The organism is uncultured Stenotrophomonas sp. (assembly GCF_945952405.1).
In the GTDB taxonomy this organism is placed as follows: Bacteria; Pseudomonadota; Gammaproteobacteria; order Xanthomonadales; family Xanthomonadaceae; genus Stenotrophomonas.
The window spans coordinates 1-57,461 of sequence record NZ_CAMFIA010000005.1 but is presented as its reverse complement, the minus strand read 5'-3'; the positions used below and the strand labels follow the sequence as shown (position 1 = coordinate 57,461).

Sequence of the window (57,461 nt, the reverse complement as noted above, 5' to 3'; positions counted from 1 at the left end):
ATGTGCGGCGACCCGGTCCGGACCGACCACGAACAACGTGCCATCACGCCAGAGAACATCCACGCAGCCATCGGGCAGCACCGTGACGTGCCCCTCCGCATCTGCGGGAAGCTGGCTCTGCCACAGCTGACCGAAGTGACCGCACAGCGACGCCGGCGCCAGGTGTTCCTGATAGGCGCTGCCGGTGCCAGCAAGGGAGGAAGGGTCGCCCATGCCGCATTGTGGCGCCACGGTGCCCAAAAAAGTGAAGCCCGGCGCGAGGCCGGGCTTCGGTTGGCGTGTGGGAGAGAGAGAGAGTCACACGCCAGCACAACACGCACTAACGACAGGCGTTTGTTACCAGGTGAAGCGCGGGCCCACGAACCACTCGCGGTCGCCGGCCTTGGCCAGCTTCACTTCGCCGGTCAGGCCCCAGTTCTGGTTGAACTTGGCGGTGGCGCCGACGCGGCCGTAGAACTCGCCGTCCGGGTTCACGCCGTGCTTCTTGAAGTAATCCTCGTAACCGGCCATCACGTAGCCTTCCACGTACGGATTGAACGCGGTGCGCACGCCGACTTCAGTCGAGTAGCCGTTGAAGTCCAGGCCGTGCTTCATGTCGAACTTCTGGTACGCAACACGGGCCACCAGGTCGGTGTTCGGTGCGATGCCATAGTTGTAGCCGGCGCCGATGCGCCACTGGTCGACGTCATTCTTGAACTTGTCGGTCTCCTGCGCGCTGTAGTCGCCGAAGATGTGGAAGTTCGGGTGCACCGCCACGGAACCCTTCACCTTCCAGCCGTCGGCGTCGCCGCCCTTGGCATCGGTGTTCACGTAGCCGCCTTCAACGTAGTTGTACGACAGGCCGTCGGTTGCCGATGCAGCGAACGGCAGAGCAGCCAGAAGACCCAGGGCAAGCAGCGAATTCTTGTTCATCGGGACACACCTTTAATTATTTTGGTTTCGTCGACCGCCTCCCGGGAGGGGGAGAGAGAGGAGGCGGTCGACAGGTGTGAATTATCCGTTAGGGGGTCTAATCGACCCTGAATATTGAACTGACTGGTGTATAAATATGGCTCCCGTTCAGGGAACTCCGGCCGACGTCTGCACGCGGATCTGTGGCCACGACAACGTTGCAGGCGGACAGAGAAACCACTTCGGCATCAGCGCAGCACGACGGCCATCGCGACGCCGGCGCCGGCGCCGGCACTGCCACGTTCGCACCCGCCGATCACCCGTGCGACCGGGCTATCCTCTCTGGCCCCCAATGAATGACCCGAGGCCAACCGAGTGATCACCGAGAACGCATGGCAACCCGCCTCCGCGTTGGTCTCACTACCAGGGGCGCTCAGTAGCGCCGACGTCCGAGAGTTCCTTCAACCGGAACTCTCGGAAGGTCAGATGCGGGCCGCCGAGGCGCTGCTCGAGCAGGCGACTGCCATCCTCGAACGGCTGACCCAAGCAACAGTCCCCAGATTCAACGGCCGTGGTTCGCTTACCTTGCGTTGGGCACGCGGCGAGACCTTCAACGCGGGTGCACTAAAGTTGTTCGCCGACGGCCACGACTACCTTATTGAAATTTCAGTCGGCGCACCGATTGTCCTGCTCGCGATGGCTCATGAGATATGGCATCCCGCCGAACGCGCCCACCCGTCACGTGTGCTGGCCGAGCAGGATGTCTTGAGTGGGCACATGCGGCCAGGCGAAGTCACACCCGTCGCGTATAGAACCGCTTTGGATGCGACGTATCTGCTGTACTTCCACGAGCTCGCGCATGTACTGTGCAACCACTGCGAGCTCGAATGGGGGGAAACTGCGGCGGTTGATCGGCGCGCATTGGAGTATCAGGCCGACTACCTTGCGGGCTCCACTTTCGTCTCCCATAAGGCCTGGTCCAACAAGCGCAGGCCAACAGACTGGTGTTCGATTGCCGAGGCCTTGGTGTCTGCGGCGCTACTGCTTTCGACAGCATTCAAGGGCTTTGCTGCGCCATCGGATGGTTACCACTTGCCAACCAATCGATTGATCGCATTCATGGACGGAGGATTCCAAGCGATTCTGGATCATTGCGCGCTGCAAACCGAAGCGCCGCCGTTCGCGGATGTAAACACAGAGAGTGCATTTATCCGTCCTCTCATGCTCAGCTTCCTGGAGCACCTGCGTGCATCGGCCCTGGAGCGTCTGGCGGGCACGGAATCGGAGATTGCGAGTGACTCCAACCAGGTGCATACCGTTACCAGGCCACGGGCCCAGGAGCTGAGCGCCAGCATGGGGTCGCTGTGGACCTCACTGGAGAGCGGCGTGAGCAACTGACGATGGAAGGTGACAGCCACGTCGACGATTCCGTGTGGCGCATCCGTGCTTCGGATCGCCCCTGGCAATTCCGACCTTGGAGTACCCCATCGCGCGCGAGACCGAGCTTGACTCGATCGTCGCGTCGCAGGTGAAGCTGCACGCAGGGACCGCCGAGCACGCGGAAGACCTCCAACGCAGCCAGCTGGGATGCCGGCACCGGGACACGGCACCGGCACTGGAGCTGAGCAGATGGCAGCCGTTGTGCACGACCGGCAAACGCCCTCGGAAGCAGCCAAGGTGACATCGGCTTCATACTGATGAATTGGCACTTTTGAACGGGCGCAAGGCGCTCGGCCGGCGTGGATCAGCTCGCCTGATCCCGCTTGTTAATGCGGGGTCAGAAGCAGGCTTCACAGCCCTTCCACCTATTCAAATTCCAGCTGAAAGGCCTTGGTAGCGGCGGGAACAAACGCCGCTATATTCCAGCTTCCCCAGACGAAGGAGGGAGTGGAATGAAACTGACCTCGCAACACATGAAGATGGCCCGTGCACTCAGCGTGGCGCTCATCGCCACCGTGAGCCTTGGCGCTTGCGCCTCTTACAAGAACGAGTTTGCAACCATCAACTCACGTCTCGATCAGCTCGACGTAAAGGTTCAGGGCGCCGCGCAGAGCGCGGAGTCCGCCAACCAGTCCGCGCAGCAGGCCAACCAGCGCCTGGACCAGATCGAAGGTCGCGTCCAGCAGCTTGAAAGGGCGCCTGCCGGCCGCAAGCCGCGCGGGTAATCGCTCCCTCACCGTTTGAATTGATCCACTTGAATTGATCCATCTCTGTATCGGGAACCAGTGGCCTTCGCCGGCCACTGGCGTCCTTCCACCCACGGTCTCATTGCAAGGAGCCGTCCCATTCGTACTTCCTCCTCCCCTGCACGCCGCGCCCTCCCTGCCGCCCTGGCCATGACACTGGCAGTGGCATGCAGCGGTGTCGTCCATGCCAGGGACAAGGATGCGCCTGCGCCCACGGTAACGGCGGCCGATGAACTTCCCGCCGACCAGAAGGTGTCGGAGACAGTGATCGAGCTGGCTGGCTGGGTGGTCGCCAGCAAGGACAACCAGGGCTATCCGTTTGCGATCATGGACAAGGCGGCGGCGCAGGTTCTGGTCTTCGGCGGCGACGGCAAGCTGCGCGGCGCGGCACCGGCGCTGTTTGGCTCGGCGATCGGCGATCACTCTGCACCTGGCGTCGCCAAGCTCGCATTGAGCGCGATCCCCGGCCACGACCGCACCACGCCTGCCGGCCGCTTCATCGGCGGCTACGGCCCCTCCGACGATGCCGGGCGCGTGCTGTGGGTGGACTACGATTCCGCGGTCTCGCTGCACCCGCTGCCGCCGGGCAGCCCGAAAGAGAAGCGTGCCGAACGATTGGCCAGCTCGACGCCGGATGACAACCGCGTCACCCACGGCTGCATCAATGTCTCGCCCGCTTTCTACCAACAGATCGTGCAGTCCACGTTCGAGAAGGGCGGTGTGTTCTACATCCTGCCGGACAAGGACTCGATCGCGAAGACATTCCCCGCATTTGCGCAGAGTCGCGGGGATGCGCAGGGCGATGCGGACGCCGGCACCCAGCACGCCAGCAAGTGACATCCTCTGCCGGTAGATGACTGCGGGCATTCCGTGCCCACCACCCGTCGCCGCTTGTGGGCCGCAGCGGTCGCCCCTAAGATCAGCCAGGCAACGCATGGGGGCGACCAGATTCAGGGTCGAGCGTTGCGGAATCGAATCCGTGGATCCTGAGCGGCCGTGAAGCGTCGGCGTGCGCGCTGAGCACTGGCAGGTTCTGCGCACGCAGACGCGTCCCCCTTGAAGCAGGCCGATTGCACCGCAGGTCGCGGCAATCACGCCACACCGGCAACCAGGCATCGGGCTCCAGGCGGACAAGATGAAGAAGTGGGCAGTGCTGTTGTTGCTTCCGGCGCTCATGCTTGCACCCGGCGTGCATTCGGCTCCTGTATCGTCGCCGGGGGTCCACCCGCAACGGCTGGACGCGTTCCTCAGCCATGTGGAAGCCAACAATGGCGGTATCGGCAGCCTGTCGATCTTCAAGGGCGGCGAGCAGGTCTATGCCAGGAGCTTCGGACAGAAGAATCTGCCTGGCGTTGCCTACGATGACAACAGCAGGTACCAGATCGCCTCCGTCACCAAGCTGGTGACCGCGATCCTGGCGTTCAAGCTGATTGAGGAAGGGCGCCTGGGCCTGGACAACCGGCTGTCGGACTTCCTGCCCGGGATGCCGTCGGCGCAGGCCATCACGATCAGGCACCTGCTGGCGCATTCCAGCGGCCTCGGCAATTTCGCGATCCGCGATGGTGCGGTGTGGGTGGTCGACCCGGTCAGCCAGCAGGAGATCCTGCAGGAGATCCGCAGGCAGGGCATTGCCTTCGAGCCCGGCGAGCGCACGGCCTACTCCAACTCCGCCTACTTCCTGTTGCGCATGATCCTGGAGCAGCGCTACGGGCGCGACTACCACGACATCGTCGCGCAGGAGATCGCGCAGCCGCTGGACCTGCTGGATTTCGCCTCGGCGGGCTCGCCCCCCGTCAACACCTTCCGGTCCTACGCATTCACGGGGACCTGGACGGAGATCAAGGATATCGACTACGCCAATGTGATCGGCGTGGGTGACATCGCCAGCACCACGCGCGATCTCAATGTGCTGATCAACCGCCTGTTCCAGTACCGGATCCTGCGCCGGGACTCCCTGGAGCAGATGCTGCCGGCGCCGGGCAACGGCTGGGGACGCGGGCTGGCGGCGTTCCCATACGGGACGCATCGCTTTGTTGGCCACGGCGGCGACGTGCTCGGCTCCCATGCACGGGTCATCTACAACCCGGACGATGAGGTGTCGATCGCCTACGCAACCAATGGCGAGCGCATTCCAACCGATGCGTTCCTGAAAGCCGTGGTGGGGATTGTCTACGGCGAAGACGCCGCGTTCCCGGAAATAAAGTAGTCACACCGCCGGTGCTGTCCAACGGCAGCGCCCTTTCCAGGTACGACTCCGCCGATCCGGACGCCATTGCCATACCCCGCACGCATGCTCGGGCCTCGATCGCCCACATGAGAGTCCGAGATGCCACACCGGTTCCATCCTGCGGCGCGCTGGTCTGCCGGCGTGCTGTTCACCCTGCTCTGTGCCGCCGTGGCCGCCTACGCGTTCACCTTCCTGCACGGCCAGCCGCAGGCCAGCAACACCCTGCAGATCAAGTTTGCCGCGTCGGGCCTGGACGTACCCGCCCACCTGTTCGGCGGCGGCCTGGCCCTGCTGCTGGCGCCGCTGCAGATGAGCGCATGGGTGCGGCGACGCGTCCCGCAGCTGCACCGCCTGGGCGGCGGCCTGTACGCGGGCGGGGTGCTGATCGCGGGGCTCGGGGGCTTGTCCCTGGCCGTGCACGCCGAAGGCGGAGCACCCACCCGCATCGCCTTTGCCCTGCTCGCACTGGCCTGGCTGGTCACAACCGGCATCGGCATCGGCCATGCGCTTGCCGGCCATCTGGCCCAGCACCGGCAATGGATGTGGCGCAGCATCGCACTCACCGCCTCGGCGGTGACGCTGCGCCTGATCCTGGGTATCGGGCTGGGCGTGCTGCATCTGCCGTTCCCCACCGTCTACCTGGTGGCTGCCTGGGGATGCTGGCTGTTCAACCTTGCCGTCTGCGAGACGGTCCTGCGGTGGCCTCGACGGCGACCCGCGGAGGTGCTTTCAGCCGTTCGATGACGCCGGCACGTCTGCCCGCGCGTGATGCCTGCGGAAGGCACTGGGGGTTTCACCCAGCTGGCGCTTGAACGCCGCATTGAAGGTCGACTTCGAGGTGAAGCCACAGGCATAGGCGATATCCAGGATGGTCCGGCCATCGCCGGCATCGGCCAGATGGCCGGACGCCGCTTCAATGCGCAGGCGATTGATGTATTCCCAGAAGTTCTCGCCGAAGCGGCGGTTGATGACGGCCGACACCAGGTACTCGGGGTAGCCGCTGCGCTTGGCCAGCTGGCCGATGGCAAGCGCCGGCTCGCGGAACAGCTGATGCTCCGTCATCAGCTGCGACAGGCGCGCTTCGATCTCGGGAAAGCGCGGGTCGTCAGCGGCCGGTATCGCCTCGGGCTGGGCCGGTGCGGGTACCCGCTCAACCACCGTCACCGCACCCTGGCTGAGACTGAGATAGCCCACCACGAACACCCACGCGGTGACCGCACCATAGATCAACGGGTAGTCGACCCAGGGAAGCTTGACCAGCCAGTGCAGGGTGGCGATGGACCAGATGACGATCTGCGAGATCGCCATCGCATCGATCCAGTGCAGCGACATCCGGTCGGCATCCGACCGCTGCTGCCGCAGTCCACGCCGGTAGCGACCGACCTGGACCAGTCCTGCGATCACGTACGACAGGCTGTAGGCATACAGCGCGATGTCGAAGCGCAGCCGTTCGGTTTCAGCGGGCCCCGAAAGGTGGCGCGCGAACACGCTGCCCGCAGGCAGCAGATCGTGGAAGAAGAAGCCCAGGTGCAGGATCGCCACGATGACGAAGCCCGCCAGATGCACGCTGTCGCGCCACCCCAGCGCCTTCGCCCCGGTAAGGGCCTTGATGTAGAGGTAGAACAGGCTGCCATACAGGAAGGGGAACAGCCCGACCAGGCGATAGGCCTTGAACAGGCCGGCGCCTGGGCCGCTGTCCGGGCCGGACCAGTACATCGCCTTCACCGCCAGGTCGAGGCCGATCAGCGCGATCCAGACCGCCAGTACCCGGTTGGCCACGCGGTTGACCGGGCGGCGCCACAGCGCCAGCAACGCCGCCTGTGCGGATCCAATGGCAACGACGACGGTCCAGGACACCATGCAGGGAGGCCGATCGGCAACGGATTGGCCTGCGAGCTTAGCAGCCGGTTTCCCGGTACAAGAACAGGACGAACGGCAGGGGCGTGGCCGAAGCCATTGCCCACACTACCGCCGCCTACTCGCAGGTATCGCCCTCTTCCTTCAGCATCGCTTCGTCCAGCGGCCGCTCCTGCTCGATCAGCGCACGCTGCGCCGCGTCGGGCTCGCCCAGCCACCACACCCTGCAGCGCGCGGTCAGGCGACCGACCATCTTCGACTGCGTCGGCGAATACAGCATCACCAGCGCGGTGCTCGGGCACTGGTGCGCCTGGCAGGCGGTATACAGCCACCACGTTCCGTCCTGCAGCGTGTGCGGCTGGCCCGGCGCGCTGGGGCCACTGAGCAGGCGCGCGCGCAGGGGCTTGATCTCCGTGTCGGAGGACTCGGCCTGCTGTGTGCCCTTCATCAGCGTGTCGAACGCGGCCAGCACCTTCGGATCCTTGCGCCCGCAATCGTCCACACTGTTGCCGCCGACCAGGGTGAAGAAGTAGGTCGCCAGCGGATTGTCGGCGCAGGTCAGCTCCGTGTTGGGTGGCGGTGGCGGCTCGCTTTCCGGCTCGCCTTCGTTGTCCCACACCGAGGGATCCACACCCGCTTCGATGGACGGTTCGCCAGCGGACTCCGTGGCCGTTGCGGTGGCGGCAGGGGCGTCGGCCGCCGCCGGTGCCTGCCCGCAGGCCGCCAGCAGTGCAACCATCCATGACATGCCCATCGTTCGAATCTTCATTCCCTGCCCTGCTCCGTCCATTCGATGTCCATCACCGGTGCGCAGCGCGCACCTGCCGGGCAGCTGATTGTACGGACGTGGGGCCCGCTGTGCCGGTGGCGGTGGCGGCAGGCAGCCGCCACCGCGGATGCGGTCACGGCGGCAGCGTCTTCTGCACGCTGATCTGGATGCCCTGGTTGTCGCGGCTGCTGCTGTCGAGCTGGTTCTGGTACTCGGCACGCAGCGTCCAGCCCTTCAGCGTCTGCAGGCCGATACCTGCGCCCAGCAGCGTGTGGTTGCGCGACTGCCGGCCCAGGGTGGCCCGGTACACCGGGCCGGACATCAGGTCGGCATAGCGCATGAAGGCCTCGCTGGAGCCCTGCATGTCATGGCCGAACTCGGCACGCAGCTGCGGCGTCCACATGCCGTAGTCGCGCTTCACCAGCCATTGCGCCAGCACGCCCGCGGTGGCGGTGCTGGTGTTCACCGTCTGTCGCTGGTAGTCCAGTGCATACACCGCATCGCCGTGTTCGCGATATCCATCCAGGGTGGCGCGGGCCAGGTCCAGGCGGCCGTAAGGGGTCAGCAGCAGACTGTCCAGGCGATGCTGGAAGCCGGTGGAGAACGAGGCGAACCACTGCGTGCCATCGCGGCTGCCGTAGGCGGTAGTGCCGTTGTCGGTGATGAAGCGGCGCGCCTCGAAACTCAGCCACTGGTAGCCAAGCAGGCCATCCACGTAGAAGCCACCTTCCGGATGGAAGCTGGCATAGCCGGCGATGCTGTAACCATCCACCGTGCTGCGGCTGCCATTGCGACCGATATCCGACGCATCGTGGCCATAGCCGATACCTGCACCCAGGCTCAGCGACGGACCGAGCTGGCGGTCGGCACCCAGGCTGACGCCGGAGGTGGTGAAGTCGATGCCGTTGCTGCCAGCACCGGACTTCAAGGTACCGAAGTTCACCGCGCCGCCGGTCCAGAACGCGAAGCCATCGGCCGGGGCGGCCGCAGGCGCGCTGTCGGCCTGCAGCGCCGGTTCGCCGGCCATCGGCAGCGCTTCGCCGGTGGCGCCGATACCCTTCTGCAGCAGCTCCGGTTGCTGTGTACGGCGCTGGCTGCTGGCCGAACTGAAGGTGATGCCGTTGCTGAAGCCGCTGCGGCTGCCTCCGGCACGCAGGCTTTCCAGGCGCCGCTGGAAGTTGCCGATCTGGCCGATCGCCATGCGCCGCGCGCCTTCCACCTGCGCATCGAGCACGCCCAGCACTTCCGCATCGCGTGATGGATCACTGCGCGGCTTGACCATCACATCCACCGTACCCGGTGCCGAGGTGGCGAAGGCATTGCTCAGCGTGTAGGTGATGCGCACCGCGCCGCCGAACGTCGCCGCCGAAGTGAAGGCCAGGGTGTAGCCGGTGCCGCTGGCCGAGATGCTGGCGGTACCCGCTTCGGCCGGCGAGACCGAGACCAGGTTGGCGGCGGTGAACGGTCCGCCGCGTGCCGTCGTGGTCAGGTCCACGTTGACCGCGGTGCCGGCAATCGCCGAAGCGGTCAGCGCGGGTGCCACCGGGCGCGGATTGACGTTCACGCTGATCCGCGCCGGTGCCGACGCACCGAACGGGTTGCTGAGCGTGTAATCGAAATCAACCACGCCGGAAGCATCGGCGTCGGCGCTGTAGACGATGCTGGCGCCCTGCACCACGGCCGTACCCGAAGACGGCGCGCGGGTGATGCTGACCGCAGTGAACGGACCATTGAGCGCGCCGGCTTCGGCCTGTACGGTGACCGACTGCCCGGCCAGCACCGTTGCGCTGTGCGCGGCGGCCACCGGCACTGCCAGCGGAGTAACCGTGATGCTCACTGTCGCCGCCGTGGAGGTGCCGCCGGGACCGGTGGCGGTGTAGGTGAAGCTGTCGCTGCCGAAGAAGCTGGTGGACGGGGTGTAGACCACGTCCAACCCGGCGACCACCGCCGTGCCGTGCGCGGGCGGTTGGGCCAGCGCGATGCTGGTGATCGGCCCGGTATCGTTGGCGGTGACATTGATGCTCACTGCGGCATTGGCCGGTGTGCTGGCCGCATCGTTGACCACGACCGGAACCGGCTGGTTGATGCCCACCGTGAACACCTGGCTGCCGGTGAACCCGAAGGTATCGGTCGCGGTGACGGTGAAACCGTAGTTGCCTGCTGTCGTGGGCGTGCCACTGAGTGCACCGGCACTGCTCAACGCGATGCCCGGTGGCAGCGCACCCGCGGTCAGGCTGTAGGTGAAGCTGCCGCTGCCACCGCCCGCACTCAGGGCCTGGCTGTACGCGGTCGCCACCTGGCCGCCTGGCAGGGTGGTCTGGACGAAGACGATCACCGGTGCGCTCACGGACAGCGTGTAGACCTGGCTGCCGCTGAAGCCGAAGCCATCGGTCGCCGTCACCGTGAAACCATGGCTGCCGACGTTGGTCGGCGTGCCACTGAGCACGCCGCTGCTGCTCAGCGCGATGCCCGGCGGCAGCGCACCCGCGCTCAGGCTGAAGGTATAGCTGCCATTGCCGCCGCTGGCAGTCAGCGTCTGCTGGTAGGCGATGCTGCCGGTTGCGGCGGGCAGGGTGGCAGGCGTGAGGGTGATCGCAGGCGCGTTGACGGTGAAACTGTAGGCCTGGCTGCCGGTGAAGCCGAGACTGTCGGTGGCGGTGATGGTAAAGGCGTAGCTGCCTGCGCTGGTCGGTGTGCCCGACAGGACGCCAGCACTGCTCAGGCTGATCCCCAGTGGCAGCGGGCCCGAGGACACGCTGAAGGTATAGCTGCCGACACCGCCACTGGCACTGACCGACTGCAGGTAGGCCCCACCACCGGTCGCGGCCGGTAGCGTCGGCGGCGTCAGCGAGATCGTCGGCGCGGCGACGGTCAGCGTATAGGACTGGAGTGCGCTGAACGGTGCACCGGTACCGGTGCTGCTGTCGGTCGCCCGCACCGTGAAGGTGAAGCTGCCGGCCTGGGTCGGCGTGCCGGACAGCACGCCGGCGCTGGACAGCGCCATGCCTGCTGGCAGTGGGCCGCTCTGCAGCACGTAGGTGTAGCCGGGTGTACCGCCACTGGCGGAGAAGCTGTGGCTGTAGGCGGTGCCGGCGCTGGCATTGCTCAGGCTCGCCGCCGGCAATACCACCACCGCGCCACCGACGGTACCCGAGTAAGGCTGGTTGCCGCTGAACCCGCCGTTGTCGGTCGCCCCGACGGTGAAGTTGTAGGCGCCCGCCTGGGTGGGCGTACCACTGATCACCCCGCTGGTCGTGTTCAACAACAGGCCTGCGGGCAACGCACCTGCGACGATGGCGTAGCTGAAGGCCGGCTGGCCTCCGCTGGCAACCACGGTCTGGTTGAAGGCCGTGCCCACGGACATGGCCGGCAGGGTTGCGGGTGTCAGGGTGATGATCGGGGCAACCACCACCATGGTGTAGCCGCCGGTGACGGAGAACGGAGCACCGGTACCGCTGGACACATCGGTGGCAGTCACGCTGAAGCTGAAGCTGCCGGCCGCAGTGGGCGTGCCCGACAGACCGCCGCTCGGCGCCAGGCTGACGCCGGGCGGCAATGTTCCCGAGCTGATCGAGTAGCTGTAGGGGGGCGTGCCGTTGGTGGCGGTAAAGCCGATGCTGCCCAGCGCGATGCCGGCCGTTGCATTGAAGGTGGCACCGGAGGCCGGTGACAGCACCAGCGTTGGCGCATTCACGATGAGCAGATAGGAATGGCTGCCGGTGTACGGACCGGTGCCGGTACTGCTGTCGGTGGCAGTCACGGTGACGTTGAAATTGCCAGCACTGGTGGGCGTGCCGGTGATCGCACCCGCGCTCGACAGGCTGAGGCCCGGCGGCAGCGCACCGGCGGTCACTGCGTAGCTGTAGCCGGCGGTGCCATCGGAAGCGGTTACCGTCCGCGAATAGGCCACGCCCACCGTCGCGTTGGCCAGCGTGTTCGGCGCGATCGAGATCGTCGGCGGGTTCACGGTCAGCGTCAACGGAGTGCTGGTGGTACTGAAGGGACCGGAGCCACCGCTGCTGTCGGTCGCGGCAACCGTGAAGTTGAAGGTGCCGCCTGCGGTAGGCGTACCGGCCAGGCTGCCGTTGCTGGCCAGGGTGACGCCGGCCGGCAGGCTGCCCGAGGCGATCGCATAGGTATAGGGCGCGGTGCCCCCCCCTGCGCTGGCAAGCGAGGCGCTGTACGCCGTACCGACCGTTGCGGCGGTCGGATTGGCCGGCGCATAGGTGAGGGCCGGGGCGGCGATGTTCAGTGTCAGCGTGCCGCTGGTGGCGCTGAACGGTCCGATGCCGGTGCTGCTGTCGGTGGCGCGAACGCTGAAATTGAAACTGCCATTGGCCGTCGGCGTCCCTGTCAGGCTGCCGTTGCTGGCCAGGCTGAGGCCGGCCGGCAGGCTGCCCGACACAAGGACGTAGCTGTAGGGAGCGGCGCCACCGCTGGCGCCGCCCAGCGACTGGCTGTAGGCCGCGCCGACGGCGCCTGCAGGCGGGCTGCCGGGGCTGTAGCTGACCGTTGGCGGCGAGACCGTGAGGGTCACGGTCGCCGGTACCGATGTACCCCCGGCATTGGTCGCGGTGTAGGTGAAGCTGTCCGGTCCCGCATAGCCCGGCGTGGGCGTGTAGGTGATCGAGGTTCCCGATGCGGTCGCGGTGCCATGGGTGGCCGGCCCGCTGACCGCTACCGAGGTGGGCGCGCCACCGGTGATGTTCAGCGGGACCGGATTGCTGGTACTGCCATGGGCAACCATCATGCTGACCGGATTGGCAACCGGCGGCACCACGTTCTGGACGTTGATCGACAGGCTGGTCGCCGAGAAGAACGGCGTGGGCGTGCTGCTGTCGGTGACGCGGATGTCGAAGGTCTTGTTGCCCAGCACGGTGGGCGTACCACTGATCGTGCCGTTGCTGGCCAGGGTCAGGCCGGTCGGCAGCGTGGTGCCGCCGTTCATCGTGTAGGTATACGGACCGGTGCCGCCGCTGGCCGCGAGGCTGAAGGAGTACGGGGTATTGATGACCGCGTTCGGCGGAGCATTGGTCAGGCTGATGGTCGGTGCCGCGACGGTCACCGAATAGCTGGCGATGCCGGTGAGCGGTATGCCGGCACTGTCGGAGGCGGTGATCGAGAACGAGAAGGTGCCCTGCGTGGTCGGCGTACCCGACAGCACGCCGGCGGTCAGCGCCACGCCGTTGGGCAGGCTGCCGGCAGTGACCGCGAAGGTATAGGGCGCTGTACCTCCAGTGGCGCTGAAGGGGGTGCTGGGATACGCCACACCGACCGTTCCGCCGGGAACGGTGGCCGGTGAAATCGAGATCGGCGAGGTGGCAGCCTGGATGAACAGGCTCACGGTGATGTTGTTGCTGCCGGAGCCATCATCGAACGCGAAGCTGTCGGTCAGGCTGCCGTTGCCGCTGTGGGTGTAGCTGATTTTCGAGCCGGCGTGGTTGGTGACGGTCGCGGTGCCGTTGCTGGCCGGCGTGGTCACGTCACCGATGCCGAAGCCCGCCTGGCAGGAGGAGACATCGATGATGATCGAGGTTCCTGCCGCCATCGGCGAGGCAGAGCTTGCGTTGGGCGGAATGAACGGTGTACACGCTGCGCTGGCAAAGCCAGGCAATGCCAGCATGACCAGCCATAGCAACAGCATTCCCAGTTGCGTGGAAATGCTGTGGCCGAGCCCATGGCGCATCGCGCCGCGATGCATCGACTCTGCGTACACCATGTTGTGCCCCCTGCTTGCCCGGCGTCAGGCCAGGCAATATGCAATACGACGGTGATAGCCGCCGTGGCCCGTAAACCAGCAGCCGCGGTACCGGACTTTCCCCACCGGCAATTGCCTGCCCATGCCTGGCGGTCCTGCCACCCTGAATCCTTCAGCCCCTTGCGGGCGGCAAGCGGCATATTCTGAAACAAATGCAGCGCCCCTTGTCAAGGCGCCAGTTAATGCGCCAGAGTTAACCCGCCGGCCAGGGGCTGGGAGCCGGCGCCAAAAACCCAGGGGGATCCATATGTCGCAGGCCTTTCTCGGGCAGATAATGCCCGTGGCATTCAATTTTGCGCCCAGGAACTTCGCCCTGTGCAATGGGCAGACAATGCCGATTGCACAGAACCAGGCGCTTTTCTCGCTGCTCAATACCATCTACGGCGGTAACGGCTCGACCACGTTCCAGTTGCCTGACCTGCGCAGCCGGACACCGATCGGTTCCAACAACGGCACCGACATGGGCCAGAAGGGAGGAGCGGAAACGGTGACCCTGCAGGTCAACCAGATTCCTCCGCATACGCATTCCTTCACTGGCACGACCGCCAACGCAACCTCACGCATTCCCAATGGCAACGTGCTGCTCGGCGCAACCAGCACGCAGAAGATCTATGGCGCTGCGGGAGGCAAGCAGGTCGCCCTCAATGTGCTGGACAACGCGGGGCAATCACAGGCGCACGCGAACATGCAGCCCTATCTGGTGCTGAACTTCTGCATCGCGCTCAACGGCATCTTCCCTTCGCGCAACTGACCGGAGCTCCTGCCATGTCGCAACCCTATGTTGGCGAAGTCCGCATGTTTCCCTACAACTTCGCTCCGCTGGGCTGGCTGGACTGCGATGGCAGCCTGCAGTCCATCGCCGAGTACGACCTGTTGTACAACCTGATCGGCACGACCTACGGCGGTGACGGCCTCACCACCTTCGCGCTGCCCAACATGAGCAGCCGCATCCCCGTTCAGCAGGGCACCGGTTCCGGCCTGGGCACTTACGTGCTTGGGCAGGTTGCCGGCACCGAGGAGGTCACCGTGGCGCCGGGACAGATGCCGGCGCACAGCCACGCATTCAATGCCGTGGACTCGGCCGCCAGCGCCACCGCGCCCGCCAACACCCTGCAGCTGGGTTCGGTCAGTGGTGACACGCTCTACACCAGCAGCACCAGCGGCATCGTAAGCGGCACCCTGGCCCCCGCATCGGTGGGATCCGCCGGTGGCACCCAGCCGCATGACAACACGATGCCGACCCTGACCGTGCGCTACTGCATCGCCTGCTTCGGCATCTATCCCACGCAGGGCTGACGATCACCGATCGTCCACAAGGAACCCATCATGAGCGACTCCTTTACCGGCGAGATCCAGATCTTCGGCTTCAACTTCGCACCTGCGAACTGGGCCATGTGCCAGGGACAGTACATTCCGGTTCAACAGAACACTGCGCTGTTCTCGCTGCTCGGCACCACCTTCGGTGGAAACGGTGTGTCCAACTTCCAGCTGCCCAACTTCACCGGCAACGCGCCCGGCGGCCAGGGCACCGGACCGGGCCTGTCACCGCGCGTGATGGGTGAAACCTACGGAAGCCCAAGCGTCACGCTGCTGCCCAACCAGATTCCTGCCCACAGCCATGCCGCCCGCATCTACAACCAGCCGACCACCGCGCTGCGCACCGGCATCCCCGCCCAGGGTGATGCCCTGATCACCCCCGAGTCGGCGACCATCCTGGCCGTGAACGCCTCGGCCAACAGCGCCTATCCGGCGACCACCGTCGGCTTCACCGGCAATGGAGACGCGCATGAGAACCGGCAGCCCTACCTCACGCTGAACTTCTGCATCTGCCTGTACGGCATTTTCCCGTCGCGGCCCTAGGCGTGCTTGCGGGATTGGATTTTCCGCCTGCGCAGGCAACGTGGCAGCCGGCGGCGGAACAGCTGCTGCCGGCAGGCGTGCGCTGGCGCGAAGCGCGGCGGGATGACCTGCCGTTCTTCCGCCAGCTCTTTGCCGAAACGCGTGCGGCAGACCTGGCCGCACTGCCGTGGCCGGATGCGCAATGCCAGGCGTTCCTGGACAGCCAGTTTGCGCTGCAGCACCTGCACTACACCACGCACTACACGCCCGCGTACTTCCTGCTGATCGAACAGGCCGGCCTGCCCGTCGGTCGCCTGTACCTGCACGACGACGGGCACCAGATGACGATCATCGATATCGTGCTGGCCGGTGCAGTACGCGGCCTGGGAATCGGTTCAAGCCTGTTGCGCGTGCTCCAGGCCACCAGCCTGCGCGATGGCCTGGCCGGCATCGAGCTGCATGTTGAAAAACGCAATCCAGCGGCGCAGCGTCTCTATCAACGCCTGCAGTTCCGTGTTGAAGAAGATATCGGCAGCCACCTGCGGATGCGCTGGGCGGCAGCCGCGCTCAGTTGAACAGCGCCTGGTAGATGAAGCCGGTGCGATCGCGCGCGATCGGCACCAGGAAGATGCCGAACTCACCCAGGCCGTGGTGGCGCATGGTGTAGATCCGCTGCGGGAACAGGACCGCCGATTCATTGCGGAACAGCAATGAGAACGGTGCACGCATCTGTCCTGCAACCGGATGGTCGGGCATCGGCGCGGCTTCCACCAGCACGAACGGCACGCCGCTGTCTTCGATCTCGGCGTTGAAGGTTTCGTTGAGATGAGCTGCGAACTGGTCAAGCTGGAAAAAGTGCATGCATCGCCTCCCGCGGTTGCCATCGAGCATGCCGAAGCGGCCATCGGCTTTCAATGGGGCCTGCGGCGGCGGCCTGGCGGGCGCGGTCGGGTGATACTGTCGACCTCTCCGCTGGCGTGCCCAAGGGCTGATCCGATGCGTAGCTGCCTGCTGCTCCTGGCCCTGTGCGGCCTGCTGCCACCCGGCCCGCTGCAGGCCGCCGAAGGCCCTGCCAGCGCAGCCGGCACGCTGCCGGATGCCCCCTTGCCCGCTGCGCTGGACCGCGTGCTGCGCGACTACGAGCAGGCGTGGCGCAGGGGTGATGCCCAGGCGCTGGCCGCGCTGTTCGCCGAGGACGGCCTGGTCCTGCAGAGCAGCCAGCCGCCGGTGCGCGGGCGCGATGCGATCAGGTCCGCTTACGCCGGCCAGGGCGGCAGCCTGCTGCGGCTGCGTGCACTGGCGTACTCGGTGGATGGCAACAGCGGCTACATCATTGGTGCCTACCGCTACGGCAGCGCCGTCGGCGACGCCGGGAAATTCACGCTGACGCTGAAGCGCAGCGGTGATGGGCCGTGGCTGATCTTCTCTGACATGGACAACAGCAACGCGCCGCCACGGGTGCGATGAGACGGGCCTGCCCAGCACGCTCGGCACCTGCCAACGCTGCAGAAAAAACCCCGGCGCGTGGCCGGGGTTTTTCGATTCACTTGAACAGCGTGTCCGGATATTCCGGTTTCTGTTCGCGCGCCAGCAACGCGCGCAGGCCTTCTTCCGGCGTCTGCTCGCCGTGCAGCACGGCACGCACGCGGTCGGAGATCGGCAGGTCGATGCCATGCCGGCGTGCCTGTCGCATCACTTCGTCGGCGGTCTGCACCGACTCGACCACCTGGCCGATCTCGCGCACGGCATCCTGCAGCGTCTGGCCGCGGCCCAGGGCCAGGCCCAGGCGGCGGTTGCGCGACAGGTCGCCGGTGCAGGTCAGCACCAGGTCGCCAAGGCCAGCCAGGCCCATCAGCGTTTCCGGCTTGGCACCGATCGCCGCAGCCAGGCGCAGCATCTCGTTGAGGCCACGGGTAATCAGGCCGGCACGAGCGTTGAGGCCCAGCTGCATGCCATCGGCCACACCGGTCGCCACTGCCAGCACGTTCTTCATCGCACCGCCCAGCTCGGCACCGACCATGTCGTCGCCGGTATAGGCACGGAACGCCGGGCCGTGCATCGCCTCGGCCACCGTCTGTGCGAACTCGGGCACGTCGCCATGCACGGTGATCGCGGTCGGCAGGCCCTGGGTCACTTCCTTGGCGAACGACGGCCCGGTGACCACGGCCAGCGGTACGTCCTCGCCCAGCACTTCGCGTGCCACTTCATGCAGGAAGCGGCCCGAACCCGGCTCGAAACCCTTGGTGGCCCAGGCCACGCCGGCACCGGCCGGGCGCAGCGGCGCCAGCGCGCGCACGGTTTCACCGAACGCGTGCGACGGCGTCACCACCAGGATCCAGGCCGCGCCCTCCACCGCCAACGCGAGGTCGGTGGTGGCACGCAGGCTGTCCGGCAGCGGGATGCCCGGCAGGTAGCGCGGGTTCTCGTGGCGCTGGTCGATGGCTTCGACCACGGCAGCGTCGCGCCCCCACAGCACGGTCGGGTGACCGTGCCGTGCGAGCAGGCTGGCCAGCGCGGTTCCCCAGGAACCGGCGCCCAGCACGGCGATCTTGTCAGCGGTAGTGCTCATCCGTGACGTCGCAGCAGGAATCAGGCGTTGCCCGCCGGCTCGGAGTCAGCCAGCGACGGTGCGTCGCCCTGCTCCTGGCGCTGGCGCAGGGTTTCTGCGTACAGGCCTTCGAAGTTGATCGGCTGCAGGAAGAACGGCGGGAAGCCGCCGGCCTGGATCAGGTCGCTGATCAGCTGGCGCACGTACGGGAACAGGATGTTCGGGCACTGGGTGCCGAGCAGCACGTCGATCGACTGCGGGTCCAGGCCGACCAGGCCGAACACGCCGGCCTGCTTCACTTCGGCCACGTAGGCGGTGCGCTCACCGGCCTGGCAGGTCAGGGTCACCGCCAGCACGACTTCGAAGGCATTCTCGCCCAGGCGCTGCACCTGCTGGTTCAGGTTCAGCTGCAGCTCCGGCTGCACCTGGTCGTTGAAGATGGTCGGAGCATTCGGCGACTCGAAGGAGACGTCCTTGACGTAGATCTTCTCGACGGTGAAAGCAGGGCCGGTGGCGGCATCGACCGGCGCGGCGGCGCCGTTGGTGATCTCTTCGGACATTTCCAGTAACTCCAGGTGAATGCAATGAAAACGATGGTCGAATTACTGCGATGGGGGCGGGATCAGGCCCATACAAGGCCGGACCCGCCACCTGCGGCAATCAGTTGCGGCCCTTGACCAGCGGCAGCTCGGCCTGCTGCCAGGCGGGAATGCCGCCGTCGAGCACGTAAACCTTCTCGAAGCCGGCCTTCTTCAGCGCCTTGGCGGCGGTTTCCGAAGCGTTGCCGCTGCGGCACACCAGCACCACCGGCGACTGCTTGGCATTGGCCACCAGCTTGTTGTCCGGGCCGAAGGCACTGGCCTGGGCGTTGCGGCTGCCGGCGATGTGGCCCTTCTCGAAGTCACCGCTGGCCGACAGGTCGACCACCACCGTGCCGCCCGCGTTCATCAGCTGGGTCAGTTCGGCGGGCTTGATGCCCTTGAAGCCCCGGAACAAGCGGCGGATTTCGGTGACGATGATGGCCACGGTCAGGCCGACCAGGGCCGCGGACAGCATCGGGTTTCGGCCTGCAAAGGCCAGCAACTCTTCGTAATTCACTCAGGTCACGGGTCGATTAAGCGGGCGCCGATTGTCGCACAAGCCGGACGCGGCCCGTCACTGCCCCTTCCACAGGTCCGGCAGGCCGGCGGTCTGCCACCAGCGCTTGGCCTCCGCGTCCCAGCGCCAGCGCTCGACCACGACCACGGTGCGCTCGGCCTGGGTGTTCTGGTTGATCACCCCGATTTCGACCCGGCGCTCGACCTCGCCACCGTCCAGCGAGGCGCTGCTGCGCTCGCGGTAGGACGACACCCGCAGCTGCGCGTAGCGGTTGAGCTCGAACTCGGTCGGCGGCTTTTCCTTGCGCAGCTTGGGGTCGAGATAGCCGATGGCATCGTCCATGCTGCCCCAGCGGATGGTCGCCCCGTAGGCGACCTGGGTCTCTTCCAGCAGCTTGCGCTGCTTGCGGCTCAGCTCGTCGGCCGAGGCCACGGCGCTGGCCAGCAGCAGGGAACAGATCAGGAACTGGATGAGGCGGCGCATTGGTGGGTTCCCCAGAACGTCAGCCTGCCATCCTACCCTTTGGCGAAGGCAACGAAGCGACCGCTGAATTCGGCCGCCGGGCGGCCGTCGGCACCCGGCTGGGTGGCGATGATGCTGATGCGCGCCTTGCGGCGCTGGCGGAAGGTGTTCAGGAAGGCGTCCCAGCCGCTGGCTTCGGCCGCCTGGGCATGCGCATGCAGGTCTTCATAGACCGGCGCCAGGTAGCGCAGGTTGCTGTCGGCCACGTAGACCTCGGCATCGTGGCCGGCCAGGCGCAGGCGCAGGCTGACCAGTGCCCAGCCGGACAGGGTCAGCACCGAGGCCAGGCTGCCGCCGAAGGCGTTGCCCTTGTCATTGACGTTGGCGGCCAGCGGCGCGGTGATGCGCAGCACGCCATCGGCATAGCCGTCGAGCTGGATCTGCATGGCGCGGACCGCCGGCATGCAGTCCAGCACGTCCTGCAGGGCGGCCAACGAGGAAGTCAGAGCATCAACGGACATCGGAGCAGCGACCACGACAACGAAGGGCCCGCATAATGCAGGCAATGGCCGACCATACGATACCCACTGGCGCCGCCGCTTCCGAAGCGGGCTGGACCCTGCTTTCACTGCGCCCGCAGGGCCAGCATTCGGCGCTACGCCGCGCCGTTGCTGGGCTGGGCGGGCATGTGCTGGCGCTGTCACCCTGGCGCCTGCAGCGCCTGCACGGCACGCCCGTGGTGCGCCAGCTGCAACGCGCGCTGAACTGCGATCGGGTGGTGTTCACCAGTCCGGCCGCGGTGACCGCGGCGGCGGCGCTGCTGCCCCTGGCCGAGGCGCAACGCAGCCCCTGGCTGACCGTGGGCGAAGGCACCGCGCGTGCACTGCAGGCGCAGGGCATCGGCGAGGTCCACGCGCCGCAGCGGATGGACAGCGAAGGCTTGCTGGCGTTACCGGTGCTGGCCGGCGTACAGGGCCTGCGCATCGGGCTGGTGACCGCGCCCGGGGGCCGCGGCCTGATTGCCGCGCAGCTGCAGGCCGCCGGCGCCACCATCGAGCGCGCCGATGTCTATCAGCGTCGCCTGCTGCGACTGCCGCCGCGTGCGCGTGCGCGCTTGGCGCATTCAGCCTATCCGTGGCTGCTGGCGATCAGCAGTAGCGAAGCGCTGCAGCATGTCTGGCAGCAGCTGTCGCCCGCCTTGCAGCAGCGCATGCAGGAACACGCGATCGCCGTGGTGGCCAGTGATCGGCTCGGCGAACAGGCGCGCGCCCTCGGCCTGCAGCGCATCGTGCGCGCGGCCGGCCCCACCGGCGCGCAGCTGGTGGCCGCTGCACACGCCACGCTCACCGCCCCGGCAGCGACCTGAACAGGGACGTGGATCACGCTTGCCGCTGTCGTCGGCAACAGTGATGCTGTGCACAACGCGGCCTGCCGGCCCCCGACCGGCGACGTTGCCGACAAGGAAGCCCGATGAACGACACTCCGCCTGTTTCCCCGCCCCGTCGTCCCGTGCGCTGGCTGCTGCCGCTGGCCGGGGTGGTCGTGCTTGGCGCGGGGGGCTATGCCGGCTGGCATGTCTGGCAGCAGCAACAGAACGAGCAGGAAGCACAGGCACAGACCACCGCCGTGCAGCTGCAGGGCCTGGAAGCCACGCTGGATGCGCTGCGTCGTGACCAGCGCGCCACCAGCCAGCGCCTGCAGGATGCGGCCACCACCAACCGCGTGCTGCGCGACGAGATGCTGGGCCTTTCCCAGCGCAGTGCGTTGCTGGAAGAGAACCTGGCCAAGCTGGCCGACAGCGCCAACCAGGGCCGCCAGGCCGTGCAGCGCGACGAGGCCGAACTGCTGCTGACCCAGGCCGCGCAACGACTCAATTACGCCGACGACGTGGAAGGCGCGCGCCGCCTGTACGCCCAGGCCGCCACCGCGCTGGCCGATCTGCCCGACAGCGACGGCCTGAACCTGCGCCAGGCGCTGGTGCAGGAACGCGATGCGCTGGATGCACTCGGCGCCGGCCCGCGCGTGCAGTCGCTGCAGCGCCTGGATGCGCTGGCCAAGGCATTGCAGGGCCTGCCCTCGCAGGTTGCCGGCAGCACCGCCACCACCTCCGCCAAACCGTGGTGGCAAGCCACCCTGGCACCGTTCGTGGACATCACCCCGAGCCGCCAGAACGGCCCGCTGACCGCTGCCGAACGGCGCAATGCCGACGATGCGCTGCAGCTGGAGCTGACCCTGGCGCGCGCGGCGATCGAGCGCGGTGACCGCAGCAGCCGTGATACCGCGCTGGAGCGCGTGGAACACTGGGCGCAGCGGCGCTGGCCGGATTCACCGGCCCTGCGCGCGCAACGTGTTGAACTGAAGGCCTTGCGCGAACTTCCGCTGCAGGCCAGCAACAGCGTTCTTGGCAGCACCCTGCAGCAACTGCGCACCCAGACCGACCGGAGGTAACCCCGCATGAAACCCCTGCAATCCCTGGTCGTGCTGTTGCTGGCCGTGGCCATCGGCGTGGTCGCCGCGCAATGGCTCGGCGCCGATGACCTCAACCGTTTCGGCGAAGTGACCCTGCGCTACGGTGGCTACGACTACCACAGCAATCTGCCCAAGGTGGCGCTGCTGACGGTGATCGCGGTGCTGGTGCTGTGGCTGCTGTGGAGCCTGATCGCCGCACCGTTCCGCGCCTGGGGCCGCTACCGCCGCAAGCAGGGCCGGGTGCGCCTGATCGATGGCCTGCAGGCGTATGAGCACGGCCAGTGGCAGCGCGCGGAGAAGCTGCTGGACGGCGCCGCCAAGGACCCGGAAGTGAGCGCGGTGGCGCTGGCCAACGCCGTGCGCAGCGCGCAGGCCCGTGCCGACAGCGCCGCTGGCGAAGCACTGCTGCAGCGCCTGGGCGAGAGCGATGCCACCCTGCACGCGCTGCTGCGCGCCGAACAGCTGCTGGCGCGCGACCTGCCGGTGGACGCGATCAACACACTGGACGTGGCCACCATCCAGCCGCTGCCGCCACGCGGCCTGTGGCTGCGCACCGAAGCGCTGGCCCGCGCCGGGCGCGCCCACGAGGCCTATGGCCAGCTGGGTGCACTGCGCCAGACCAAGGTGCTGCCGGCCGAATCGAACAGCGAACTGGAAGCACGCCTGGCCGCGCAGGCCCTGCTGGAAGCGGCCGACGTCAATGCGCTGGCCGCGCAATGGGAGGCCACCCCGAAGGCACTGCGGCCGACGCCGGACGTGGTCGCGGCCTATGCCAGCCGGGCGGTGGCGTTGAACTGGGATGAGCCGGCGCTGCTGGCACTGGAACAGGCGCTGGACCAGCGCTGGGACGACGAACTGGTGGCGCTGTATGGCCGCCTGCCGGCCGAACGCCTGGCCACCCGCCAGGCCAACCTGCAGCGCTGGCGCAACGTGCATGACGGCTCGGCCGCGCTGCGCCTGGCGCAGGGCCGCGTCGCCCTGGCACAGCAGCAGTGGGAGGCCGCCGATGGCTTCCTGCACGAGGCCATTGCCGCCGGTGCCGGTGCACCGGCCTGGGAAGCACTGGGCGAACTGTTCGCGCAGCGTGGCGAGCACGCGCTGGCCGCGCAGTGCCTGGCCAATGCACTGCGCCTGCAGCGTGGCGAAGACAGCGTGGAGCTGGTGCGCAGCAGCGAGGCAGCGCTGCGTACCACGCTGGAGGAGCAGCCGATCGCGCTGCAGCCACCGGTGTATGACGCCAACAAAGAGCGCTGATGTGTGCCGACCCACGGTCGGCACCCACCTGGGGAAAGGTAGATCCACGCCACGCGTGGATGTGGTCCACACCCCCCCCAGCGAAGCAGGAAAAAACGCCGCCCGATGGGCGGCGTTCTCATCTGGAGACGCGCCGCCGCAATCAGCGCTCGACGATGGCCACCACGCCCATGCCGCCGGCGGTGCAGATCGACACCAGCGCGCGGCCACCGCCACGTTCGGCCAGCTGCTTGGCCGCGGTGGCGATCACGCGTGCGCCGGTGGCGGCGAACGGGTGGCCGGTGGCCAGCGACGAGCCCAGCAGGTTGATCTTGTCAGGGTCGATGCGGCCCAGCGGTGCATCCAGGCCCAGCCGGTTGCGGCAGTAGTCCTCGCTCTCCCAGGCGCGCAGCGTGCACAGCACCTGCGCGGCGAAGGCTTCATGGATCTCGTAGATGTCGAAGTCCTGCAGGGTCAGTCCGTTGCGCTTGAGCATCTCCGGCACGGCCACGGTCGGCGCCATCAGCAGGCCTTCGCCATGCACGAAGTCCACCGCGGAGACATGCGCGTCGCGCAGGTAGGCCTGCGGTTCGTGGCCATGCGCGCGCGCCCACTCTTCACTGGCCAGCAACACCGCCGCGGCGCCGTCGGTCAGCGGGGTGGAGTTGGCGGCGGTCAGCGTGCCGCGGCCAGACACCTTGTCGAAGGCCGGCTTCAACGTCGCCAGCTTCTCCAGCGAGGTATCCGGGCGCAGGATGTTGTCACGCTCGACGCCACGGAACGGGGCGATCAGGTCGTTGAAGAAACCGCGCTCGTAGGCGGCGGCCAGCTTCTTGTGCGACGACACCGCCCACGCATCCTGCGAATCGCGCGAGATGTTCCACTCCTTGGCCATGTCCTCGCAGTGGTCGCCCATGCTCTTGCCGGTGCGCGGCTCGGCCACGCCCGGGAACTCGGGCTTGAGCTCGGAGAACTTGAAGCCCGAGGTCAGCGCACGGATCTTGTCGCCGGTGCTCTTGGCGCGGTTGGCGGCCAACAGACGCGCGCGCAGCTTCTTGCCGTAGACGATCGGCACGTCGGAGGTGGTGTCCGAGCCGCCACCGATGCCCGATTCGATCTGGCCCAGCGCGATCTTGTTGGCGACGGTGATGATGCTGTCCAGCGAGGTCCCACAGGCGCGCTGCAGGGTGATGCCCGGGGTCAGCGGCGACAGGCCGGAGGACAGCGTGGCCTCGCGACCCAGGTTCCAGTCGCTGGAGTGCTTGATCACCGCACCCATTGCCACTTCACCCAGCTGCTGGCCGTGCAGGCCGAAACGTTCGACCAGCGCGCCCAGCGTACGGACCGACATGCCGAGGTTGCCGACATCCGAATACGCGGTGTTCTGGCGGCAGAACGGAATGCGGACGCCACCGAGGATGGCGACGGGACGAGCGTTGGGCATGGAGATACCTGGCATGGATGAGGGTGTCTGCAACATGGCCTGCACTACGGAGCAGGCATAATGGGGCCAAGTGTAGCTGCCGCCCTGTGATGGGCCAACCGTGGAATCATGAGCAAACCCGACCCCGCGATGAATGCCCTTGGCGTGCTGGCCCTGGAACTGGCCGGCGGCGAAATCCCCCGCCAGGCGGTGCTCAGCGCCGATCAGGCCGGTGAACTGGCCGAACGCGTCGGCCGTGACCTGGCCAAGCTGGTGCCGCAGGTGGCCGAGCTGGACCTGGTGTTCGCCGCCGCCCATTTCGACCCGGCCGAAGTGCTGCGCCCGGGCTGGCCGATCCACCGCCGCCTGGAAGAACTGCAGATGCGCGCACCGGGCCGCAACCAGGGGCCGCGCATGCTGGCCTTCGGCACCGATGCCGACGGTGACGTGCCGCTGCCGTTCCAGGCCGATGCCAGCCTGGTCGGCGGTGGCCTGCGCGTGGTGCCGTTCCTGCTGACCGGCAGCGACGTGGCCACCACCCATGCAGTCGCCCATGCACTGGAAGAAACCCTGCTGGCCAACGGTATGGCGCATGCCGACACCGCACTGATGGCGCAGAACACCTTCGGTGCCCGCATCGAGCACGCGCGCTATTTCACCGTGAACGACCTGGCCGCGATGATGTCGATGCAGTACGACAACCAGGGCCTGGCCGCGCTGTGGCCGCTGATCGAAACCGCGATCATGGCCCCGGGCGACGACGAGTGGCTCAACGCCGCGCCCGAGCCGCTGCTGCGCTACACCCACGGCGAGGCGCGCATGGCGCTGTTCGACCCGGCGGGCTGGTGCGCGCACTACAACCACGGCAAGAACGACTGCGACCGCCTCAAGGGCATCTACGAGCAGTTCCTGATGCGCCAGCGGCAGATGGCCGCCGTGCTGGAAGCGCACGGCGTGCCGGTGCTGTTCGTGCACTGCGAGGCCGGGCAGGACGCGCGCGAACTGCTGGCACGCTGAGAGGCAGTGCCGGCCGCTGGCCGGCACCCTCCGGATCTTCGATTGCCGGCCAGCGGCCGGCACTACCGATCAAGAAAAACGCCGGCTTGCGCCGGCGTTTTCCATTTCCAGCAGGACCGCTGTTACGGGGCCTTCTTGATCACCGCGCAGGCCAGGCGCGCGCCTGCGTTGCCGGTCGGCTGGGTCTTGTAGTCGTCCGCATCGGCGTGGACGATCAGGCCGCGGCCGATGATGTCGAAATCATCGCCCTTGCCGATGTTGACGTTGCTCGACACCGGGCCATCGATGGTGGCCACGCCCTTGTCGTCGGCCTTGATGTTGGGCATGTCGCCGCCGTGGTGCGGATCGGTGGCGACATTGCCATGATCCTGGTGGCCCGGGTTGAAGTGGCCACCGGCACTCATGCCGTCCGGCGCGCTGCAGTCACCCTTCTCGTGGATGTGGAAGCCATGCTCGCTGCCCGGCTTCAGGCCACTGATCTGCCCGGTCACGTGGACCTTGCCGTCAACCACCTTGAAGGTGACGCTGCCCTTGGCCTGGTTGCCCTGGGTCGGTGCCAGCTCGGCGCTGGCCGAGGCATCGGCGGCCGCGGCCGCAGCCGGAGCGGGGGTCGCCGCCGGTGCCGGGGTGGCGCCGTCGGCCGGGGCCGCCGGCGGGGTTTCCGCCTGCGGCGCGGCAGGCTGCTGGTTGCAGGCCGCCAGGCCCAGTGCGGCAATGGCTGCGAACAGCGAAGTGTGGATCAGACGCATTGGAATCTCTCCGTAGATGATGCCTGCAGTGATCAGCGGACAACCCGGATCACGCCACAGGCGATGCGGACGCCGGCATTGCCGGCGGGCTGGCTGCGATAGTCGTCGGCGTTGGCATGCACGACCAGTGCACGTCCGGCAATATCGGTGGCGGCGCCTCCGCCAAGGGTAACGCCCTTGAGGTGGATATCGACGTTGGCGCGGCCCTGGGCGTCGGCACGCAGGTTGTCCATGTCGCCCAGGTGGTGCTTGCCGGTGCCGGCGCGGCCATGCGCAGCGCCACCGGGGTTGAAGTGATTGCCGGCACTGCTGGCGTCCACCGCACTGCAGTCGCCGCGCTCGTGGATGTGGAAGCCGGCCTGCTGCATAGGCTGCAGGCCGCCGACCAGGCCGGTGAGGTGGATGCCGCCCGGTTCCACCATCAGCGCCAGGCGGCCGCTGACGATGCTGGCCGAAGCCGGCGACAGGTTCGCCTCGGCCTGCCTGGCGGCACTGACCACGGTCGGCGGCGGCGGGGTGGGTTCGGCCTTCTTCGGTGCGCTGCCACAGGCAGACAGCAGCGCGGCGGCGGACAACGGCAGGATGGCAAAGGACAGGCGCATCGAAGACTCCTTGCGGGTAACACTAAGCATGGCATCGTCCATGCACGATCAACAGTTCGGCAAGCGGGCGCGAGGATCGCGTGCAGGGGCCGTTCAATGGCCCCCGCGGCGGCGCCCGGCGCCCAGCTTGCGGGTGAGGGTATTGCGGCCCAGGCCGAGCCGCGCGGCGGCTTCGGCACGACGGCCGTGGGTGATCTGCAGCGCCGCCTCCAGCAGGGCATGGTCGACCCGCTCGCGCACCTGCGCATGCAGCCCTTCCACGCCTTCGGACAGCTGACGGCGTGCCCATTCGGCCAGCAACGTTTCCCACTGCCCCGGATCGGCACCGCTGGTGCTGCTGCGACGGCCGCGCGCACGATTGAGCGCGGTATCGACATCGGCCACGCCGATGGTGTCGGCGGCGGCCAGCGCGGCCATCCGCCAGCACACGTTCTCCAGTTCGCGCACGTTGCCCGGCCAGTCGTGCTCGCGCAGCGCCTGCAGGGCAGCGGCGGTGAGTCGCTTCGGCGCGGTATCCAGCTTGCGCGCGGCCGCGGCCAGGAAGGTACTGGCCAGCTGCGCGATGTCTTCGCGGCGCTCGCGCAGCGGCGGCAGCTGCAGCCGCACCACGTCCAGGCGATGCAGCAGATCGGCACGGAACTTCCCCTGCGCGACCAGCCCTTCCAGGTCCTGGTGGGTGGCAGCCACCACGCGGACATCGACGCGGATCAGTTCACGGCCGCCGACGCGGAAGAACTCGCCCTGTGCCAGCACGCGCAACAGGCGGGTCTGCAGCGGCAACGGCATGTCACCGATCTCATCCAGGAACAGCGTGCCACCGTCGGCCTGCTCGAAGCGGCCGATATGGCGGCGCTGCGCGCCGGTGAAGGCGCCGGCCTCATGACCGAACAACTCGCTTTCCAGCAGCTCGGCCGGAATCGCGGCGGTATTGAGCGCGACGAACGGCCCGTGCGCGCGCGGCGATTCACGATGCAGGGCGTTGGCCACCAGCTCCTTGCCGGTGCCGGTCTCGCCGGTGATCAGCACTGCCAGCGGCGCCTGCGCCAGGCGGCCGATGGCACGGAACAGCGCGCGCATCGGCGGGGTATCGCCCACCAGTTGCGGCGACTGGTCGCTGGCGGTATCGGCCGCGGGTGTGGCTGCGGCCAATGCCGGCGCCACGGCCGGCAGTACGCGCTGGGCCAGCGCCACCGCGTCATCCAGGTCGAACGGCTTGGACAGGAATTCATGCGCACCGCCGCGGAATGCACCGGCGGTGCTGGCCACATCGGTGTAGGCCGACATCACCACCACCGGCAGCTGCGGCAGTGCGGCCTTGAGCTTGTCCAGCAGCACCAGGCCGTCATCGCCGGGCATGCGCACGTCGGTGAACAGCAACGCCGGCGGCGGGCCTTCGCCCAGTGCCTGCAGGGCTGGGGCGGCACTGTCGAAATCGACGACCTGGTAGCCCGCCTCGCGCAATGCGGTGCACAGCACGAAGCGCACGGCGCGGTCGTCGTCGACCACCCAGATACGCTGCACGGGAGGGGAAACGTCAGACATCGCGCGGGGCCTCCTCGGCCGGGGCGGCGCCGTTGCCGATCGGCAGCAGCAGGGTGAACACGGTATGGCCCGGACGCGAGCGGTAGGTCAGCGTGCCACGGTGCTCACGCGCGACCTGCTGCGCCAGTGCCAGGCCCAGGCCGGTGCCTTCGGCACGGCCACTGACCAGCGGCAGGAACAGGTGCTCGGCCAGTTCCTCGGGCACGCCACGACCGTCGTCGGCGATCTCCAGGCGCAGCGCAAGCGTGTGCAGCTGCTCGGCAATGCGCACGCCGTGCTCGACCCGGGTGCGCAGGGTGATGCTGCCGGCGCCGGCCTGGATCGCGTTGCGCACCAGGTTCCACACGGCCTGGGTGAGGCGGTCGGCATCACCGCGGAACTCGGGAATGCTGGGGTCGTAGTCGCGCTGCAGGCGCACCGCCCAGCCGGCCTCGCTCTCGGCCAGGCGCAGCACCCGCTCCAGCGCGGCATGGATGTTCAGTTCGGCGTGCGGTGCCGCCGGAGCCGGCGACAGCAGCTGGTCGAGCAGGCCGTTGAGGCGTTCGATCTCCGAGCCGATCAGCTCGATCAGTTCACGCTCGCTGGCATCACGCTGGGCCGCACGGCGGGCCAGCAGCTGGGCCGCCCCCTTCAGCCCGGCCAGGGGATTACGCAGCTCGTGGGCCAACCCCTTCAACGCCGCGCTGAGCGCACTGGGCAGGGCCTGGGTCGGGTCCAGCCCGGGGAATTCGTCGACCGGATGCGCCTCCAGCAACCAGCCGCCGTCGTCGCGGCGGCTCATCCAGCCCTCGGCGAAACGCGGCGCCTCGCCGGGCACCGCCAGCGCCAGCCGGTTCAGGCGCAGGCTGTCGCGCTCGTCACGGGCAAGGAAATGGGCCAGCGCCTCGCCCTGCACTTCCAGCGCGGCCAGCGGCTGGCCAAGCAGGCGGCGGCCACTGACGCCCAGCCAGCGGCCAAACGCCGGATTGCAGCCGATGATGCGGCCATCGGCCCCGGCCCAGGCCAGCGGCGTGCCCAGGGCATCGAGAGACGGCGGGGGTGCGGGGTCGGACATTGCACCAATGTAGTGCAAAACCAGGGCAGGACATCACATTGCGTCGGATCCGTCGCGGACTGTCGTCGCCGGGAATTCCCCCGCGTGCTTGCTTCCTCGATACTGACGACATACGATACTAACGAGCTGCGTTACTATCATGTCGATCCAGTCATTTGCCTGCAAGCGCACACGGGCATTGTTCGAAGGCGAGCGGGTACCAAGATGGCGTCACATTGAAGCGGTAGCGCTCCGCAAGCTGGCCATGATCAACGTGGCCGCCGCCCTGGAGGATCTGCGTGTTCCCCCGGCCAACAGGCTGGAGGTGTTGCGCGGAAACCGGCGTGGCCAGTACAGCATCCGCATCAACGACCAGTTCCGCGTGTGCTTTGTATGGAGTGCACAGGGCCCCTCCCGGGTCGAAATTGTCGATTACCACTGAAGGAGCCGCGCCCATGCGCACTGTCCCCTACCCCTTCCCCGGCGAAATCCTGCTGCACGAGTTCCTGCAGCCGTTGGGCATCACCCAGTACCGGCTGGCGAAGGCGATCGGCGTCCCGCAACGCCGTATCGGCGAGATCGTATCCGGGCAGCGCGCGGTCACGGCGGATACGGGGCTGCGCCTGTCGCGCTATTTCGGGGTATCGGACACGTTCTGGATCGGCCTGCAGGCCGACTTCGATGCCGCGATGACCAAGGACAAACTGGCCGAGGTGCTGGCCCGGATCGAACCGTACAACGCGGCCGCATGAACCCACCAGGGCCGGGGTCAGATCCCTTTGCATGCGGAAAGGGATCTGACCCGGGGACGTAGCCCCGGGCGCTGCCGCGGTTACACCGGATAGCCGGTGGCCAGCCGGGCCTTCTTCCAGGCGGCTTCGAATTCACGCGCGGTGATCTCGTCGTCCTCGTCGAAATCAAGGAACGACACCGGCTGGTCGGCCAGCGGGAAGCGGTCATCGCTGTGGCCGTGCTCGTCGGCCCAGACCGCGGCCGTGCCGTAGACCTCCACCTGGCGCACGATCTTGTCGCCACGCGCTTCCATCAGCACGTTGCCCTTGCCCAGGCCCGATTCGGCCCAGTGCTTGTAGTACTTCTTTGCGGCGGATTTCGCGCCGGATTTTGCGTTGTGCTTTGCGTAGGTCATTGCGTGGATCCTGGCCGCAAGCGCGGCCGGAAAGTTCGGAATGGCGCCATTATCAGGCATCCGGGGCTCAGATCCCGTCCCTGCGGAAAGGGATCTGCCCGCTGCCGACCTACCGTGGCAGCGCCACGCCCTTCGGCCACAGCATCCAGATATTGCCCTTCTGCTTCATGTCGCCGGCCAGCTTGCCGGCGGCATCGCCGCTGCCCCAGTACAGGTCCGCGCGCACTTCACCGGCGATGGCACCGCCGGTGTCCTGCGCGGCCACCGGGCGCACCACTGGCGTGCCATCGGGGCGCGTGGTCGACAGCCACAGCAGGCTGCCCAGCGGCACCACGGTACGGTCCACCGCCACGCTGTAGCCGGCGGTGAGCGGTACGTTCAGCGAACCGCGCGGGCCTTCCGGGCTGTCCGGGTTCCGCACGAAGAACACGTAACTCGGGTTGCTGCGCAGCAGTTCCGGCACGCGCGCAGGGTTGGCCCGGGCCCATGCGCGGATCACGTCCATGGTGACGTCTTCCTTCTTCAGCTGGCCCTGGTCGACCAGCCAGCGCCCGATCGCGCGGTAGGGGTGGCCGTTCTGCTCGGCATAGGCCAGGCGGACCTGCGTGCCATCGGCCAGGCGCACCCGGCCGGACCCCTGGATCTGCAGCAGCTGCAGGTCCATCGGGTCGGTCAGCCAGGCCAGCACCGGTGCCTTGACCCCCTTGGCCGCGATGCTGCCAGCGTCGTCGTAGGGCTTGAGCACCTTGCCGTCGAGGCGGCCACGCAGGCGCTTGCCCTTCAGTTCCGGGTAGACGCTGTCCAGCTGCACCACGATCAGGTCATCCGGGGTGCCGTACACCGGCACCGTCGCCTTGTCGGTGCGGGTCAGGCTGCCGGCATAGATCGGCTCGTAGTAGCCGGTGATCAGTCCATCGGCCTGGTGGCCACCGGCGCGCAGCGCGTAGACATCCAGGTCGCGCTGCAGGAACTGGCGGATCGCCGCCGGGTCCTTGTCTGGAATCGCGGCTGCGGTAGCGCAGGGCCGGGCCCAGACCGCATCGTTCTTCAAGCGGGTGCAGCTGCTGCGCCAGGCAACGAAGCCGGCCTGCAGGTCGCTGTCGGAAACCGGCGGCAATGCGCTCCAGCCGGCCTTGGCATAGGTGGTGGCAGGCGGCACGACCGGCGGCGGTGCTTCGGAGCCGGTGCGGGGAGCGGTGGTGGCGCAGCCGGCGAGTACCGCGGCGGCCAGCAGGGCCCAGTGCTTGTGCTTGCGGAGGGAGACGGAGTCGATCATGCCACCATGGTGGAGGGCCAGCCGCCGAGCGGCAACCCGTCCCCGGTTCAAGCATTCATGCGCGGGGTTACGGCGTCTGCAGCAGCAGCGAGTGCAGGATGCGGGCATCTTCGGCATCCAGCGTCTTCGGCAGGTCGTCGCGGCCGCGGAAGCGGCGGTGGAATGCAGCGACAGTGGCTTCACGGTTGTCCAGCGGATAACCGAAGCGGGCCAGCGCCGCCCAGCCATCGAAGCCCTCCGGCGCGGCTCCATCAGCGGCGCGCGGCCACACGCCGAACCCGGCCTCGGCCAGCTGCTGCCAGGGGAAGAAGCGGCTGGGGTCCTGCTTGCGCGTCGGCGCCAGGTCAGCATGGCCGATCACCTGCCGCGGCGGGATGTTGAGGCGGCGGCTGAGATCGCGCAGCAGCACGATCAGCGATTCGATCTGCGCCGGGCTGAAGGGGCTGCGGCCATCGTTGTCGAGCTCGATGCCGATCGAGGCCGAGTTGAGATCGGTGATGGTGCCCCAGCGTCCGGCTCCGGCATGCCAGGCACGGCGCTCATCGGCCACCAGCTGGTAGCGATGGCCATCGGCGCCGATCAGGTAGTGCGCGCTGACCGGTCCACCGCTGTTGGCGGTGCGCAGCGTATGCAGGCTCTGCTGCACCGACTTCTGCTCGGTATGGTGCAGCACGATGATGACCGGGGTGCGCGCGTTCTGGTTGGGTGACGGCACCCAGGTGGCGAGCGGGTTGTGCTGCACGGGCGCGGTGGCCGTGCAGGCCGAAAGGGCCAGCGCCAGCAGTGCGGAAACCAGAAGGCGGGGGCTGATCATGGGCAGATTGTAACCACGGACCGCGGCCGCCGTTCGCCTCCACGCGCCGAACGACACCGCCGGTGGCCCCGCTGTCCGCATGGGAACAACGGGGACGGGTCAGGCCAGCGCCCGGCCAGCCGACGTGCCGCTCAACCTCGGAAGAGCGACAGGGTGTACAGCACCAGGCCCCAGCCCACGATCGCGAGCGGCAGTACGCCCACCGTCGGCAGGGCGAATGGCTCGCGCCGGCCGAGGGTGACCGCTTCCTGGGAAACGCATGGTCAGTAAGAAGTGAAGTGCCTCGCCGAAAGGCCAAAGAGAATCAATGAAGACACCATCAAACAGAGTTCAAGACGTCCGCAAACGCGGTACAGCAGGAAACGCAGAATCGCCACGAGAGTCAGGACAGGCAGGCTGGCCAGTCCAAACAGGAGGATGTAGTTCATCGAGCTGTCCAGCAGATCACATGAAAGGAGCGCCACACCCTGCATCCGCCCGCAGCCGGTGAAGGTGATACTGAATGTGAAATTCAGAAGTATGACCGTCCACGCGATCAGGCATATCGACCATAGCGATAGATACATGTTCTTCAACATGTGAACACCTCGAAACGCACTTGGGCCGGCATCCGAACTCACCTCCAGCCACCGGGGAAATTCAGCCTTGAACGATCCCAGCAGGGCCCAGTGCTTGTGCCTTCAGAAGGAAGCGGAGTCGATCATGCCAGCATAAGGACCAGCGCCAGCAGTGCGGACACCAGAAGGCGGGGGCTGATCATGGACAGCCTGTAAGCAGGGACCGCGGCCACCGTTCGACTCGCCGAGCCGAACGACACCGCCGGTGGCCCCGCTGTCCGCATGGGAACAGCGGGGACGGATCAGGCCAGCGCTCGGCCAGCCAGCGTGCGCCTCACCCCCGGAAGAACGACAGGTTGTACAGGAACAGGGCCCAGACCACGATCGCGAGCGGGAGCTCGAAAAACGCGGAGCGGTGCCGCAACGCCATCCGGATGAACATCACCACGGTCAACAGGGGCTGCCCGAAGAAGCAGACCCAGAAGAGCGCTTCCACACCCGGCATAGACAGCTCGTAGATTCCGAGGGAATTGTCAGTGTTCCGATTGAAGGCGACCGCCCCCCATGAGACGAGCAGGAAGAGCCAGGCCAGTGCACTGAGGCTCGACATAAGCTTGATCCACCCCTTCATCAACCTAGGTGTGCTGCTCATGTTCCTCATCTAGCGTCTGGTCCTTGTGGTTCTGCAGACCAGTGAACACTAGCGAATCAACGACGACTTCGCTGTTGCCTGCATTCATGCTGACAATCGCGCGCGCCACCGGATTCGCGTGAGCGGCATCAAAATGGTAACCGCCCTCGCCTGCGGGCCATCCGCTCTACTGCCTCCCCAACAACCGCCGTTAGCCATGCCCGCTCTGGCATGGCCATCGGCATTCCACACGGTGCCGAACGACACCTGCACGCACCCGCGCGCCGGGCTGTTCCCCGCCATGGCCTGTCGCCTATCGATTGCTCCAGGTGAACAGCCAAGCCAGTGTCTCCAGCGAAAGCTGGTCCAAGGCTGGATGACGAGCGCCCATTTGCTTCTTGACCCACTCACCAGCAGATGCAAGCGACTCGACCGACCAGTCAGGTCGAAGCTCCTGCAACTCAACAACCACTGCCTTGATCACCTCCTCCGACGCATGGAGATTTTCAGGTCCCACCAACGCCTTCAATCTATCCAGACTGGGCTTCGGATACAGCGTAACGCCGTACCCGTAATAAGCGGCAAAAATTGAACCCTGAGCAATCGCTGCCGAACTGCCCATTACTTCTTTCTCGACCATATCAACGTTTCCTTACCAGTCGCAGGATCGACCGTCATGATCTTGTCAACCTTCATGTTCTGCTTGAGTGCCGGAAGCTCGAAGTTCTCCCAGATGTTTCCTGGACGGAGATTTGGCCCGACCACCGCGCGTACTGTACCAGAGGCATTTTGTGCGTACGCGGCAGACACGTCCTGCCAGGCCTTGATTGAAGCGGGATTTGCGGAATCCCATACCGGCAGCGAGATGTTTCTCGAATCAATCAACATTTCCAATGTAGTTCCTCCCTTGCCAGCGGCGACTCCGGCGGCAACGTTGTAGCCGCCCGGACCCAACCCGGACCAGAAGTAGGCTTCACTTCTCCGCGTAAGGAGTGGGTTTACATACGTCGCCCTGGCGTAGGCGTTCTCCGCGATTTCGAGATTGACAGCACGATTCAGTGCATAGGCCTGAGCTCCGGCCGGAGCCATTCCAAACAGGGAGTAGGTGAATTCTGCATCCTGCGGCGACATGCCGGTGAGGGCAGAAATTCCCAATCCGCCCGCGGTGGGTTGGCTCTTCCCGTAAGCCCATGTTTTGCCTCCCGCAGCCATGTTGTCGGCACCCCAAGCCAACATCGCCGTTCCCCCGACGAGAGCAAAGCAGCCCACTCCGGTCTCAAAGCAAGTAGCACCACCAACTGCAGTCGTTCCCGCACCTGCCACTGCAGTTACATATCCGCCCGTCGCCTGCAATGCACCGCCCGTTCGCACCGCAGCATCCTGTAGTCCAGGACTCTCCTTCCACCAATCAGAAATCCTCTCGCCGACCGAATACTTGAAGTATCCCGGTGCTTCTTTACGAAGCGTTGCAAGCATTTCGTTCTTCTGCTGGTCGGTTAGTGTTGCCATCACTACCGCAACCTGCTCCTTGACCGCCTCTGACATGACTCCGAGTTCGGCACCTTCCCAGCATCTGGCGACCGCGCATGCCACCGCATTCAACTTCTGGCTGTCGTGACCCTCGGCAGCCAACTTACGCAGGGCTGCTTTTTCTGGATCATTGAGCAATCGATTGTTCTCAGCGGCGTTCTTGGCAATCCCCGCATTCAACGCAACCTTGGCCAGATCGTTGCCTGACAATCCTCCAGCCATTGCCCCCACTGCTTGAGACAACGCGAGAACCGTCTCTCTCTGCTTTGGACTAAGCTGCGACGGATCACCGCCATACAGCTTGTTGATCAGAAACTCGGCCGCAAGCTCCCCGCCGACCGCAGACGCGGCTCCTGAACTCGCACTACCACCATTGGCCTGCGCAAGCAGTGCGCCCAGCAATGCATGTGAAAGCAGCTGCATCGTTGCATTGGGGGCGTCGCCATGGTTCGGATCAAATCTGCTGCCAATGAGCTCGGCAGCATAGGGAGCAAGTGCATTTGCTCCGACCTGGCCACCAGCTTGCCCAGCTACGCTTCCCACCAGCACCGTTGTAACAGCATCCAACGCGCGGGAGTACTTGCCACCAACGCCCCAATCGCCCTGGGTTTTCCTGGCCTGCACAAAACCAGCATCGAAGTCCGTCAGTACAGCGTCACGCTTGGCATCTTCCATCTTCCAGAACGCGGCCTTCTCAGCGTCGCTCTTCCCCTCCAGATAGGCATCGGTGATCTTGTTGACCCCGTAACTGCCAATGTCCGATGCGACCTGCTTGCTGGTCGTCAGTACCGTGCTTGCCGCACTCGCCATCGCCTGCTGTTCGGCCAGCAACTTGTTGGCATCAGGCATTGCCTCCAGCGCACGGTGAGCCGCAGCAACATCAGTGTTGACGCCCAGCTCGGCGGCCGTGGTCTTCCTGCCGCCGATGGTGATATTGCCCTCCGTCAATGTCGCTCGCGTGCTGGAGCTGTCGCTGCCGCTTTCATGCATGGGCAGCCCACCGCCCAATGAAACGCCAGTCGGCCCTTCCAGCTTGCTGTACGCGATGCTGTCGCCGATGTCCTTCAGCTGCTCACCCGCTCCCACGCCCTTGCCGGCCGAGCCCTTGCCAGCGTTACCGAAACCACCACTGATGCTGCCGGACGTCGCCTTGTAGTCCATGTGGTTCTGAAGGTCAGTGAACGTCAGTGAATCCGCAGTCAGTTCACTGTTGCCCGCATTGGTACTGGCGATCGCGCCGCCCACCAGGTTCACGTGGCCGGCATCGACGTGGTAACCGCCATTGCCGGCAAACAGGCCGCTCTGCTGGCCCACGCCCTGGTAGCTGCCGTCGGCCTTGCCTGCGCTGGCGAAACCGTCGGCATTCCACGCGGTACCGAACGACACCTGCACGCGGCCGCCCACCTGGCTGTTCTTCGACATGCTCTCGGCGACGTCCTGCAGCGACTCGATGCTCAGCGTGCCGCCAGTCTTGACGTCAATGCGGTCGGCGGTCGCCGTGGCGCCACGCAGGGTGGTATCGCCTTCGGCCTTCATCGAGATGTTCTTGCCGGTGAGCGTGGTGTTCTGCCAGGTGCTGCTCTCGGCGTTGGATTTGCTGCTGCCAACACTCGCTTCTGCATAGACATACACACCGGTCTGCGCGCCGACCGCCACACCCACGCCCACTTCAGCACCGGCATTGCTGCTCTTGCTGCGGTCAGCCACATGCGCCTTGCCCGCTTCCAGCAGGATGTCAGCGGCCGAATCCAGGCTCAGCGTATTGCCCGCGCTCAACTTGCCCTGCACTACGTGGATGTCGCCCGCGGTGCTGGTCAGGTTGACATTGCCGCCGCCCTGGATGGTGGAGCCGCGCGAGACCTGGCTGCTGCCGTCGGCACTGCTGCTGGAGGTCTTGAAGCCCACTCCCGCTTCCGCACTGAGCAGTGTGCCGCCACCAGCGCCCTTGGCCATGCCTGCGATCGCGCTGGCGGACTGGTAGGCGTTCGCGCCGGCCGCCAGGCCCTGCATCTGCTGCAGGCGACCATCGGACTTGCGCGCGGCATCGACGTTGTTGAGCAGGTCGATCAGCGGCGACTTCACCCGCGCGAAGGCACCGATCTTCAGGTCCTTGTCGCTCTGCGAGTAGTGCCCACTCTCGTCGGCGGTCAGCAGCTCGATCTCGGCGGCGGTGATGTTCACATCCTTGGCCGCGAGCACGTTGCTGGCGGTCTGCGTGTACTTTCCGCCCGCGGTGAGGTTGACGCTGCCGCCGAGACTGCCGACGGTGCTGGCCACCTGCGAGACCTGCGCGCTGTCGTCACGGTGCTGCTCGCGATGCCAACCGGAGAACTTCTCGGTGTCGGAAATCTGGACAGTGCCGATCGCCTTGCTGTCCGAGCGGTTGGCATTGCTGACCGTATCCTGGCCACTGCGGATCGTCAGGTCGCCTGCCGCACGGAGGGTGACGTCCTTTTCCGCCGCGATGTTGGCTGCGGTCAGGCGGATGTCGCCCTCGGTGGTGGCCATGCGCACGCCACCGCCCACCGACAGCTGGGTACCGGTGATGGTATCGCTCTGGCCATTGCCGTCGCTGCGCGAGTTGTTGGTGCCAAACGGCAGGCCGGCCGAGTTGGTGGAAATGCCCCAGCCCTTGCCACGGCTGTCACTGCTGCTGCGCTCCGTGTTGTGCGCCACGTCGAACACGATGTCCTTGGTGGCCAGCAGCGCGGCATCACCCTCGGCCGACATCTGCGCGCCCTGGCTGGTGATCGAGCCGCCATTGGCGATCAACGTGAGATTGCTTCCCGCATTGAGGTTGGTAACCCGGGCATCACTGCTGGAGTGGCTCTGGTTGCTGTTCGAGCGCTGGCTGCCGGCGTTGATCCCCGGCAGCACGGCCGCCACGCCGGCCGCCACGCCTTCGGCGGTACGCGTGATCCGGCCCATCATCGTGCCGCTGTCGGCCATGCCTTCGGTGGCCTTGTCGCGGGCGGTGCGGTAGGCCTTGGCCGGGTCGTAGGTGACACCCAGCGAGAAGCCGCTGGACTTGCTCGACTGGCTGGACTGGGTATCCACCGTGTCCTGGCGCGCAATCAGGTTGATGTCCTTGCCGACCAGGGTCAGGTCCTTGCCAGCGGCCACGTCGGACGCTGCGATGGTCAGCTGGTTGCCCGCATTGATCAGCACGTTGCCTTCGCGCGAGGCGATGGCCGAACCGACCTGGGTGGTCGACTGTTCGGCGGTACTGCTGCTGTTCTTCGAGCTGCCATAGCCGATCGATGCAGTGCCATTGGAGAAGCCACCGGTGAAACCGGACTTCTTCTTGCTCTGGCTGGACTCGCTGCTGTGATGGTCTTCCGCGGAGGCGATCAGCACGTTGTTGCCAGCCCCCAGGGTGACGTTGCCGGTGGCATCGATCACCGCGCCAACCGCGGTCAGGTCGTGGCCCGCGTTGACATTGATCGCCTTGCCCTGCAATGCGGTGCCAATGGCGTAGCTGTCGCTGCTCTCGGCGTGGCGGGTAGTGGTGGTGCTCGACAGTGTCTTCTTTTTCTTGTCGTAGCTGTCCAGGCTGAAATCATGCGTCTCGCTGGCCGAAAGCAGGTTGACGTCGCGACCGGCCACCACGCTCAGCGTGCCGTCCGAACTGGCAACCTGGGTCGCGGTCAGGTTGACATCGCGACCAGCCTTCAACAATACGCTGTCGCCAGCCTTCAGCTGGCTGCCACGCACGGTCTCATCGCTCTGGCTGATCTGCAGCGAACTGCGCTTGCCGCCGGCGTTGAAGTCGCTGCTGCTGCTGTCCATCAGCACCTGGCTGTTGATGTCGCCGCCCGCCTGCAGGGCCATGCCACCACCCGCGTTGATGCGGGTCGCAGCCAGGGTGATGTCCTTGCCCGCGGCCAACAGCACATCGCCAGCGCCTTCAATCGAAGACACCGCATGCGTGGTCTGGCTGTTGCTTGTGTGGTTGCGGCTGTCGTGGTTCAGCGCGCTGCTCTGGCCCAGCGTCTGCGCGCCGAGGTCGAGGTTGCCACCGGCAGCCAGCTGGGTGATGCCATTCCTGCCGGCATTGCGGATCTCCGCCGCCTTCAGGCCGATGTCACCGCCGGCCACCACCGACAACACGCCTTCGCCACCGGGATGGGTGACATACAGGCCCGCCACGCGATCCAGCGTGGTCTTCTGCTGCGACAGGCGATCGCCCTGGTCCTTCCATTCGGTGGTGGTCGAGGCCACGGTGATGTTGCCGCCGGCCTTCAACGCCAGAGCATCGGTGGCCTTGACGGTACTGCCGATGATGTCGATGTCCTGCCGCGCCGACAGGCCCACCTGGGCACCGCTGATCTGGCCGCCGGCCAGGTTGCGGATGTTGCCGGCATCGATGCTGACCAGCTGGCGGCCGGCAATCGTGCCGCTGTTGACCAGGTCACCGCGCAGCTTGACGTCCACCTCCGCGCCGGCCAGCAACGCGCCATCGTTGCCGAGGTCGCCCGGCATCACCCGCAGGTAGACCTGCGGGACCAGTGCACGGACCACCGAGCCGTCGGCGAGGGTGACGTCCTTTTCCACCAGCCAGACGATGTCGCTGGTCAGCCGTGCCATCTGCTCGGCGGTGAGCGCCACGCCCGGTCGCAGGCCCCACTCGCTTGCGACCGTGGCACCGGCCTCCAGCAGCGCGCGGTACTGCTCCTCGTCGCTGGCATGGCCAGTGAGGAAGCGGCGGCCGGTGAGCTCGCCGATCTGCTCGCGTACCAGCTTCTGCTCGTAGAAGCCGTCACCCAGGCGCTTCTGCGTCTGCGAGGGCTCAAAGCCTGCGCGCTGCAGCAGGTAGTCCGAGCTGAGCCAATCACGGTAGCTGGCAAAGCGCGGATCGGTTTCCACGATGTGATTGCCACGGTTGGCGTCCACGTTGAACAGGCTGGCCGTGGGTGCACTGGCATTCGGGCTGGTGGTGACCACCACGCGCGGGTCGGTACCGGTGGTCGTCGTGGCCTGCTTGCCCGCCACCGCGGTGTTGCCACCACTGCCGGCGTGCTCACCGGCACGGACCGTGGCCGGGCCATTGGCGTTGGCCTGCCCGGCCTGCGCCGCCGTGATGTCCTGCGCGGTGCCGGCACCGGTGCCGGCGTTGCCGGCCTGACCGGGCCCCTGTGCGCCTGCCGCATCTGCGCGCACGCCATCGGCCTGGGCGACCGCCTGCTGATGGCCGCCACTGGCCCCCTGTGCCGCACCGGCCGTGCCCGGTCCCCGCGCATCCACGCTGTCCGCACCCTGGCCGCTGCTCTGGCCAGGCCCCTGCACGTTGCCGGCCCCCGGACCGACCGCGCCTGTGCCGTGGCCAGCGGTATCCAGCTGTGCCGTGCCCTTGCCGCCACCGGCGTTGGGATTGCTGCCACCGGTGTTGTCGTTGCGCAGGTTGCCGACATCGATGGTGAGCTTGCCGCCGGCCGTTATCGACGAACCCAGCGCACCGGTCTTCTCGGTGATGGGGGCCGCCTTCCAGCGGCTGGAGGAGCCTCCGTAGGTGATGGACACGTTGTCGAACGTGCTGGTGCGAGTCAGCTGCTCGGCTGCATTGATCACCTCGGAGCGGTCACGGTTCAGGCCGACAATGGCCAGGTCGCGGCCCGCGGCGATGTTGGCGAAGCGGTTCTCCAGCCGATCGGTGCTGATCCGCATGTTGCCGCCCGCATTGATCACCGCATTGTTGCCTGCCGATACCACCACGTCTTCCACGGTGGTACGGGTAGCGATGCGGGTCTTCTCGTTGCCGCTGGTGTCCTGCGGGTGGCGCTGCATGTTGATCAGCGTCGATTCCGGGTTGTCGTAGTCCGGATAGGTGATGATCTGCACGCAGGTGGTGGTGCAGGTGCCGTAGGCGTTGTTGTACCTGAGGGTGTCGGTCACGTACTCGATCGGCGGCGAACCGGCCCCGCGGACGGACAGGTCGCGGAAGGGATCTTCCGCCCCCGCACCGAGCTGATCGGGATTGTTGCGGTTGTCGGCACGGCCAACGTAGTAGACCGTGACCGTGCCGTCCTGCACGTTCAGGCGTTCGCGCGACGCGCGCGCGCCGTACGCGCCACCGCGGGCGAAGGCGTAGGCACTGGTGTTGCTGGTCAGCCGGATGACCGCCTTGCGGATCTGCTGGCCATCCGGGGTGACATAGGGGGTGTCTTCGAGGATGTCGGACGGATCGAGGTAGTAGATCTCGTACGGCTGGTAGTTCGACGTCGCGCGGAAATCACGGTTGTTGTTGGTGGCGTTCTTGAACCAGCCGGGCTGCTCCAGCCGGACCGGCGCATGCACGGTGGTGACCTTCTCCACGACCACGTTCTCGCGGATGTTGTTCACCGCCAGCGCGGACAGGTCCAGGTTGCCGCTGACCTCGATGGTGGAGCCGATGTTGTCCACCCGCTGCGCGCTGCCTACCGCGCCCAGCCCGTTCAGCGCCCCGCCGATGGCGGCGTCGCCATCACTGAAGATCAGGCTCTTGCCGCTGTTGGTCAGTGTGCCGACACCCAGGTCCAGACGCTGGCGCGCGGCGATGGTGCCTGCACGGTCCACGCCGCCGATGTTGGCGGCGAGGTTGTTGAGCGAGCCCGCCTGGATGGCGACACGGTCACCGTAGATGCGGCCGCTGCCGATGTTGTCGACGCTCGCGGCGGTGATGTGGGTGACGTTGCCGTCCAGCAGGCCGTAGTTGACCAGTGCGCCCCCCGCTGCCAGGCGGGTCAGGCCGATGCTGCTGATCTCGCCGGTGGAGGCGTTGGTGATGTTGCCGGCATTGATGTTGACGTTGGCACCCGCCAGCTTGCCGCTGTTGTCCAGGTTGCCCTGGATGGACAGGCTCAGCGTGCCGTTGGCCACCATTTCGCCACGGTTGGTGTGGCTCTGGCCCAGCTCCAGGGTCATGTCACCCTGCGACATCAGCCGGCCATCACCGATGATCTCGCGGGTGCGGAGCGTCTGCTGCCTGCCGGCCACCAGGGTGCCACCGCTGTTGACCAGGGTATCGGCGCGGACATCGGAGGTCAGCGCCGCCGATACCTGGCCACCGCTGTTGTCCAGGCGCTGGTTCACCTGCAGCAGCAGGTTGTCGGCAATCACCTGGCCGTTCTGGTTGTCCAGGTTGCCGGTGGTCACCTGCAGGTTCTTGCCCTGCAAGCCCAGCGCAGGGCCATTGGCCTGGCTGAGCGTATTGCGGTTGTCGATGTAACCGGCCTGCAGGTCGAGGCGGCCGGTCGCCGCCACCAGGCCACCACTGTTGAGCAGGGCGCCCTGCAAACCGATGTCGGCATTGCCACCGGCGGTCACGCTGCCACCGCTGTTGGCCAGCTGCTGCGCGCGCAGCAGCAGGTCGGCTGCACTCACCAGCGAGCCGCCGCCACTGTTGTCGATGTTGACGGCCTGCACGTCGGCGCCGGCCTTGGCGAACACCGAGCCGCCTCGATTGTCCAGATCGCCACTGCGGATCTGCAGCGTGCCACTGCTGACGATGCCGTTGCCATTGGAAGCGGCATTGGTCAGCCGCTGTCCGGAGGTGTCGATGCTGAGCGCTGCCGCCGACTGCAGCAGGCCACCGGTGTTGTCCAGCGCACCACTGCGCAGCGCTGCATTTCCGGAAAGACTGGCAATGATGCCGCTGCGGTTGTCCAGCGCCTGGCCGCGGGTATCCAGCTGCAGGTCGTTGGCGATGATCCGGCCACTGGTGTTGTTCAGGCCGCCGGCCGAGACCTGCAGGTGCTTGCCGGCCTGGACCAGGCCGCCGCCATTGCGCAGCAGATCGGTGCTGGTCAGCTGCAGATCCTGCCCCGCAGCCACGGTACCGCCGCTGTTGTTGATGGCCTGTGCCTCGGCCAGCAGCGCGCCTCCCGCGGACAGGGTGCCCTTGTCGCTGTTGTCGAGCAGGCCGTCCACGCGCACGGTCAGCGCGCTGTTGCCATCGCTGTGCACGGTGCCGCCGCGATTGTCGAGCGTGCCCGCGCTGAGGCCTGCATCGCCCGTGGTCAGGATGCGGCCACCGCGATTCTCCAGCGTATGGGTGATCGCCAGGGTGCTGCTGCCGCTGCCGGCGGCCTGGAGGGTACCCAGGTTGTTGAGCAGCTGCGCGCTGCGCAGATCCAGCGAGCCGTTGCCGGCCAGCGTGCCCCCGCTGTTGTCCAGCCGGTCGCGCGCGGACACCTTCAGTGTATCGGTGCCGGAGGCGATGATCGATCCGCCCGCGTTGAGCAGCGTGCCGGTATCCACGGCGATGCGGGCAGCGGCCAGCGTGCCGTCGCGCAGGTCGGTGGTTTCGCCGGTCAGCTGCAGGGCGCCATTGCTGAGCAGCTTGCCGCCCTGGCCATTCACGGTGTGCGCCTTGATCGCCAGCGTGCCGGTGCCGGCCTGCTGCACGGTACCGCCGGCATTGCCGAACAGTGCGCTGGTCAGGGTCAGGTCGCCATTGCTGGCGATCAGGCCGTTGCCGCCGTTGTCCAGCGAGGTGGTGGCCTGCACGGTGCTGGCCTGCGTGCCCGTCGCCAGCAGCTTGCCGTTCTGGTTGTCGAAGCGGTCGGCGTTGACGGTGAAGTGATCGGCATTGAGCGTGGCACCGCGATGGTCCACGCTCACCGCATCCAGCTGCAGCGCGCCTGCCGTGGCGATGCTGCCGCCGGCCCCGTCCAGCTGGGTGGCCTTCACAATCAGCGTGCCCTTGCCGGCATGGACGATGCTGCCTGCGGCATTGACCAGCTGCCCGGCGTCCAGGCGCAGGTTGGCAGCATTGCTGGCGACGGTGCCACCGCCGTTGTTGAAGCGGCCCGTGACCGTGATCCGGCTGTCGGAGGTTCCTGCCGAACTCAAGGTGCCACCTGCGTTCGACAGCGAACCGGCGTTGATCTGCTGCGCGCCGTTGGCGGCGATGGTGCCGCCGTCATTGCCGAGCGCACCGCGCACCTGCAGCGACATCGCCTGGCTGCCGGTGGCGTTCAGCGTACCGGCCGTGTTGTCCAGCTGGCCGGCCTCGATGCTGACCTGCTGCGCGGCGGTGGTGCCTGCGCTGAGATCCAGGGTCTCGCCCTTCAGCTGCAGCTCGCCGTTGCTGACGATGCGGCCGGCGTGGCCCTGCAGCGTGGTGGCATCGATCTGCAGCAGGCCGTCACCGGCCTGCTCGATGCTGCCGCTGCGGTTGTCCAGCGAAGCCGCCGCCACCTGCATGCCCGCGCCGCTGGCGATGACACCCTTGTTGCTGTTGTCGAGCAGGCCGTCGGCCTTGACCACCAGCCGTGCGGCGCTGTGCAGCGTGCCGCCCTGGTTGTCGATGCTGCCGGCGCTGATGCCAAGCCCACCGTTGGCCAGGATGCGGCCGCCGCGGTTGTTGATGTCCTGGCCGATGACCAGCTGGCTCGCCGCTGTACCCGCCGACTGCAGCGTGCCGCCCGCGTTGACCAGCGCGGCACTGCGCAGGTCCAGCCCGCCATTGCTGGACACGGTACCGCCGCTGTTGTCGATGCGTTCGCGCGCGCTCAGCCGCAGCATGTCATTGCCGGTGGCGGTGAGCGTGCCGCCGGCGGTGATCAGGGAGCCGGTGTCGATCTCGATCCGCTTGGCGGAGGTGACACCCGCCCGCAGGTCGGTGGTGGTGCCCTGGAGCAACAGGCTGCCATTGCTGACCAGCGTGCCGCCGGTGCCGTTGAGCGTGCCGGCGTCGATCGACAGCACGCCTTCACCGGCGTGCTGCACGGTGCCGCCGGCATTGCCGAACACCGCCGCCTGGATGCCGAGGTCGCCGTTGCTGGCCAGCAGGCCGCCCTCGCCGTTGTCCAACGTGCCGACCACGTTGATCGTGCTGCCCTCGGCACCGGTCGCGATGACCTTGCCGGCGCGGTTGTCGAAGGACTGTGCGTCCAGTGCGATGCGCTCGGCCTGCAGGGTGGCTCCGCGATGGTCCACGCTGCCCGCCTGCAGGGTGATGCCGCCTGCGCTGGCGATGCTGCCACCCTGGCCGTCCAGTTGCCCGGTACGCAGCAGCAGGCCCTGGGTGCCGGCATGGCTGAGCGTGCCCTTCACGTTGGCCATGTGGCCGGCATCGATCTTCAGCGCGGCGCCGTTGCTGGCGAGCACGCCGTTACTGTTGTCGAACAGGCCCGCTACGTGCAGCTCGGTGGTGGCACTGCCTGCCGAACTGAGCGTGCCACCGCGGTTGGAGAGTTCGCCGGCTTCGATGCGCTGCGCACCGTTGCTGGCGATGGTGCCCGCGTCGTTGGCCAAGCGGCCGCTTACCTGCAGTGCCAGCGTCCCGCTGCCGGTTGCGCGCAGCGCGCCTGCGCTGTTGTCCAGGCTGTCGGCCACGATATCGAGCTGCTCGGCCGCCAGGCTGCCGCCGCGCAGATCCAATGACCCGCCCTGCAGTGACAGCGCGTGGGCGGCCCCGATATTGCCGCCCTGGCCCGACAGCGTTTGCGCCTCGATGCGCAGGTTGCCGTTGGCGGAGATCGAGCCGTTGCGGTTCTCCAGCTGCGCGGCGCGGATTGCGGACGCAGCGTCACCGGCGGCAATCAACTTGCCATGGTCGTTGACGAAGCGGCCTGCGTGCACATCGACCGCACCATTGCTGCCCAGCGTTCCGCCGGTATTGTCGAGCAGGCTGCGGGCCTGCAGCTGGAGCGCCTGGGTGCCCAGCGCACTCAGCTGGCCGCCGGCGGTGATCACGGTGTCGCCGTCGATGCTGATGCGCTGCGCGGTGGTGGTGCCGTTGCGCAGATCGAGGGTGTCGCCCTGCAGCTCCAGCGAACCGTTGCTGAGCAGGGTGCCACCGGCGCCGGTCAGGTCCTGCGTGGTGATGACCAGGCTGCCGGACCCGGCCTGCTGCACGGTTCCGCCGGCGTTGCCGAAGGTACGCGCGTGGATATCCAGGTTGCCATTGCTGGCCAGGGTGCCGCCATTGCCGTTGTCCAGCGTGCCCTGCACGCGCAGCGTATTGCCGCCGGTGCCGGTGGCGATGATGCGCCCGCCGCGGTTGTCGAACCCGCTCGCCGTGATGTCCAGCTGCGCGGCAGCCAGCGACGCGCCCTGGTGATCGACCTCGGCCGCGGTGAGCTGCAGGGCGCCGGCAGTGGCGATCTGCCCCTTTGCTCCGTCCAGGCGCCCGCTGTCGATGACCAGGCCGTCGCTGCCCGCATGGCTGAGGGTACCGCCGGCATTGACCAGCGCGCCGCTCTTCAGCTGCAGGTGGGCGGCATTGCTGGCGATGCTGCCGCCACTGTTGTCGAGCGTGCCGTCGACCCGGATCTGCGAAGCCGCCGTTCCCGCCGAATTGAGCGCACCGCCGCGGTTGGACAGCGCACCCGCCTGGATCTGCTGCGCGCCATTGGCGCTGATGCTGCCGCCGTCGTTGCGCAGCAGCCCCTGCACCTGCAGCTGCATCGCGTTGTTGCCCAGTGACAACAGGCTGCCGCCGCTGGTGTCCAGGCCGGTAGCCGTGATCTTCACGTCACGGGCGCGGGTGCTGCCCTTCTGCAGGTCCAGCTGCTGCCCGCTCAACTGCAGCAGGCCATTGCTGGCGATGCTGCCAGCAGCTCCCTGCACGGTGGTCGCATCGATCTGCAGCGTGCCGGTGCCGGCATGGTCGATGCTGCCGCTCTCGTTCAGCAGGTCATCGGTCTTGATATCCAGATCGCCATTGCCGGACAGCACGCCGCGCTGGTTCTGCAGCCGCTGGCTGGCGAGGATGCGGCTGGTGCCGGTGCCTGCGGCGATCAGCTTGCCGCCGTCGTTGATGAGGATGCCGCTGTTGATGTCCAGCGCACCATTGGCGCCCACGGTGCCGCCGCTGTTGTCCAGGGTGCGCGATACCTGCAGCTGCAGCGCATCGCCGCCGGTCGAAGTCAGCGTGCCGCCGGCAGTGGTCAGGTCGCCGGCGCGCACATCGATGCGCTGCGCGGCGGTGGTGCCATTGCGCAGGTTCAGGGTATCGCCGTGCAGCTGCAGGGTGCCGTTGCTGAGAACAGTGCCGCCCTGGCCCTGCAGGTTGGCGGTGGTGATGCGCAGGTTGCCGGTGCCCGCCTGCTGCACGGTGCCGCCGGCATTGCCGAAGGACGCTGCATCGATCTGCAGGTCGGCATTGCTGGCCAGCAGGCCACCGTCGCTGTTGTCCAGGTGATTGCGGACGTTGAGCGTGCTGGCCTGCAGCCCCGTGGACAGCACGCGGCCGCCGCGGTTGTCGAAGTCTTGTGCGCTCAGGCCGAGCTGGCGCGCGACCAGCTGCGCACCACGGTGGTCGGCGCGGCCCAGCTGCAGGTCTGCCGCGCCGGCGGTGGCGATGCTGCCCTGCACGCCATCCAGTAGCTCCGCACGCAGCAGCAGGCCCTCGCTGCCGGCGTGGTTGATGCTGCCCCGGGTGTTGACCAGGGTGCCGATGTCGAGGCCGAGCCGAGTGGCATTGCTGGAGATGCTGCCCTCGCTGTTGTCGAGCTGGCCGATCGTCCAGATCGTGCCGGCACTGCCACCGTGGGCGAGGCTGCCGCCACGATTGATGGCCGATTGCGCCTGCAGCTCGAAGCCACGGGCGAAGGTCATGCGGCCGCCACTGTTGTCCAGCTGCTGCACCTGCGCGCTGGCCGCGCCCTGGACCTGCAGGGTGCCGCGCATGTTGCGCAGCGCCTGTCCCTGCACCTGCAGGGTGCTTACCCCCAGCGTGCCGTCGCTGTTGTCCAGGCTGTTGCGGGCGCTGAGCTGCAGGTCGCCACTGGCTTCAATGCGGCCACCGTCGTTGCCCAGCGTTCCTGCGATGTTGAGCACGCCAGCCGCCAGCGGCGGAAGCGGCGTGACCGGCGGGGTGCCGCCGCCGGTGCCGGGGGTGCCAGTGCCCGGAGTACCTGTGCCCGGAGTGCCGGTACCTGGCGTACCCGTGCCTGGCGTACCCGTACCCGGCGGGGTGCCGGTGCCGCCGGTGCCGGTGCCTGGCGAAACGCTGGACACGGTGCCGATACGGCCCTGCAGGTTGCTGAGGTCGGCGGCCTGCAGCTGCAGCGCCTGCGTTCCAAGCTGTTCGATGCTGCCACCGCGGTTGCGCAGCGCATCGGCATTCACTTCGATGCGTCGCGCATTGAGCGTGCCGCCACTATTGTCGACATCTGCCGGGGTCTGCACGCGCAGCTCGCGCTCGGCACTGAGCGTGCCGGCATTGGCGATGCCCGCGCTGGCGTCGATGCGCAGGTCCTGCTGCGCATGCATCGCGCCGGTGTTCTGCAGCCGGCCGTCGGCGGTGACCACCAGCTCGCCGGCCTGGGCACCAATCTTGCCGGCATTGCTGACGCCCACGCCATGTTCGTTGCCGACCAGCCAGATGCGGTTGGCATACATGCCGCCCAGCGCGCCCACATCCAGCGCGAAGGTGGGCGCCGCGGACGTGGGCTTCTGCTGCTGCACGCTGCTGTGGTCGGCACTGACCACGTTGCTGCCCAGGCTCGCCTGCAGCTGGTTGGCCCAGATGCCGGCATTGACCTGCAGCGAACGGGTGATGATGTCGGTGTAGTCGGCGCGGCTGGTATCCAGGCCCGCGCCCCCGACACCGATGCTGCCACCTTCCACGCGATAGCCTTCCAGCACGCCATTGCTGACGATCGGCGTGCCGGTGGTCAGGGTCACCCGGCTGGCGTTGAGGAAGCCCGCGCCATTGACCTGGATCCCGGCCGGGTTGGCGATGACCACCTGCGCCCGCGCACCGGCCACCTCCACATAGCCATTGAGGTGGCTGGGATTGCTGCTGTTGACCTCGTTGAGGATGACCCGCGCGGTGCCCGTGGCCAGCCACGGATTGCCCTGCACCCAGCCACCCAGCTGGGTCTGCACCTCGCCGCGCGAGTTGTTGAGGATCACGCCCTGCTGGCCGACGTCGAACTGCTGGTAGGTATTGCGCGACACCCCGCCCGCACTGGGCGTGGTGATGTTGACCTGTGGCGTGCCGTTGGCCGAGGTGATCACCGTCGGGCGCTGGTTTGCCGGCGCGCCGGGGTCGGCGGCGATGCGGCCCGGGTCTGCCGGCGCCTGCTGCGCGGACAACGGTTGCACCAGCCCCACCCAGCCCAGCACCAGCCACAACGCGAAACTGATCGGACGCAGGGTGCCGACCGTGCGGCCTTCACGATTGTCGGCACCGCCGTGCGCGGCGTTGACCAGCTCGGATGCAACCTGCATGACCCCGAGCGTACGGTTGAAGACCAGACGGTAGACTTTGTTCACGGCGCTGATTCCTTTCGGTGCTGTTGGGTGGTGTGCGCAGCGGGCTGCGCGGTACCGCATCGTGTTGGCCGCGCTGCAGGCAGCGCAGGCCGGCCATGCGCAGGCGTCAGAACGAGACGCCCATGTTCATTCCGAACGTGGTGTAGGCGGTCTGGAAGCCGCGCGGCCTGGACAACGGACTGCCGACGAAGGCATCCCAGTTGATGTGGCGGGTGCCGCCGCGAAGGCCGAGCGCGGTACCGGTGAGCCGGTCGCCGAGCAACCGGGCCGTGGACGGGCCGCCGACGCGGCCGTGATCGACCGCGACGTAGGCCTCCACGCCACTGCCCAGGGGTACGCCCACTTCATTGCGCAGCAGCCAGCCGCGCTCGCCGGTCAGCGACATTTCGCCATCGAAGCCACGCACGGTGTAGCGGCCACCGATCGAGAACCGATCCTGCGGTACCAGCGGTGAGCGGTTCCACTGCGCACGCCAGCTGCCGGTGTAGCGCAGGCTCTGGCGGCCCCACTGCATCGGCACGACCAGCTGCGCATCGGCGGTGTAGATGCGGCCATGCGCCGTGCCTTCGCCAAAGGCCTCTTCCGGTGCGCGCAGCGCGTTGAAGGCGCCGGTGCCCTTGCGGTACGCCAGGTTCACATCCAGCGTCGCCTTGCCGATGAAGTGCCGGTGGCCCAGGCCCAGTTCCCAGCCCGCCATGCGGCGGCGCTGCACTTCGATCTCGGTATCGTTGATGAAGTTGTCCGATTCGCGGTACCAGCCGCGCGCGTACATGCTGGTCTTGGCGCGCGCGTTGCGGAACAGCATGCGCGTCAGGCGCAGCTCGGCGTTGCGGCTGGAGCCGCTGTAGACGTAGTTCTCGAACGCGCCGGCAACGGTCTGCTCATAGTCGAAGTTGCTGGCGTTGGCGCCCAGCAGCCATCCGCCCAGCGGCACGCTGTAATGCACTGCCCAGCTGTCGGTGCCACGCTCGCTGCCGTTGAACACCGATTTGCCCACGTTGATGTAGAACAGATCGCTGAGGCCGGCCGCGTTGTCCACCGACACCGTGGTGCCGGCCTGCATCTTGCCGGTGGACTGGCTGCCGGCATCGTCCAGGGTCAGGTTGACCCGTACCAGGCGCGCCTGCTGCCAGCTGATCACCAGATCGCTCTCGCCCGGCTTGGCCGCCGCGCCATCGGCCGGGGGCGCGATCTGGATGTCCACCTGCGCGGTCGGCACGCGCTGCAGGTTTTCCAGCGCCTGTTCGATGTCACGCAGGTTCAGTACTTCGCCGCGTGCCACCCGCACCGCATTCCAGAGGGCGGGGGTGCGGCCTGCGCCGTCGGCAAAGCGGATGGCATTGACGCGGCCCGGCACGACCGTGAGCGTCAGGATGCCGGTCTTCAGGTCCTGCGGTGCGGCCAGGATGCGGGTGGTGACGTAGCCGCGCTCGATGATCGCGTTCTGCACGCGCTTCATCACGATGTCCACGCCGGCGGTACCCAGGCAGCGCCCGGTGGCGGGGTCGCTGCGCGGATCGGCGGCCGCCAGTGCCCAGCGGAAGCGGTCGGCCAGGTCACCCTGCAGCTCGATGCGGTTGATGGTGAAACAGGGTGATTCGTCCACCGGCAGATGGCCGAGGTCTTCGGTGGCCGGCTGCAGCCGGACATCCGGCGTGGCTTCCTGTTGTTCGCGCAGCGCGCGTTCGCGCTCCTGCTGCCGGAGCAGCTCCTGCTCCGGTGACACGACCTGCGCCCCGGCCGGTGCCTGGAAGCCGGCGATGGCCAGTGCCACGCCCACGGACAACCGCCACTGCAACGCGCGGCTGCGTACATTACGTCCCTGTTCCACGATGTCCTGTTCCCTGCAGATGGCGACCAGTCCGACGAATTTTCGGCTGGAAGAGGCAGCACTCTAAGGGAATTGCAGGGCCGGCGACAGGGCCACCAAGTCATGTGGGCCGAGGCTTTCCCGGCAAAGTGTGATGTCCAACGGAGGGGCTTTTGCCGGCCGGCATCGCCCGCAACCGGTTCCGGATCCCTGGCTGATCCGCCACCGAGCCCCCAGGCCCCGGTGCGGCACTGCCACCGGCACTGGCGGACGCCCGCCATCGGCTGCAGTGCAGCCGTGGCGGGGCATCCAGCAAACCGTGAAACCGATCAGGCCTCGTAGGCGGACTCGCCGTGCGAGGTGACGTCCAGGCCGGTGCGCTCGGCTTCCTCGGTCACCCGCAGGCCGACCACGCTGCGCACCACCAGCAGGATCAGCGTGGTCACCACCGCCGACCACAGCACGGTGAGGCCGACGCTGACCACCTGCACCCAGACCTGGTGGGCGATATCCAGACCCGCCTTGGTGCCGCCCAGCGACTGCGCACTGAACACACCGGTGAGGATGGCGCCAACGATGCCGCCGACCCCATGCACACCGAACACGTCGGCGGTGTCGTCCACCTTCAGCAGGCGCTTGAGGCCGGTCACGCCCCATACGCAGACCACGCCGGCGACGAAGCCGATGATGATCGCGCCGAGTGGGCCGACGGTGCCGCAGGCCGGGGTGATGCCGACCAGGCCGGCCACCGCGCCCGAGGCCGCGCCCAGTGCCGACGGCTTGCCCTTGCTGATCGCCTCCACCAGCGTCCAGCCGAGCACCGCAGCCGCCGTGGCCAGCACGGTGTTGAGGAAGGCCAGCGAGGCCACGGTATCAGCAGCAGCAGCGGAGCCGGCGTTGAAGCCGAACCAGCCCACCCACAGCAGCATGGCGCCGATATAGGTAAACGGCACGTTGTGCGGCTTCAGCGCGGTCTGGCCATAGCCCAGGCGCTTGCCGACGAACCACGCGGCCACCAGGCCGGCGACGCCAGCGTTGATGTGGACCACGGTGCCACCGGCGAAATCGATCGCGCCCAGTTCGCCCAGGTAGCCGCCGCCCCAGACGATGTGCGCCATCGGGATGTAGCTGAGGGTGAACCACAGCGCCGAGAACAGCAGCACCGCACGGAACTTGATGCGTTCGGCGAAGGCGCCGACGATCAGCGCAGTGGTGATCCCGGCGAAGGTCGACTGGAAGGCGACGAACAGGTAATCCGGCAGGCCCTTGATCGGCGTATTGCCGACCGAGTCAGGGCTGAAGCCCTTGAGGAAGGCGAACTCGGTGAACGAACCGAAGAACGGATTGCCGGCGCTGAACACTGCGCTGTAGCCATAGGCCACCCACAGCAGCAGCACCAGCGAGAACACCACCAGGATCTGGCTGAGCACCGACAACACGTTCTTGGCGCGCACCAGCCCGCCGTAGAACAAGGCCAGGCCCGGCACCACCATCAGCAGCACCAGCAGGGTGGAGGTGAGCATCCAGGCCACGTCGCCGTGATCGAAGGCTGGCGCAGCGGCCTCGGCGGCGGCCGGCGCAGCGGCGACCGGATCCTGCAGCGGCTCCACCGCCACGCTTTCGCTCGGCAGCGGCGATACCTGGGCCTGGGCATGTGCATTACCCGGCCACGCACCCGCGGCCAGGGCGCTGAGCAGCATCAGCAGGCACACCAGATGGAACCGGGCTTGCCACCCGGTGAGAAGGCGCATCTTCATGGGGGAGTCTCCGGAAGGGGGTTACAGCGCGTCGGCACCGATTTCGCCGGTGCGGATGCGGATGACCTGCTCGACGGCGGTAACGAAGATCTTGCCGTCACCGATCTTGCCGGTGCCTGCCGACGACTGGATCGCCTCGATCACCGCGTCGGCCCGCTCGTCGGTGACCACGGTTTCAATCTTGATCTTGGGCAGGAAGTCGACGACGTACTCGGCGCCGCGATACAGCTCGGTGTGGCCCTTCTGGCGGCCGAAGCCTTTCACTTCGGTCACGGTGATGCCCGACACGCCTGCGTCGGAAAGGGCCTCGCGGACCTCGTCGAGCTTGAACGGCCGGATGATGGCGGAGATCAGTTTCATGCGCATGTCCCGAGGGTGGAGGGGGCCAGCGCGCCAGCGCGCGTTGGCATCAGGCAACCAGCGGCCATCAGGGTGATGGCCGTGGCTGTTGCACCGGACACGTACAGGGCCGGGACGGCCGTGCCTCTCTCCTTGCACGACCGACGCGGGAGGGAGGGTGGCCCTGGCGCGTATCCGGTCTTTCCTGCCCTGGATCAGGGGGCGTTCGAGCTGGGGTCGGAACCCTTTCGTGGACGAAAGGGATCCGACCCCGATCCGGTAGCGGCTCCCCAGCCGCCATCGCCGCCGATCAGCTGGCGTAGTACAGCTGGTATTCCAGCGGGTGGGTGGCCGCGCGGAACTTGGTCACTTCCTGCATCTTCAGCGCGATGTAGCCGTCGATGAAGTCATCGCTCATCACGCCGCCGGCCTTCAGGAACTCACGGTCCTTGTCCAGCGCTTCCAGCGCCTGGTCCAGCGAGGAGCAGACCTGCGGAATCAGCTTCTCTTCTTCCGGCGGCAGGTCGTACAGGTCCTTGTCGCTCGGTGCACCCGGGTCGATCTGGTTCTTGATGCCGTCCAGGCCGGCCATCATCAGCGCGGTGAAGGTCAGGTAGCCGGACTGGATCGGATCCGGGAAACGCATCTCGATGCGGCGTGCCTTCGGGTTGGAGACCCACGGAATGCGGCACGAGGCCGAACGGTTGCGCGCCGAGTAGGCCAGCATCACCGGGGCTTCGTAGCCCGGCACCAGGCGCTTGTAGCTGTTGGTGCCGGAGTTGGCGAAGGCATTGATGGCCTTGGCGTGCTTGAAGATGCCGCCGATGTACCACAGTGCCAGCTGGCTCAGGCCGCCGTAGCCGTCACCGGAGAACAGGTTGGCGCCGCCCTTGGACAGCGACTGGTGCACGTGCATGCCGCTGCCGTTGTCGCCGACGATCGGCTTGGGCATGAAGGTGACGGTCTTGCCGTTGCGGTGCGCGACGTTCTTGATCACGTACTTCATGCGCAGCAGTTCGTCGGCCTTCTGCACCAGGGTGCTGAACTTGGTGCCGATCTCGCACTGGCCGGCGGTGGCCACTTCGTGGTGCTGCACTTCCACTTCGATGCCGACCTGCTCCAGGGTCTTGCACATCTCCGCACGCAGGTCGTGCAGGGTGTCGGTCGGCGGCACCGGGAAGTAACCCCCCTTCACGCCCGGACGGTAACCGCTGTTGGCGCCGTCATACTTGGCGCCGCTGTTCCAGGCAGCTTCTTCCGAATCGACCTGGAAGAAGGTGTGGCCCATTTCATTGGCGAAGCGGACCGAGTCGAAGATGAAGAACTCCGGCTCCGGGCCGAAGAACGCGGTTTCGGCGATGCCGGACGACTTCAGGTAGGCCTCGGCGCGCTTGGCGATGCCGCGCGGGCAACGGCCATAGGCCTGCATGGTGGCCGGGTCGAGGATGTCGCAGCTGATCACGATGGTCGGATCGGCGTAGAACGGATCGACGTAGGCGCTGGACGGATCCGGCAGCAGCACCATGTCCGATTCGGCGATGCCCTTCCAGCCGGCAATCGAGCTGCCATCGAACATCTTGCCTTCTTCGAACAGCGACGGCTCGACGATGCTGACCGGGAAGGTCACGTGCTGCTCGACACCACGCATGTCGACAAAGCGCAGGTCGACGAACTCGATCTGGTTGTCCTTGATCAGCTTCTCAACGTTTTCCACGGACATCGGTACGACCTCGGATGGGGATGAATGCCTGCTGAGGTACAGCAACGACCGTGCCAACTTTCCGCGCAGCGCAAGCCATTGATTTTAAAAAGGGTGGTACGAACGGGTGCAGAACGGTGCGCACCAAACGGGTGCACCCGTCACCAGACGCACCCGTTTGGTGCAGCAGGGATCGTCTATCCTCTCGACCTTCTTCCTTCCGCCGCGCGTGCACGCACCGTCCATGTCCGACCTGCTCTCCGCCCTGCTGCTGGGCATCCTCGAAGGCTTGACCGAATTCCTGCCGATCTCCAGCACCGGCCACCTGCTCATCGCCCAGCATTGGCTGGGAGCCCGCTCGGACTTCTTCAACATCATCATCCAGGCCGGCGCAATCGTGGCGGTGGTGCTGGTGTTCCGCCAGCGGCTGCTGCAGCTGGCCACCGGCTTCAACCAGCGCGAGAACCGCGACTATGTGTTCAAGCTGGGCGCCGCCTTCCTGGTCACCGCCGTGGTCGGCCTGGTGGTACGCAAGGCCGGCTGGTCGCTGCCGGAGACGGTCAGCCCGGTCGCCTGGGCGCTGATCATCGGTGGCGTCTGGATGCTGCTGGTGGAAGCCTTCACCGCGCGCCTGCCCGACCGTGACCAGGTGACCTGGACCGTGGCGATCGGCGTAGGCCTGGCGCAGGTGGTGGCCGGCGTGTTCCCCGGCACCTCGCGTTCGGCCTCGGCGATCTTCCTGGCCATGCTGCTGGGCCTGAGCCGCCGCGCCGCTGCCGCCGAGTTCGTGTTCCTGGTCGGCATTCCCACCATGTTCGCCGCCAGCGCCTACACGTTCCTGGAACTGGCCAAGGACGGGCAGCTTGGCAGCGAGAACTGGACCGACGTGGGCGTGGCCTTCCTTGCCGCGGCCATCACCGGCTTCGTCGTAGTGAAGTGGCTGATGGGCTACATCAAGTCGCACCGGTTCACCGCCTTCGCCATTTACCGCATCGCGCTCGGCGCGGCGCTGCTGCTGTGGTTGCCGTCCGGCAGCTGAACAGCGCCGGGGCCGGGCAACCCCGTTGCCGGCCCCACCCCGTTTCCCCCACGGTTCCCCAAGGAGAATCACCATGAACCGCAAGCTCACCCTGCTCCTCCCGCTGGCCCTGCTGGCCGCCTGCAGCCAGACCCCGGCCCCGGCCGGTACCGGCGGCGACGACGTGGCCCCGGCCGCGGCCAAGGCAGCAGACCAGCAGACGCTGGCGCACCTGGATGCGCAGCGCCTGCAGAGCCAGCACTGGCTGCTGCAGCAGGCCACCGCCGCCGACGGCAAGCGCATCGACGCGCTGTTCGCCCGTGAAGACAAGCCGGTCACCCTGGACTTCGCCGATGGCCGCCTGTCGGTCAGCAACACCTGCAACCACATGGGCGGCGGCTACACCCTGGCCGACGGCAAGCTGAGCGTGAGCGCGATGGCCTCGACCATGATGGCCTGCTCCGACAAGGCGCTGATGGCGCTGGACGAGGCCGTGTCGAGCCGCCTGCAGGGCGAGCTGAAGGCCGAGCAGGATGCCGACGGCAAGCTGACCCTGACCAACGCCAAGGGCGACGTGCTGGTCTTCAACCCGGAACCGACCGCTGAAACCCGCTACGGCGGCGCCGGCGAAACCGTGTTCCTGGAAGTGGCCGCCAAGACCGAAAAGTGCTCGCATCCGCTGATCCCGGACTACCAGTGCCTGCAGGTGCGTGAGGTGAAGTTCGACGACAAGGGCCTCAAGCAGGGCGAGCCGGGCAAGTTCGAGAACTTCTACGGCAACATCGAGGGCTACACCCACGAAGACGGCGTGCGCAACGTGGTGCGCGTGAAGCGCTACGAAGTGAAGAACCCGCCGGCCGATGCGCCGTCGCAGGCGTACGTGCTGGACATGGTGGTCGAGTCGGCCATCGAGAAGAAGTAAAACGACAGAAGGGCGGCCGAGAGGCCGCCCTTCTTCGCTAGCGGTAGCGC

The 57,461-nt window shown here is 67.1% G+C and carries 45 protein-coding genes (1 of these 45 running past the window's edge); 18 read left to right on the top strand and 27 right to left on the bottom strand.

What is annotated here, in order from left to right; translation table 11 throughout:
* Both Q0P60_RS06720 and Q0P60_RS06715 read right to left on the bottom strand, forming a co-directional pair.
* Positions 1 to 213, bottom strand: partial view of a helix-turn-helix domain-containing protein gene (locus Q0P60_RS06720; protein ID WP_294990068.1) — the 5' end (the start) only. The gene continues 555 nt to the left of window position 1, outside the view; only the first 213 of its 768 coding nucleotides appear in the window; the start codon lies at positions 211 to 213; its stop codon lies beyond the left edge, outside the window.
* Between the two features lie 123 nt (positions 214 to 336).
* A complete protein-coding gene (locus Q0P60_RS06715; RefSeq protein WP_294990064.1) occupies positions 337 to 912 on the bottom strand; it encodes an Ax21 family protein in 576 nt (191 codons plus the stop codon).
* Positions 913 to 1,266: 354 nt separating this feature from the next.
* Between Q0P60_RS06715 and Q0P60_RS06710 the strand changes: the two genes are divergently transcribed.
* The 5 genes from Q0P60_RS06710 to Q0P60_RS06690 all read left to right on the top strand — a co-directional run bounded on the left by Q0P60_RS06710 (position 1,267) and on the right by Q0P60_RS06690 (position 6,048).
* Complete coding sequence (locus tag Q0P60_RS06710; RefSeq protein WP_294990061.1) at positions 1,267 to 2,289, top strand: hypothetical protein; 1,023 nt, start codon at positions 1,267 to 1,269, stop codon at positions 2,287 to 2,289.
* 494 nt (positions 2,290 to 2,783) lie between these two features.
* A complete protein-coding gene (locus Q0P60_RS06705; RefSeq protein ID WP_012509703.1) occupies positions 2,784 to 3,056 on the top strand; it encodes a hypothetical protein in 273 nt (90 codons plus the stop codon).
* Between the two features lie 171 nt (positions 3,057 to 3,227).
* Positions 3,228 to 3,914 carry a hypothetical protein gene (locus Q0P60_RS06700; protein ID WP_294990608.1) on the top strand — a complete coding sequence of 229 codons (687 nt, stop codon included), beginning with the start codon at positions 3,228 to 3,230 and terminating at the stop codon, positions 3,912 to 3,914.
* 298 nt (positions 3,915 to 4,212) lie between these two features.
* Positions 4,213 to 5,283 carry a serine hydrolase domain-containing protein gene (locus tag Q0P60_RS06695; RefSeq protein WP_294990057.1) on the top strand — a complete coding sequence of 357 codons (1,071 nt, stop codon included), beginning with the start codon at positions 4,213 to 4,215 and terminating at the stop codon, positions 5,281 to 5,283.
* Between the two features lie 120 nt (positions 5,284 to 5,403).
* The gene (locus Q0P60_RS06690) at positions 5,404 to 6,048 is read left to right on the top strand and encodes a DUF2306 domain-containing protein (RefSeq protein WP_294990054.1); all 645 of its coding nucleotides are present in this window, start codon (positions 5,404 to 5,406) and stop codon (positions 6,046 to 6,048) included.
* Here Q0P60_RS06690 and Q0P60_RS06685 read toward each other — a convergent pair.
* From Q0P60_RS06685 to Q0P60_RS06675, 3 genes are all read right to left on the bottom strand, one after another.
* On the bottom strand, positions 6,034 to 7,164 hold the full coding sequence (locus Q0P60_RS06685) for a helix-turn-helix domain-containing protein (protein WP_294990051.1): 1,131 nt from the start codon (positions 7,162 to 7,164) through the stop codon (positions 6,034 to 6,036). The genes Q0P60_RS06690 and Q0P60_RS06685 overlap by 15 nt on opposite strands.
* Before the next feature lie 115 nt (positions 7,165 to 7,279).
* Positions 7,280 to 7,930: a hypothetical protein gene (locus Q0P60_RS06680; RefSeq protein ID WP_294990048.1), complete on the bottom strand. Its 651-nt coding sequence runs from the start codon at positions 7,928 to 7,930 to the stop codon at positions 7,280 to 7,282.
* A gap of 133 nt (positions 7,931 to 8,063) precedes the next feature.
* Positions 8,064 to 13,649 (bottom strand): putative Ig domain-containing protein, encoded by a 5,586-nt coding sequence (locus Q0P60_RS06675; protein WP_294990045.1) that lies wholly within the window; start codon positions 13,647 to 13,649, stop codon positions 8,064 to 8,066.
* A 286-nt stretch (positions 13,650 to 13,935) separates the two neighbouring features.
* On the opposite strand from Q0P60_RS06675, the gene Q0P60_RS06670 reads away from it, so the two are divergent.
* From Q0P60_RS06670 to Q0P60_RS06655, 4 genes are read left to right on the top strand one after another with little or no spacing between them, the layout of a single operon-like run.
* The gene (locus Q0P60_RS06670) at positions 13,936 to 14,439 is read left to right on the top strand and encodes a tail fiber protein (protein ID WP_294990042.1); all 504 of its coding nucleotides are present in this window, start codon (positions 13,936 to 13,938) and stop codon (positions 14,437 to 14,439) included.
* A 14-nt stretch (positions 14,440 to 14,453) separates the two neighbouring features.
* A complete protein-coding gene (locus Q0P60_RS06665; RefSeq protein ID WP_294990039.1) occupies positions 14,454 to 14,984 on the top strand; it encodes a tail fiber protein in 531 nt (176 codons plus the stop codon).
* Positions 14,985 to 15,014: 30 nt separating this feature from the next.
* Entirely contained in the window at positions 15,015 to 15,548 is a 534-nt protein-coding gene (locus Q0P60_RS06660) for a tail fiber protein (protein ID WP_294990036.1), read from the top strand.
* A 14-nt stretch (positions 15,549 to 15,562) separates the two neighbouring features.
* Positions 15,563 to 16,102 carry an N-acetyltransferase gene (locus Q0P60_RS06655; RefSeq protein WP_294990033.1) on the top strand — a complete coding sequence of 180 codons (540 nt, stop codon included), beginning with the start codon at positions 15,563 to 15,565 and terminating at the stop codon, positions 16,100 to 16,102.
* Here the strand turns inward: Q0P60_RS06655 and Q0P60_RS06650 are convergent.
* Positions 16,095 to 16,388 (bottom strand): hypothetical protein, encoded by a 294-nt coding sequence (locus Q0P60_RS06650; protein ID WP_294990031.1) that lies wholly within the window; start codon positions 16,386 to 16,388, stop codon positions 16,095 to 16,097. The two genes, Q0P60_RS06655 and Q0P60_RS06650, sit on opposite strands and share 8 nt — an antisense overlap.
* Positions 16,389 to 16,523: 135 nt before the next feature.
* Between Q0P60_RS06650 and Q0P60_RS06645 the strand changes: the two genes are divergently transcribed.
* The gene (locus tag Q0P60_RS06645) at positions 16,524 to 16,994 is read left to right on the top strand and encodes a nuclear transport factor 2 family protein (RefSeq protein WP_294990028.1); all 471 of its coding nucleotides are present in this window, start codon (positions 16,524 to 16,526) and stop codon (positions 16,992 to 16,994) included.
* A 76-nt stretch (positions 16,995 to 17,070) separates the two neighbouring features.
* Here Q0P60_RS06645 and Q0P60_RS06640 read toward each other — a convergent pair whose 3' ends face one another.
* The 5 genes from Q0P60_RS06640 to Q0P60_RS06620 form a co-directional block, all read right to left on the bottom strand.
* Entirely contained in the window at positions 17,071 to 18,096 is a 1,026-nt protein-coding gene (locus Q0P60_RS06640; RefSeq protein ID WP_087921132.1) for an NAD(P)H-dependent glycerol-3-phosphate dehydrogenase, read from the bottom strand.
* A gap of 20 nt (positions 18,097 to 18,116) precedes the next feature.
* A complete protein-coding gene (gene secB / locus Q0P60_RS06635) occupies positions 18,117 to 18,635 on the bottom strand; it encodes a protein-export chaperone SecB (protein WP_005407596.1) in 519 nt (172 codons plus the stop codon).
* Positions 18,636 to 18,735: 100 nt separating this feature from the next.
* Positions 18,736 to 19,173, bottom strand: a complete 438-nt coding sequence (locus tag Q0P60_RS06630) for a rhodanese-like domain-containing protein (protein ID WP_004153552.1) — start codon at positions 19,171 to 19,173, stop codon at positions 18,736 to 18,738.
* Between the two features lie 57 nt (positions 19,174 to 19,230).
* Entirely contained in the window at positions 19,231 to 19,656 is a 426-nt protein-coding gene (locus Q0P60_RS06625; RefSeq protein ID WP_294990019.1) for a hypothetical protein, read from the bottom strand.
* A gap of 32 nt (positions 19,657 to 19,688) precedes the next feature.
* Positions 19,689 to 20,156 (bottom strand): YiiD C-terminal domain-containing protein, encoded by a 468-nt coding sequence (locus Q0P60_RS06620; RefSeq protein ID WP_294990016.1) that lies wholly within the window; start codon positions 20,154 to 20,156, stop codon positions 19,689 to 19,691.
* A gap of 35 nt (positions 20,157 to 20,191) precedes the next feature.
* Between Q0P60_RS06620 and Q0P60_RS06615 the strand changes: the two genes are divergently transcribed.
* The 3 genes from Q0P60_RS06615 to Q0P60_RS06605 all read left to right on the top strand — a co-directional run bounded on the left by Q0P60_RS06615 (position 20,192) and on the right by Q0P60_RS06605 (position 23,358).
* A complete protein-coding gene (locus Q0P60_RS06615; RefSeq protein ID WP_294990013.1) occupies positions 20,192 to 21,001 on the top strand; it encodes a uroporphyrinogen-III synthase in 810 nt (269 codons plus the stop codon).
* A 104-nt stretch (positions 21,002 to 21,105) separates the two neighbouring features.
* The gene (locus Q0P60_RS06610; RefSeq protein ID WP_294990010.1) at positions 21,106 to 22,083 is read left to right on the top strand and encodes a uroporphyrinogen-III C-methyltransferase; all 978 of its coding nucleotides are present in this window, start codon (positions 21,106 to 21,108) and stop codon (positions 22,081 to 22,083) included.
* A 6-nt stretch (positions 22,084 to 22,089) separates the two neighbouring features.
* Positions 22,090 to 23,358 carry a heme biosynthesis HemY N-terminal domain-containing protein gene (locus tag Q0P60_RS06605; RefSeq protein ID WP_294990007.1) on the top strand — a complete coding sequence of 423 codons (1,269 nt, stop codon included), beginning with the start codon at positions 22,090 to 22,092 and terminating at the stop codon, positions 23,356 to 23,358.
* A 142-nt stretch (positions 23,359 to 23,500) separates the two neighbouring features.
* Here the strand turns inward: Q0P60_RS06605 and Q0P60_RS06600 are convergent, their stop codons facing one another.
* Positions 23,501 to 24,796, bottom strand: coding sequence for an acetyl-CoA C-acetyltransferase (locus tag Q0P60_RS06600; RefSeq protein ID WP_294990004.1), 1,296 nt, complete (start codon positions 24,794 to 24,796; stop codon positions 23,501 to 23,503).
* A 93-nt stretch (positions 24,797 to 24,889) separates the two neighbouring features.
* Here Q0P60_RS06600 and Q0P60_RS06595 point away from each other — a divergent pair, with 93 nt between their 5' ends.
* Complete coding sequence (locus Q0P60_RS06595; RefSeq protein ID WP_294990001.1) at positions 24,890 to 25,777, top strand: hypothetical protein; 888 nt, start codon at positions 24,890 to 24,892, stop codon at positions 25,775 to 25,777.
* 122 nt (positions 25,778 to 25,899) lie between these two features.
* On the opposite strand, the gene Q0P60_RS06590 is transcribed toward Q0P60_RS06595, so the two are convergent.
* From Q0P60_RS06590 to Q0P60_RS06575, 4 genes are all read right to left on the bottom strand, one after another.
* A complete protein-coding gene (locus Q0P60_RS06590; RefSeq protein ID WP_294989998.1) occupies positions 25,900 to 26,526 on the bottom strand; it encodes a superoxide dismutase family protein in 627 nt (208 codons plus the stop codon).
* Positions 26,527 to 26,558: 32 nt separating this feature from the next.
* Positions 26,559 to 27,128, bottom strand: a complete 570-nt coding sequence (locus Q0P60_RS06585) for a superoxide dismutase family protein (RefSeq protein WP_294989995.1) — start codon at positions 27,126 to 27,128, stop codon at positions 26,559 to 26,561.
* A 93-nt stretch (positions 27,129 to 27,221) separates the two neighbouring features.
* On the bottom strand, positions 27,222 to 28,670 hold the full coding sequence (gene ntrC / locus Q0P60_RS06580) for a nitrogen regulation protein NR(I) (RefSeq protein ID WP_294989992.1): 1,449 nt from the start codon (positions 28,668 to 28,670) through the stop codon (positions 27,222 to 27,224).
* On the bottom strand, positions 28,663 to 29,724 hold the full coding sequence (locus Q0P60_RS06575; protein WP_294989989.1) for an ATP-binding protein: 1,062 nt from the start codon (positions 29,722 to 29,724) through the stop codon (positions 28,663 to 28,665). The genes ntrC and Q0P60_RS06575 overlap by 8 nt, the downstream gene beginning before the upstream one ends.
* A 139-nt stretch (positions 29,725 to 29,863) precedes the next feature.
* On the opposite strand from Q0P60_RS06575, the gene Q0P60_RS06570 reads away from it, so the two are divergent.
* Together Q0P60_RS06570 and Q0P60_RS06565 are read left to right on the top strand one after the other, a co-directional pair.
* A complete protein-coding gene (locus tag Q0P60_RS06570) occupies positions 29,864 to 30,145 on the top strand; it encodes a type II toxin-antitoxin system RelE/ParE family toxin (RefSeq protein ID WP_294989986.1) in 282 nt (93 codons plus the stop codon).
* Positions 30,146 to 30,158: 13 nt separating this feature from the next.
* Positions 30,159 to 30,455, top strand: coding sequence for a HigA family addiction module antitoxin (locus Q0P60_RS06565; RefSeq protein WP_294989983.1), 297 nt, complete (start codon positions 30,159 to 30,161; stop codon positions 30,453 to 30,455).
* Positions 30,456 to 30,535: 80 nt separating this feature from the next.
* Here the strand turns inward: Q0P60_RS06565 and Q0P60_RS06560 are convergent, their stop codons facing one another.
* The 11 genes from Q0P60_RS06560 to glnA all read right to left on the bottom strand — a co-directional run bounded on the left by Q0P60_RS06560 (position 30,536) and on the right by glnA (position 55,492).
* Complete coding sequence (locus Q0P60_RS06560; RefSeq protein WP_294989980.1) at positions 30,536 to 30,850, bottom strand: hypothetical protein; 315 nt, start codon at positions 30,848 to 30,850, stop codon at positions 30,536 to 30,538.
* 109 nt (positions 30,851 to 30,959) lie between these two features.
* Positions 30,960 to 32,126: an MltA domain-containing protein gene (locus Q0P60_RS06555; protein ID WP_294989977.1), complete on the bottom strand. Its 1,167-nt coding sequence runs from the start codon at positions 32,124 to 32,126 to the stop codon at positions 30,960 to 30,962.
* A gap of 67 nt (positions 32,127 to 32,193) precedes the next feature.
* Positions 32,194 to 32,940 (bottom strand): N-acetylmuramoyl-L-alanine amidase, encoded by a 747-nt coding sequence (locus Q0P60_RS06550; protein ID WP_294989974.1) that lies wholly within the window; start codon positions 32,938 to 32,940, stop codon positions 32,194 to 32,196.
* A 263-nt stretch (positions 32,941 to 33,203) separates the two neighbouring features.
* Positions 33,204 to 33,518 (bottom strand): hypothetical protein, encoded by a 315-nt coding sequence (locus tag Q0P60_RS06545; protein ID WP_294989971.1) that lies wholly within the window; start codon positions 33,516 to 33,518, stop codon positions 33,204 to 33,206.
* A gap of 313 nt (positions 33,519 to 33,831) precedes the next feature.
* Positions 33,832 to 34,149: a hypothetical protein gene (locus Q0P60_RS06540; RefSeq protein ID WP_294989968.1), complete on the bottom strand. Its 318-nt coding sequence runs from the start codon at positions 34,147 to 34,149 to the stop codon at positions 33,832 to 33,834.
* A 292-nt stretch (positions 34,150 to 34,441) separates the two neighbouring features.
* The gene (locus Q0P60_RS06535; protein WP_294989965.1) at positions 34,442 to 34,768 is read right to left on the bottom strand and encodes a hypothetical protein; all 327 of its coding nucleotides are present in this window, start codon (positions 34,766 to 34,768) and stop codon (positions 34,442 to 34,444) included.
* Positions 34,750 to 49,866: a hemagglutinin repeat-containing protein gene (locus Q0P60_RS06530; RefSeq protein ID WP_294989962.1), complete on the bottom strand. Its 15,117-nt coding sequence runs from the start codon at positions 49,864 to 49,866 to the stop codon at positions 34,750 to 34,752. The genes Q0P60_RS06535 and Q0P60_RS06530 overlap by 19 nt, the downstream gene beginning before the upstream one ends.
* Positions 49,867 to 49,972: 106 nt before the next feature.
* Positions 49,973 to 51,697, bottom strand: coding sequence for a ShlB/FhaC/HecB family hemolysin secretion/activation protein (locus Q0P60_RS06525; protein WP_294989959.1), 1,725 nt, complete (start codon positions 51,695 to 51,697; stop codon positions 49,973 to 49,975).
* Positions 51,698 to 52,005: 308 nt separating this feature from the next.
* On the bottom strand, positions 52,006 to 53,433 hold the full coding sequence (gene amt / locus Q0P60_RS06520; RefSeq protein WP_294989956.1) for an ammonium transporter: 1,428 nt from the start codon (positions 53,431 to 53,433) through the stop codon (positions 52,006 to 52,008).
* A 21-nt stretch (positions 53,434 to 53,454) separates the two neighbouring features.
* Positions 53,455 to 53,793 carry a P-II family nitrogen regulator gene (locus Q0P60_RS06515; RefSeq protein ID WP_004134334.1) on the bottom strand — a complete coding sequence of 113 codons (339 nt, stop codon included), beginning with the start codon at positions 53,791 to 53,793 and terminating at the stop codon, positions 53,455 to 53,457.
* 289 nt (positions 53,794 to 54,082) lie between these two features.
* Positions 54,083 to 55,492 carry a type I glutamate--ammonia ligase gene (glnA, locus tag Q0P60_RS06510; protein ID WP_294989951.1) on the bottom strand — a complete coding sequence of 470 codons (1,410 nt, stop codon included), beginning with the start codon at positions 55,490 to 55,492 and terminating at the stop codon, positions 54,083 to 54,085.
* 223 nt (positions 55,493 to 55,715) lie between these two features.
* Here glnA and Q0P60_RS06505 point away from each other — a divergent pair, with 223 nt between their 5' ends.
* Positions 55,716 to 56,510 carry an undecaprenyl-diphosphate phosphatase gene (locus Q0P60_RS06505; RefSeq protein ID WP_294989948.1) on the top strand — a complete coding sequence of 265 codons (795 nt, stop codon included), beginning with the start codon at positions 55,716 to 55,718 and terminating at the stop codon, positions 56,508 to 56,510.
* 73 nt (positions 56,511 to 56,583) lie between these two features.
* Complete coding sequence (locus Q0P60_RS06500; protein WP_294989945.1) at positions 56,584 to 57,411, top strand: META and DUF4377 domain-containing protein; 828 nt, start codon at positions 56,584 to 56,586, stop codon at positions 57,409 to 57,411.
* The last annotated feature ends 50 nt before the right edge of the window (positions 57,412 to 57,461 follow it).

What these genes read in the sequence shown, in the direction of transcription:
- Q0P60_RS06715 (WP_294990064.1), bottom strand. Translation starts at nt 912, where the DNA reads ATGAACAAGAATTCGCTGCTTGCCCTGGGTCTTCTGGCTGCTCTGCCG.
- Q0P60_RS06705 (WP_012509703.1), top strand. Translation starts at nt 2,784, where the DNA reads ATGAAACTGACCTCGCAACACATGAAGATGGCCCGTGCACTCAGCGTG.
- Q0P60_RS06700 (WP_294990608.1), top strand. Translation starts at nt 3,228, where the DNA reads ATGACACTGGCAGTGGCATGCAGCGGTGTCGTCCATGCCAGGGACAAG.
- Q0P60_RS06695 (WP_294990057.1), top strand. Translation starts at nt 4,213, where the DNA reads ATGAAGAAGTGGGCAGTGCTGTTGTTGCTTCCGGCGCTCATGCTTGCA.
- Q0P60_RS06690 (WP_294990054.1), top strand. Translation starts at nt 5,404, where the DNA reads ATGCCACACCGGTTCCATCCTGCGGCGCGCTGGTCTGCCGGCGTGCTG.
- Q0P60_RS06685 (WP_294990051.1), bottom strand. Translation starts at nt 7,164, where the DNA reads ATGGTGTCCTGGACCGTCGTCGTTGCCATTGGATCCGCACAGGCGGCG.
- Q0P60_RS06680 (WP_294990048.1), bottom strand. Translation starts at nt 7,930, where the DNA reads ATGAAGATTCGAACGATGGGCATGTCATGGATGGTTGCACTGCTGGCG.
- Q0P60_RS06675 (WP_294990045.1), bottom strand. Translation starts at nt 13,649, where the DNA reads ATGGTGTACGCAGAGTCGATGCATCGCGGCGCGATGCGCCATGGGCTC.
- Q0P60_RS06670 (WP_294990042.1), top strand. Translation starts at nt 13,936, where the DNA reads ATGTCGCAGGCCTTTCTCGGGCAGATAATGCCCGTGGCATTCAATTTT.
- Q0P60_RS06665 (WP_294990039.1), top strand. Translation starts at nt 14,454, where the DNA reads ATGTCGCAACCCTATGTTGGCGAAGTCCGCATGTTTCCCTACAACTTC.
- Q0P60_RS06660 (WP_294990036.1), top strand. Translation starts at nt 15,015, where the DNA reads ATGAGCGACTCCTTTACCGGCGAGATCCAGATCTTCGGCTTCAACTTC.
- Q0P60_RS06650 (WP_294990031.1), bottom strand. Translation starts at nt 16,388, where the DNA reads ATGCACTTTTTCCAGCTTGACCAGTTCGCAGCTCATCTCAACGAAACC.
- Q0P60_RS06645 (WP_294990028.1), top strand. Translation starts at nt 16,524, where the DNA reads ATGCGTAGCTGCCTGCTGCTCCTGGCCCTGTGCGGCCTGCTGCCACCC.
- Q0P60_RS06640 (WP_087921132.1), bottom strand. Translation starts at nt 18,096, where the DNA reads ATGAGCACTACCGCTGACAAGATCGCCGTGCTGGGCGCCGGTTCCTGG.
- secB (WP_005407596.1), bottom strand. Translation starts at nt 18,635, where the DNA reads ATGTCCGAAGAGATCACCAACGGCGCCGCCGCGCCGGTCGATGCCGCC.
- Q0P60_RS06625 (WP_294990019.1), bottom strand. Translation starts at nt 19,656, where the DNA reads ATGCGCCGCCTCATCCAGTTCCTGATCTGTTCCCTGCTGCTGGCCAGC.
- Q0P60_RS06620 (WP_294990016.1), bottom strand. Translation starts at nt 20,156, where the DNA reads ATGTCCGTTGATGCTCTGACTTCCTCGTTGGCCGCCCTGCAGGACGTG.
- Q0P60_RS06615 (WP_294990013.1), top strand. Translation starts at nt 20,192, where the DNA reads ATGCAGGCAATGGCCGACCATACGATACCCACTGGCGCCGCCGCTTCC.
- Q0P60_RS06610 (WP_294990010.1), top strand. Translation starts at nt 21,106, where the DNA reads ATGAACGACACTCCGCCTGTTTCCCCGCCCCGTCGTCCCGTGCGCTGG.
- Q0P60_RS06605 (WP_294990007.1), top strand. Translation starts at nt 22,090, where the DNA reads ATGAAACCCCTGCAATCCCTGGTCGTGCTGTTGCTGGCCGTGGCCATC.
- Q0P60_RS06600 (WP_294990004.1), bottom strand. Translation starts at nt 24,796, where the DNA reads ATGCCAGGTATCTCCATGCCCAACGCTCGTCCCGTCGCCATCCTCGGT.
- Q0P60_RS06595 (WP_294990001.1), top strand. Translation starts at nt 24,890, where the DNA reads ATGAGCAAACCCGACCCCGCGATGAATGCCCTTGGCGTGCTGGCCCTG.
- Q0P60_RS06590 (WP_294989998.1), bottom strand. Translation starts at nt 26,526, where the DNA reads ATGCGTCTGATCCACACTTCGCTGTTCGCAGCCATTGCCGCACTGGGC.
- Q0P60_RS06585 (WP_294989995.1), bottom strand. Translation starts at nt 27,128, where the DNA reads ATGCGCCTGTCCTTTGCCATCCTGCCGTTGTCCGCCGCCGCGCTGCTG.
- ntrC (WP_294989992.1), bottom strand. Translation starts at nt 28,670, where the DNA reads ATGTCTGACGTTTCCCCTCCCGTGCAGCGTATCTGGGTGGTCGACGAC.
- Q0P60_RS06575 (WP_294989989.1), bottom strand. Translation starts at nt 29,724, where the DNA reads ATGTCCGACCCCGCACCCCCGCCGTCTCTCGATGCCCTGGGCACGCCG.
- Q0P60_RS06570 (WP_294989986.1), top strand. Translation starts at nt 29,864, where the DNA reads ATGTCGATCCAGTCATTTGCCTGCAAGCGCACACGGGCATTGTTCGAA.
- Q0P60_RS06565 (WP_294989983.1), top strand. Translation starts at nt 30,159, where the DNA reads ATGCGCACTGTCCCCTACCCCTTCCCCGGCGAAATCCTGCTGCACGAG.
- Q0P60_RS06560 (WP_294989980.1), bottom strand. Translation starts at nt 30,850, where the DNA reads ATGACCTACGCAAAGCACAACGCAAAATCCGGCGCGAAATCCGCCGCA.
- Q0P60_RS06555 (WP_294989977.1), bottom strand. Translation starts at nt 32,126, where the DNA reads ATGATCGACTCCGTCTCCCTCCGCAAGCACAAGCACTGGGCCCTGCTG.
- Q0P60_RS06550 (WP_294989974.1), bottom strand. Translation starts at nt 32,940, where the DNA reads ATGATCAGCCCCCGCCTTCTGGTTTCCGCACTGCTGGCGCTGGCCCTT.
- Q0P60_RS06545 (WP_294989971.1), bottom strand. Translation starts at nt 33,518, where the DNA reads ATGTTGAAGAACATGTATCTATCGCTATGGTCGATATGCCTGATCGCG.
- Q0P60_RS06540 (WP_294989968.1), bottom strand. Translation starts at nt 34,149, where the DNA reads ATGAGCAGCACACCTAGGTTGATGAAGGGGTGGATCAAGCTTATGTCG.
- Q0P60_RS06535 (WP_294989965.1), bottom strand. Translation starts at nt 34,768, where the DNA reads ATGGTCGAGAAAGAAGTAATGGGCAGTTCGGCAGCGATTGCTCAGGGT.
- amt (WP_294989956.1), bottom strand. Translation starts at nt 53,433, where the DNA reads ATGAAGATGCGCCTTCTCACCGGGTGGCAAGCCCGGTTCCATCTGGTG.
- Q0P60_RS06515 (WP_004134334.1), bottom strand. Translation starts at nt 53,793, where the DNA reads ATGAAACTGATCTCCGCCATCATCCGGCCGTTCAAGCTCGACGAGGTC.
- glnA (WP_294989951.1), bottom strand. Translation starts at nt 55,492, where the DNA reads ATGTCCGTGGAAAACGTTGAGAAGCTGATCAAGGACAACCAGATCGAG.
- Q0P60_RS06505 (WP_294989948.1), top strand. Translation starts at nt 55,716, where the DNA reads ATGTCCGACCTGCTCTCCGCCCTGCTGCTGGGCATCCTCGAAGGCTTG.
- Q0P60_RS06500 (WP_294989945.1), top strand. Translation starts at nt 56,584, where the DNA reads ATGAACCGCAAGCTCACCCTGCTCCTCCCGCTGGCCCTGCTGGCCGCC.